Genomic DNA, 57,367 nt, shown 5'->3' with positions numbered 1-57,367 from the left:
ATCGAACTCCTGACCTCTACAATGCCATTGTAGCGCTCTACCAACTGAGCTATGACCCCAGTCTGTGTGGTGGCTATATTAAGGATTTCACCACCACACGTCAATATGTTTTTTTACTTAAGCTTCATCAACCGCTTCATTTTTAGGCAATTGTAAGCTTTGATTGAGTTTTTCCCACACTTTAAGCTCTTTTTTGCTTGGACCACCCACAATATCTAAAGCATGACGTAAACGTGCAAAGGTTAAATCAGGACCAATCGTTACCATGGTTTGCATAACAGGCGTAGATGCGGTTGAACCGGCAATCGCAATAAAGAACGCAGGCATGAAATCACGCAGTTTAATTTCCATTTGTGCCGCTAAGTCCATTAAGGTTTGGCTAACGGTGTCATTGTTCCATGTAAACATGTTTTCTAAACGCCAAATGGCAAACTGTAAGCTTTGACGCACTTGCTCTTCAGACAGTTTTTTACTTTCAAATTGCTCTTTAGACAGCGTAGGGAAGTGATTGAAGTAATGCGCTGACCAATTTACCGCTTCAGACAGTAAATTAATACGTGGCTGAATTGCTGCTGCAATCTGTTCTAAAGTTTGGCGATCTGCTTTCCAAGCCAATAAAGTATCTAGCAATTCGCTTGGCGTTAAACCTTTGATCCACTGACCATTGAGCCAATTGAGTTTTTCAACATCAAAAATTGGGCCACCTAAAGAGACACGTTGAATGTCAAAGTTCTCAATCATCTCGGCAAGGGTGAATTTTTCACGCTCATCCGGCATTGACCAACCCATACGACCCAAATAGTTAAGTAACGCTTCAGGCAGTACGCCAATGTCTTTGTAATAGTTAATTGAGGTTGGGTTTTTACGTTTAGACAGTTTTGATTTGTCAGGGTTACGTAATAAAGGCATGTGGCACAGCACCGGCATATTCCAACCAAAGTACTGGTACAGTAATTGGTGTTTAGGTGCAGATGGTAACCACTCTTCACCACGGAACACATGGGTGATTTCCATTAAATGGTCATCGACCACATTGGCCAAATGGTAAGTCGGTAAGCCATCAGTTTTGAGGAGCACTTGCATGTCGACTTGTGCCCATGGAATTTCCACTTCGCCACGTAGTAAGTCATCAATCTTACAAGTACCTTCAGTTGGCACTTTCATACGAATCACATGCGGTTCGCCTGCAGCAAGACGGCTTTGTATTTCTTCTTGTGACAAGAGTAAACCACGGCCGTCATAGCGAGGGCTTTCACCGCGTGCTTGTTGCTCAATACGCATTTGATCTAACTCTTCCGCAGTTGCGAAACAGTAGAATGCATGACCTTTTTCAATCAGTTCTAAAGCGTATTGCTTATAAATATGCATACGTTCAGATTGACGATAAGGCGCGTGTGGACCGCCAACATCTGGACCTTCTGACCAATTTAGACCTAACCAACGCAGCGAATCCAAAATCATTTTTTCAGATTCAGGGGTTGAGCGTAATTGATCGGTATCTTCAATACGTAAAATGAATTCCCCACCGTGCTGTTTAGCATAGCAGAGGTTAAACAATGCGATATAAGCAGTCCCTACGTGTGGAAAACCGGTAGGAGATGGGGCAATACGAGTACGAACGGTCATAACACTCTTTGTCTTTAGAAAAGTAACTAAAGACCATTATAACGAAAAAGCCCAATTACATTGCTGTTAATTGGGCTCAAATTCATAAAGCACACGCAAAAGGGCAACGCGCGCTTGGTGCTTTATTTTAAGAATTAGAACTAAACAAAGACTGCACAAAACGTGAAAAACTTTGGTTTTGCGCCGCTAAAATACTTTGGCTTGGCTTGTTTTTCATACTGGTAACTAATTTTAGGTTGCTGCCATTTAACTCAGGATTTTCCTGTTTTTGGGTTAAGGCTTTTTCAATCAAGCTTTGCTCAGGTGATTTGGCTTTTGCTTGGGCATTACCTTTTAAGCTGGCTGCGTGAGCATTTGAAAATACACACAGTGACAGTGTAACAATAGCAATATGTTTAAACATGGATGTCCCCTTTTTTGACATAAAGTAAAGCTTGTTTTAAATCTTGATACAATGGCACTGAATTACAATCAATAGACATTGTTCAACTTAAACTTACCGATTGCGTATAGACATTATTATTAGCAAACAAGTATGAAGATTAAGTGAAGACAAGCATATTTAGCCTTTAGTTAATCAATAATTGAACAAAGATGCAAATACAGGGTTTAGCTTAATTTTATATAAATGTTACCAAAATTAAGCTAAAACGACCTAGCAATGCATGTTTTAATAGAATGATAAATTTGAATATATCTTTTATGCATATGTTATGCATAAAAAGCTATATAAGAATCAATGAATGAAAATCCCAATAAAAAACAGTTTTTTAAGCAAAAATCGAGCGATTTTTTAACCAAAACCATCACATGCGTTAGTTTGCGATTTATGAATACATTTCATATATTTAGCACTAATATAGATAACGGATTTAATGCTGTCATGAAAACTCAATTGAAGTCTTTAGTTGGCGCAGCGCTATTATTAGGTAGCTTCGCTTTTGGCACCTCTGCTCAGGCAGCAGACCGTGAATTTTTAAACGTTTCTTATGATGCAACACGTGAATTCTATGACGAATTTAACAAGTCATTTGGTCAATATTGGCAAAGTAAAACCGGTCTTTCGGTTGCATTTAAACAATCACATGGTGGTTCGGGTAAACAAGCACGCTCTGTGGTAGATGGCTTAAAAGGCGACGTGGTGACCTTAGCACTTGCCAATGACATTGAAGAAATTGTTAAATCAGGTCAAATCCAACCAGGTTGGCAAAAAGAGTTTAAACATAACTCAGCGCCATATACCTCAGCGATTGTATTTATGGTACGTAAAGGCAATCCTAAGGGCATTAAAGATTGGTCAGATTTAACCAAACCGGGTGTGCAAATTATTACCCCTAACCCAAAAACTGGTGGTTTACCACGTTGGGTTTATTTATCGGCTTGGGGTTATGCACTTAAACAACCTGGTGGTAATGAAGCCAAAGCCAAAGAGTTTGTGGGCAAGATGTACCATAACGTAAAAGTCATGGACTCAGCAGCACGTGCCTCAATGACCACATTTGCCGAGCGTGGTATTGGTGATGTGTTATTGACTTGGGAAAACGAAGCTTTAGTCACGCAAAAAGCGTTAGGTAAAGCCAAATTTGATATCATTTATCCATCAATGACCATTTTAACTGAACCATCTGTTGCGATTGTGGATAAAACAGTTGAGCGAAATGGCAATAAATGGTTAGCACAAGGTTATATCAACTATTTGTATTCACCATTGGGTCAAGACATGGCAGCACGTCATTTCTATCGTCCACGTAATGCAGAAATTTTGGCTCAGTATTCGCATCAATTTCCAAAACTAAAAACCTTTACCATTGATGAAGTATTTGGTGGTTGGGCAAAAGCACAACAAACTCACTTTGCAAATGGCGCAATCTTCGATCAAATTTATAACTCGAAGCGTTAATCAAAGCGTAAAAAAGCCCCATTTGGGGGCTTTTTTGCATTTAAAACGGTTTTCTCTATGATAAATAAAAATTCCCTACAAAAAGTCGTTTGGCGCTTGGCTTAAATCAGGTGATAATGCACAGTTACAATTGTGTTAAATTTTAAAAGAGTGCTATGTCCCATATTTCTGTATTACTTCACGAAACTGTTGATGCCTTGTTGGCAGAGCGCAATACAGGAATTTATGTAGACGGTACTTTTGGTCGTGGTGGTCACACCCGTTTATTGCTGTCTAAACTTGATGCCAATGCCAAAGTCTATGGTTTTGATAAAGACCCACAAGCTTTAGAAACAGCACGTCAACTTGAGCAAGAAGATTCACGCTTTGAAATTATTCATGCCAGTTTTGCAGATTTAAAACAAGAGCTTGCTGCGCGTGGTGTGGATTTTGTGGATGGCGTCATGGCAGATTTAGGCGTGTCATCTCCACAATTGGACCAAGCTGATCGTGGTTTTAGCTTTATGCACAGTGGTCCATTGGATATGCGTATGGATAACTCTAAAGGTCCAACGGCAGCCGAGTGGTTAGTGAACATTGAAGAAGAACAATTGGCCAACGTGATTTATCAATATGGTGAAGAACGTTATAGCCGCCGTATTGCTAAAGCCATTAAAAATGCCGGTTATATTGCAACGACTGGCGAGTTGGCTGAAATTGTAAAAGTGGCGCATCCAAAATGGGAAAAAAATAAGCATGCCGCTACGCGTACTTTCCAAGCCATTCGTATTGCCATTAATAAAGAATTAGAAGATGTAGAGGTATTTTTACCGCAAGCGGTTGAAGTACTTAAACCAAAAGCGCGTCTAGCCGTGATTAGCTTTCATTCGCTTGAAGATCGTTTAATTAAGCAATTTATTCAAAAAGAATCAACGCTGCCTGAAGATCATGGTTGGGGGTTGCCGCAGCAACAACAAGATAACCGTCGTTTAAAGAAAGTGGACCGTGTGAAGGCTAGTGAAGCAGAAGTCAAAGCCAATCCACGTTCACGTAGTGCATGGTTACGTGTAGCAGAACGTTTAGCAAATAAAGGCGAGTAATGAAAAACCAAGAGCAAACTCTCGACAGCGAATCCAAATTGCCGCTCAAGCGCAATCTTAGCTATGCGCTGTTGGTGGTCTTGGTCTTTATGAGTGCGATGATGGTGGTGTTTCAAGTATTTGAATATCGTCACGATTATCGCCAACTCAGCAGTTTAAACCGCGACAAAGAAGCTTTAAATGCAGAATGGGGGCGTTTGCTAATTGAGCAACAAACCTTTGGGGCAACCGCGCAAATTGGTACGCGCGCGGTCACTCAATTACGCATGTACTCACCTCCGGCAGCACAAACTGTCGTGATTTCTTTACCGATGAACCCTGAACAGAAATAATAAGCATGGCCGATTCGCAAAAAAAACCAACACGTAAAAAAAAGCAGTCTATTACCGAAAAAAACACCTTAAGTATAGATATGTGGCGCTTCTACTTAATGTGGGGTGTGGTTTTGGCTGTTTTTGTGGTTTTATTAGGTCGTGCCTTTTATGTGCAGATTCTCAATAAAGAGTTTTTGCAAAATAAAGCCGATGCCAACATGGTGCGTACCGAAACCATTAAACCGATGCGTGGTGTGATTTACGATCGTCATGGCGTACCTCTTGCAATTAGTACCCCGATTATGAATGTGGTGATTGATCCACAAGATTATTTTAGCAATAAAAAAACCTATGACGACACCATGGCAAAGTTGGCGGTTGATCCTACCAATACCAAGTTAAAACGTCAGTTGCCTGAAAAAAATCTGAATTTAGATGAACTTGCCGATGCGGTAGGTATGGACCGTGCTGAATTACGTAAAAAAGTCTACGCACGTCCTAATTCACGTTATGTGGTGCTGAAAAAAGAAGTGCCACCGCCACAAGCACAAATGATTGTGCAGCGTAATTTCCAAGGCGTCTATACCGAGAAAAATTATAAACGTTACTATCCGCAGCCTCAGCCAAGTGCGCAAATTATTGGTTTAACCAATAGCGAAAGTACGGGGATTGAAGGTTTAGAAATGCAGCTGAATACGCGTCTAGCCGGTATGGCAGGTGAACAGCGTATTTTGCGTGACAAAAAAGGCAATCGTGTTAAAGATCCAGATATTTTACGTGAAGTTGAACATGGTGAAAATATCACCTTAAGTATCGATTCGCGTTTGCAATATATTATGTATCGTGAATTAACCGCAGCAGGTATCGCCAATAATGCGCGCTCAGCAACAGCAATTGCTGTAGATGTCAAAACTGGTGAAATTTTAGCGATGAGCAGTTGGCCATCGTATAACCCCAATGATAAAAAAGGCTTAGAAAACAAAGATGCCATGCGTAACCGTGGCGCTGTCGACTCATTTGAGCCAGGTTCTACCATGAAGCCTTTAACGGTGGCGATGGCCTTAGAAAGCGGTAAATATAATGTCAATAGTGTAGTCAATACTGCACCGGGCAATATGCGCGTGGGCAATCATACCATTCGTGATACGCATAACTATAGCGCCTTAACCTTAGGTGGGATTATTCAAAAATCATCTAACGTAGGTGTGGCTAAATTAGCCTTGTCTTTGCCTTATGAAACTTTACCCACTTTCTATAAGCGTTTAGGTTTTGGTCAGCGTTCAGCGGTCAAATTTCCTGGTGAAAGTGCAGGTTTAATTTTGCCACCAAGCAAATGGAATGTGTCGGAAGTGGCCACCATGTCCTATGGTTATGGTTTAAATGCCACGGTGCTACAGCTTGCTGATGCTTATGCCATGCTTGCCAACAAAGGTAAAAAAATGCCTTTAAGCTTGTATAAACTTGAAGGTTTGCCGCAAGGTGAGCAAGCTATTGATGCCAAAATTGCCGACCAAGTTATGTTGATGATGGAATCAGCTACCCAACCGGGTGGTACAGCAACGCGTGCCACCATTCCGGGGTATCGTGTGGCAGGTAAAACGGGTACAGCGCATAAATTACGTGCTGACCGTAAAGGCTATTCAACCAGTGAATACCGGGCTTTGTTTGCCGGTGTTGCACCGGTCAGTGACCCACGTTTAGCCATGGTGGTTGTGGTTGAAAATCCAAAAGGCAGCTACTACGGTGGTACTGTTTCTGCACCTGTATTTGCTCGCGTCATGCAAGAATCCTTACGTTTACTCAACGTTCCTTTAGATAAACCCTTAGAGAGCCACAAGCCCAAGTCATAGGTGAGCCATGTCAATTACATTTCAACAGCTGTATGCCACAGACCAAAGCGCTGCTTGGATGACACAATCCTTTCAGGGTTTCCAACTCGATAGTCGCAAAGTACAGCCAGGGCAAATTTTTATTGCCCTGACTAGTTTTTCACAGCCAGAAAAAACTACTGAATTTGCCCAAAAAGCACTAGATCAAGGTGCTTTAGCAGTTGTATCCGAAACAGATTTAGGGCTAATGCCAAGTTTTGTGGTGCCCAATGTCCGTCACCTTATGGGACAGTGGCAAAAACAATATTTACAAGCCATGCAACCGGTTCAAGCGGCACAAGTTCTAGCCGTTACAGGTACCAATGGTAAAACCACTATTTCACGTTTAGTGGCTGAATTGCTGATGTTGCAAGGTAAACAATGCGCTGTGATGGGCACCACCGGCAATGGAATTTTACCGAATTTAGAAGCGTCATCACACACCACCTTAGATGCACTCCATTTACAAACTGCGCTGCATGGTTATGCGTTACAAGGTGCTCAATTTGCTGCCATTGAAGCCAGTTCACATGGTTTAGAACAAGGTCGCTTAAATGGTTTAAACATTGAAATTGCAGCCTATAGCAATTTAAGTCGTGATCATTTGGACTATCACGGTACATTACAAGCTTATGCCGAAGCTAAAGCCATGCTATTTGCTTTTTCAAGCTTAAAAGTGGCAATCATTAATCTAGATGATGACTATGCAGCAACGATGTTAAACGTGGCTCAGCTTAATCCGGCACAGCCTAAAATTTTAAGCTATTCAACGCGTCAAGCAGCCGATTACCAAGTCAAAGACATTGTTTATAGTTTAAATGGCGCAAGCTTTAGCTTAGTCACGCAACAGGCTGAATTTAAAGTACACAGTCCATTATTGGGTCATTTTAATATTGAAAATCTTGTAGCAGCGCTGATTTGTGCTGAACAAGCCGGTTTTGCCTTGGCTGATTTAATTGCCACTGTGGCAAAACTCAAAGGTGCGCCGGGTCGTATGCAAGTGATTCGTGATGATACACGTTTATTTGTGGTGGATTACGCGCATACGCCAGATGCTTTAATTCAAGTGTTACAAACTTTAAAACGTCATGTGGCACAAGATTTATGGGCAGTGTTTGGCTGTGGTGGTGACCGTGATCGTGGTAAGCGCCCACTCATGACGCAAGCGGCTTTACAAGGTGCTGATATTGCACTACTTACCTCAGATAACCCACGTACTGAAGATCCTGAACAAATTTTTAATGATATGAAAACGGGTCTAGATTTTACAGCTCATCGTGTCCATGAAATTCATGATCGTCGTGAAGCGATTAAATTTGCAGTTAAACATGCCAAAGCCGGTGATATTGTGGTAATTGCAGGCAAAGGGCACGAAAATTATCAAGAAATTAACGGGGTACGTCATTGGTTTGATGACGTTGTCGAAGTGCAAGCTGCGCTTAATATGCCAAAGCAGGCCGATCGTGCCTACCCAGCACAATAGGAAAATAACATGCATACTTCAACCACCAGTACGGTCGCGTTAGAGCCGTGGACAGCAGAACAACTTGCCACTGCAACACAAGGATATTGGCATAATCACCAAGTACCTACCGGCAAAATTAAAAGAATTTTAACGGATTCTCGTCATGCCGAAACAGGCGATGCTTTTTTAGCACTCAAAGGCGAGCGTTTTGATGCGCATGATTTTATTGCACAAGTGGCCGAAACTGGCTGCCAAGTTGCGATTGTAAGTCAACCTGTTGATGTGGACATTTGCCAATTGGTGGTGAGTGATACACGTTTGGCTTTAGGCGCATTAGGTGCATACCGTCGTGAGCAAAACCCACAACTCAAAGTGATTGCACTGACAGGCAGTAGTGGTAAAACCACCACCAAAGAAATGCTGGGCAGTATTTTATCGGGTTTGGCGCCAACTTTAATTACCCGTGGCAACTTAAATAATGATTTAGGTGTGCCAATGATGTTGCTTGAGCTGCGTTCTGAGCATCAATATGCTGTGATGGAATTGGGCGCAAGTCATCAAGGTGAAATTGATTACACCTCAAACTTAGTACAGCCGCATGTGGCAGGTATTTTAAATATTGGTACAGCGCATTTGGGTGAATTTGGTGGGCGTGACGGCATTTGCCTTGCTAAATCTGAAATTTACGCCCATCTTGCTCAAAATGGTACAGCAATTGTTCCAAGTGCTGATGATTTTAGCGAGCAAATCAAAACTGCTGTGCATCATCAAAAGGTTTTAAGTTTTGGTCAAGGCGGCGATATTTTTGCAACCCATATTGATTTAAAGCCGCAACAAACCGTATTTAACTTACATACCCCACAAGGCTCAAGCACTGTCACTTTACCTTTTGCCGGTGAGCATAACGTAGACAATGCCTTAGCTGCGGTGGCCTTTGCTTTAGCACTTGAGATTAGCCTTGAAGATATTGTGACTGGTTTAGAGCAAGCACAAGGTGCTAAAGGTCGCTTAAACTTTATTCCGCATAAACATCATTTATTGATTGATGATACTTACAATGCCAACCCAACCTCTATGCGTGCAGCGGCTGAAGTGCTGGCACAGCAAGACGGGATTCGGGTCATGGTGATTGGCGATATTGGTGAACTTGGCGCATCTGCAGCCATTGAGCATTATAAGCTCGGTCGCGATTTGGTCTCAGTCAAAGGTATCAACTTTGTAGTGGCGATAGGTGAATTTGCACCTGCCACACAAGAAGGTGCCCGTAGTACCCAATATGGTAAAAAAATGCAGGCCTTCTTAACTCAAGAACAAGCCTTACCGTTATTAATGAATCTAGTCGAAACACATCAAACGCAATCCATGAGTTTCTTGTTTAAAGGTTCTCGTTTTACCCATATGGAAACGTTGATGGCGCAATTGATGGAGAAACTCTAAATGCTACTTTGGTTGTTTGAGCACTTAGCGAGTTATCATGACTCGTTTGGTGTGGTGCGTTATTTAACGCTACGTGCTTTGCTCAGTGTGTTAACCGCACTTGGGATTGGCTTGGCGCTTGGTCCTTACATGATTCGTAAGCTACAAGCTTTAAAATACGGTCAAGCGGTGAGTAGCTTTGCACCTGAAGGGCATGCCAAAAAAATGGGCACACCAACCATGGGTGGCTTATTAATTTTACTCTCCATTGGCGTATCGACCTTACTTTGGGCAGATTTAAGCAACCCTTATGTATGGATTGTCTTGGCGGTAATGGTGATTTTTGGTGCTGTAGGTTGGGCGGATGATTGGATCAAAATCCGTTACAAAGACAATGCAGGCTTACCCGCGCGTAAGAAATTCTTTTGGACATCGGTAGGTTCAATCGGTGCTGGTATTGCCCTGTATTACATTGCAACCTTGCAACCGACTGCGGCACAAACTGCTTCAATGTTGGATGTATTGATCCCGTTCTTTAAAGACGTATCTATTCCACTGTCGATTATTCCATTGGGTATTGGTTTTATTATCTTTACTTATTTGGTGATTAATGGTGCTTCTAATGCCGTCAACTTAACCGATGGTTTAGATGGCTTGGCAATTATGCCAATTGTCTTGGTTGCCGCAGGTTTAGGGGTATTTGCTTACCTAGCAGGTGATATTCGTTTTGCCAATTATTTACATATTCCGTATGTTAAATATTCATCAGAATTGGTGGTGATTTGTGCGGCTATGATTGGCGCCGGCTTGGCTTTTCTTTGGTATAACGCACACCCTGCACAAGTGTTTATGGGCGATGTAGGTGCATTGTCATTGGGCGCCATGCTCGGAACCATTGCTGTGATGGTACGCCAAGAGCTGGTATTTGCCATTATGGGCGGTGTGTTTGTGGTTGAAGCTATTTCTGTGTTCTTACAAATTGGCTCGTTACGTATGCGCAATAAACGCGTATTTTTAATGGCACCTTTACATCATCATTACGAGAAAAAAGGCTGGCGTGAAACCCAAGTAGTGATTCGTTTTTGGATTATTACAATTATGCTGGTAGTTTTAGGCTTAATGACTTTAAAATTACGTTAAGCAAATCGTAAAAAAGAAAGTCGGCATTTGCCGGCTTTTTTGTTTTTGGAGAAAATGATGAACCTACTCATGTGCCCTGTATGTCGGGAAAAATTGAGTCTTACAGAAAAAACATGGCACTGCGTAAATCGTCATAGTTATGATTTGGCTAAACAAGGCTATGTAAATTTACATGTGGTGCAACACAAACACAGTAAAAATCCGGGTGATACACCAGAATCTGTGCAAGCGCGCCGTGCTTTTTTAAGTGCAGGTCACTATGCACCACTGCAACAAGCAGTCGTTGCAAAAATTGCACAGTTACGTGTTGAAAACCTACTCGATATTGGCTGTGGCGAAGGCTATTACACCAATGCCATGCAAGCTCAAGTTTTACAATGTATGGGTGTGGATATTGCCAAAAATGCGGTACAAGTGGCGGCTAAACTCAATAAAGACATCACTTGGGTAGTCGGTACAGGCGCGACTTTACCTGTACTTGATGCTTCTATTGACTTATGTACCAGCTTATTTAGCCCGATTCCAAAACAAGAAATCTTAAGAGTGCTCAAAGACAATGGCTACTTGATGGTGGTCACCCCAGCCGAGCAGCATTTATATGCCATGCGTGAAGCTTTGTTTGAAGAAGTAAAAGCCCACGATTCAGCCAAATTCGTCGAGCAGCTTCAAGATGCGTTTGAGTTGGTTGAAGACATAATTATTGATGCACCTATGCAACTGTCACAAAGTGATTTAAAAAATTTAATTGCTATGACACCTTATGCCTATAAGGCCAAACCTGAACGTCGTGAAGCTTTAGAAGCGCATGAGAGCTTAGATTTAGCAGCCCAGTTCCAAATTTATCTGTTTAAAAAGAAATAAGAAAAGCCCGCAATTGCGGGCTGTTTTTATTCTACTTCATTAATCAGATCTTCTAAAGAATCTGTGGCAGGTGTTGGTTGAGGCGTAGGTTGAGTCTGCATTGGAGGCGGTGCTTCACGTACAGGTTTTAAAGGTGCATCACCGGGTAAATCGGCAAAGTCATTTTCTACACTACGTTTGGGTGCTACAGGAGCAGGACGATATACAGGGCGTGCTAAAGGTGGTGCACGATCTTGTGGGGCTGCTTCAACTTCAACGCTTTGTGGTTGGCTACGATCTTGTGGCGCTTTGGCTTTAGTATCTAAACTCACCCAAGCCGACGGAGTGTCTTTTAAGGATTTCGCCATAAAATCACTCCAAATTGGCAAAGCAGCGACACCACCGTATTCACGGCGACCTAAAGTGGTTGGCTGATCAAAACCCACCCAAGTCACAGTCACTAATTTGCCATTAAAGCCTGCAAACCATGCATCTTTAGCATCATTGGTGGTACCTGTTTTACCACCTAAATCATTACGTCCAATTTTTAACGCAGCACGACCGGTACCGTGGTTAATTACATCACGTAAAATATTGGCCATATCATAAGCCGAACTTGATTTTAAAATACGTTGTGCTTGACGATATTGTGCCGTGTCAACAGCCTTAGTTTTGCTTGATGCTGTGACTGTGCTTGTAGGTTCAGACGCCGCTTGGGCTTCAGAAGCTGCTTCTAAAAAAGCAGCATCATCGGCTGAGATTTGTTTTTCTTGTGGTGTAGATACTTGTGCATCAATACAGCGAATACACGCATATTCAGGATTGGCGGTGTAAATCACTTTACCGTAAGCATCTTCAATACGTTCAATAAAGTAAGGTTGGACACGGTAGCCACCATTGGCAAATGTGGCATAGCCTGTCGCCATTTGTATAGGTAAAACTTGCGGAGTACCCAATGCAATGGTGTAGTTACGAGGGATTTGATCTTCTTGTAAACCAAAATCCATAAATAACTGACGGGTACGTTCAAGGCCAACGCTTTGTAATAAACGCACCGAAACGGTATTACGTGATAAATACAAGGCACGACGCAATGGAATCATACCTAAATAGCGACCGTCTGAGTTACGAGGCGTCCATTTGCCAATCGTAATAGGCGAATCACTCACCATGCTGTGCGGTGTCATACCACGCTCAAGTGCCAAAGCATAGACAAAGGGTTTAATGATAGAACCGGGTTGGCGCCAACCTTGAGTGGCACGGTTAAATTTAGATTGATAAAAGTTATAGCCACCGACTACAGCCTCTAAAGCACCATTATTGGGATTAATGGCAATCAGTTGACCTTGTACTTTGGGTACTTGGACTAACGCCCACGCCGTCTTTTCAGTATTTGGACGTAAACGTACAATATCCTTGAGTTTGACAATTTGCGAAGCACGACTTGGCGCACCACCTACACTATTGGCATTGCGATACGGGCGTGCCCAAGACATCCCTGACCATGGCACTGTAACAGTTGAGCCATCTTGCATCAGGGCATCAAATGAATTGCTACCGACTTTGACCACTTGTGCAGGGTAAGTATTGGCATATGGGCTAAATTCTTTTAAGGGTTTGTCGTGTGCTTCTGCACCACGCCAACCATGACGACGATCATAGGCCTCTAAACCATCACGCACGGCTTGTTCGGCATAAGCCTGACGTTCGCTATTAATGGTGGTATAGACTTTATAGCCTGAATCGACCGCTTGATCGCCAAATTTAGAGACCAATTCACTGCGCACCATTTCACCCACATATGGGAAACGGTTACTGATACTACGATCAGGGCTATTTAAATTAATAGGTTCGGCAATCGCAACGTCATATTGTTCTTGATTGATATAACCAAGCTGCAACATACGTCCTAAAATCCAATTACGACGCTCTAAAGCGCGTTCTGGATTGGCAATCGGGTTGTATCTTGATGGTGCTTTAGGTAAACCTGCCAACATCGCCATTTGCGAGATCGACAGTTCAGCTAAACTTTTATTGTAGTAAATACGTGCTGCTGCAGTAATGCCGTAAGCATTTTTTCCTAAGAAAATTTTATTAACATATAAAGTTAAAATTTCTTCTTTGGTAAGGGTTTGCTCAATTTTGCGCGCTAAAAAAACTTCAGTCAGTTTACGTTTTAAAGTACGTTCAGGACTTAAGTAATAGTTCTTGGCCACTTGCATGGTAATGGTTGAACCACCAGTTTGCACATCAGAGCCGGTAATACTTTCTGTGACCGCGCGCCCAAGTCCTTTAAAACTAATACCGCTATGCTCAAAAAAAGCGGAATCTTCGGCAGCTAAAAAAGCATGTACAAATGTTTGCGGAATTTGGTTATAGTCAACAGGTACCGAAAGCTTGCCACCATATTCAGCAATCAGTTGATTATCCGAGCTATATACTTGCATAGGTTTAAGAAGCGGCGCTTTTTTAAGCGTCGACATGTCGGGCAAAGATGGGGCAATATAGAGGTACATGCCATAAAAGCCCATTGGGATTGAGACCAAAATTATAATTATGCTCAAAAAAAATGGATGTACACGACCCGAACAAGATAGCTTTTTCATAACAAGTAAGTTTTAATAAGAGCTAATGGCAAACTAATTGGTCGTCAGTATAGCCTTTACACTTACGGATTGTTAGATGAGTTATTGTATCCGTAGAAAATTATAGATCTAGACCGGTTAGTGGATTTTTGTTTTTGGGGATAAAAAAATAATAGGACTACATTGTGCTTAGGTTATATCGTAAACCAAACAAGGGGTTAATAGGCGTAGATATTAGTTCTACTTCTGTTAAGGCTTTAGAACTCGCTGTAAAGAATGGTAAGTATCATGTGGAAAGCTATGCACTTGTACCCTTACCTGAAGGCAGTGTTGTTGAAAAGAACGTTTTAAATGTAGAAGCTGTGGCTGATGCACTTGAACGTGCTATTAATCTTGCCGACCCACATAGTGATCAGGCTGCCTTTGCAGTGCCAACGTCTATGGTGATTTCAAAAATCATTGAAATGGATGCTGACATGAGCGATGACGAGCGTGAAATCCAAATCCGAATGGATGCTGAGCAATACATTCCATTTCCATTAGATGAGGTGAGCCTTGATTTTGAGGTTTTACCTGAGCGTTTACCTAATCCTCATCGGGTTAAAGTGCTTTTAGTTGCAACACGTCTTGAAAATATTAGTGTTCGCTCAGAGGTTTTGGAGCTAGCGGGTTTAACGCCAAAAATTGCTGATGTGGAAAGCTGTGCGATTGAAAATGCCTATCAAGTCTTTGCCGATACTTTGCCGGTTGGGGTAAATACAGTTGCAATCTTAGATATTGGTCATACCATGACCACTTTATCTGTGATGCAAAATGGCAAAGTCATTTATACCCGTGAACAAGTGTTTGGGGGCAAGCAGCTCACACAAGATATTCAAAACCGTTATGGTTTATCGTTTGAAGAAGCGGGTCGTGCTAAAAGAACCCAAACTTTACCAGATGATTACGAAGCGGAAATCTTAGAGCCTTATTTAGATGCTGTGGTTCAACAAGCAGCGCGCTCTTTACAATTTTTCTTTTCTTCTTCCCAATTTAATGAGATTGATCATATTTTATTGGCTGGGGGTAATGCCAATATCACGGGGCTTGCAAAATTAATCCAGCAAAAACTCGGGTATCGCGTCACAGTTGCGAATCCATTTTTACAAATGGGTTTTTCAAGCAAAGTAGATGTGCAGAAAATTGAAAAGGATGCATCTTCCTTGATGGTGGCCTGTGGCCTTGCAATACGGAGTTTTGATTAATGGCAAGAATTAATTTACTCCCTTGGCGTGATGAGCTAAGAGAAAAAAGAAAAAAAGAATTTATTGCCGTATCAATTGGCGTGGCATTACTTGGGGTGCTGGGGGTTGTGGGTACGTGGATGTATTTTGATCATAAACTTGAAGATCAAAATCAAGCCAATCAACTGGTCATGACCACCAATCAAAATCTAGACACACAGCTGAAATCTTTAGAAGGTTTACAAGAGCAACGTGATGCGATTGTAGAGCGTATGAAGCTGATTCAAGGTTTACAAGGACAACGTCCTGTAGCCGTGCGTTTAGTGGATGAATTAGTGCGTGTGACTCCAAGTAATATGCACATTACTAAGTTTGTGCGTAAGGGCGATAAATTTACCATCGAAGGACGTGCTGATAGTCCAAATACCGTGGCAGATTTGTTACGTGGTTTAGAGGCGTCAGCTTGGTATCGTAATGCCTTTATGAACTCATTCTTAGCGGCAGAAGAAAACAAAGATAAACCTGCAAGTTCCTTACTACCACGCCGTGAAGACAGTTATGGCGCATTTGTGGTTACGGTTGATCTTGATGAGATTAAATTGGATGCAGTGGCTTTAGATGATTTACCTGCAAGTGAAGCCAATGTAACAACAACGGGGGCACAGCCATGAGTCGTGAACAATTCGATGAATTAAGCCAAGATGAAGCAGTCCGCCCCAAAAAGAAAATGACAGTTGAGAAATTCTTTCAACAGTTTAATACCCTTGATACCAGTAACTACGGTGGCTGGCCTTTATCAGTTAAAATTACCTGTTGGTTGTTTTTATTGTTATTAACAGCCGCTATTGGTTATTTTTTAGCGATTAAACCCAAGCTTGACGCGATTGAAACTGCTCGTGCCCAAGAACAACAACTTTTGAATGAATTTCGTGAAAAGGATTCAAAGTTACGTAACTTGCAACAGTATCAAGCGCAATTAATTGAGATGCAAGCAAACTTTAACCAACAATTAGAGCAATTGCCTAAAGAAACTGAGATCCCAGGCTTAGTTGAAGACATCAACATTACTGGCGTCAATGCAGGACTGCGTTTTAAGAATATTCGTTTACAAGACGAAATTAAACAAGAGTTCTTTATTGAACAACCCATTGAAATGGAAGCGACAGGCGATTATCACGCCTTTGGTTCATTTGTCAGTGCTATTGCTGCGCTACCGCGTATTGTGACGTTGCATGATTTTGAAATTTCAGCAATCGAGAGCAAAGAAAAACGTGCTGAAGTGCCGGTGATCACTTATAAAGTCAATGCCAAGACCTATCGTTATATTGGCACTACAGAACAAGCAGTAGATACGCCAGCTCAAGAGGGGACGCCATAATGCAAATGAGCAAAATTAGCTTAAGCTGCCTCTTAGGTTTAGCTTTGGTTGGATGTGACTCACGGATTGATACTGTTAATCAACAGATGGCAGAAATTCGTAATCAACCGCCATTACCAATTGAGCCTGCACCTGTCTTTATGCCAGTGCCCACATTTGACTATGCTGCCCATCAACTTAAAAGTCCATTTATGCCAACCTCATTGGCTGCAGAACTTAAAATTATGGCAGGTAAGCGGGTTTATCCAAACTTTACACGTACGCCACAGCCTTTAGAAAGTTATGCTTTAGAAACTTTGAATATGAAAGGCAGTATGCGCAGTACATCAGGCAAAGTGACCGCTGTGATTCAAACCCCAGATGGTGAGCTTGAGCGTGTACAAGTGGGAGGTTATATGGGGAATAACCATGGACGAATCGTGCGTATTACGCCTACACAAATTGATCTGATCGAAATCATTCCTGATGGTCGTGAAGGGTATTTAGAACGTCCACGTAGCCTTGTACTGCTTGGTGCAGCAGCGCCTTAAGGAATAACAATGAAGAATAGTATGAAAGATTTTATTTTTGGGGATGGTAATACCATGAATTTATTTCGTCAGTTTTCAATGGCAACTGTGGCCATGGCTGTAATGCAAGTCGCCAATGCACAAGTGAGCATTACCAATATTGTGCCGATGCAAGTACCCAATCAAGGCACTGAAATTCGTGTCATGTTTAATGGCGTACCACCTGAGCCACAAGCTTATCAGTTAGACAGCCCATCGCGTTTAATTTTAGATTTTGAAAAGACTGCGCAAACCTTAAAACAAAACAATATTGCGATTGCCACCAAAGAAGCGAGCAATTTGGATGTCATGTCAGATGCTCAACGTTCGCGTTTAACCATTAATTTGGCGGATGCAGGTGCTTTTACCACGCGTGTTGAAGGCAATACTTACATCTTAAAAATCAATCCAACTGCATCTACTGGCACAACAGCAGTCCCTACAGCTGCAGTGAAACAAGCACAAGGCATTACCAATATTGGCTTTGAACGTGGTTCAAGTGGTGAAGGCTTAATTGTGATTGATTTAGCCGGTGCCAACACGCCCGTTGATGTACAACAACAAGGCAGCAAAATTGTGGTACGTACTTTAGGTAATAAAGTACCTACGCATTTAGCACGTCGTTTGAATGTCAATGATTTTGCCACCCCTGCTTCAACCATTGATGCGCAAAATAATGGCAGTAATGGTGTGGTGACTATTCAGACCAATGGTAGCTATGAGTACATGGCTTATCAAGCTGAAAACAAATTAACCATTTCGGTTAAACGCCCTGTAGATCGTAGCAGTTTGACAGCTCAGCAGGCAGTGACACGTACTGTACAAAATTATACAGGCAAAAAAATCTCACTCGATTTCCAAGATATCGAAGTGCGCCGTGTTTTACAGTTGTTGGCAGATTTTACCGGCATTAACATGGTGGCAGCCGATACGGTACAAGGCAATATCACTTTACGTCTAAAAGATGTACCTTGGGATCAAGCTTTAGATATTATTTTAAAAACCAAGAACTTAGACAAGCGCCATAATGGTAATGTCATTTGGATTGCACCACTTCCTGAGCTGACTAAAGCTGAAGAAGAAGAAGCCAAAGCATTAGCACAAAGTATTAAACTTGCCCCATTGCAAACCGAATATGTGCAATTAAATTATGCCAAAGCGGCTGACATTGAAAAACTCATTGTTGATGGTCGTAATGCAGGTAGTCGTAATAACAACAGCGCATCGACTACAGGCAGTGATTTGCTTGGTGATAGCGTAGGTTCACTGCTGAGTCCACGCGGTACGGTATCAGTTGACCCACGTACCAATACCTTAATTATTAATGATACTTCTGCCAAAATTGATCAAATTCGTAAAATGATTGATTTACTTGATGTTTCTGTTAAGCAAGTCATGGTTGAGGCACGTATTGTGCGTGCAACGACTGACTTTACCAAAGAAATGGGAGTCAAGTGGGGCTTAGTTTCACAAGGGATTAATAAAAATGATCACTTACTTGTTGGTGGTAGTGATCAAACCTTATGGGACTTACGTGATCCAGATGACGACGGTAAAACTGATATTCAACGTCCAGATAACTTAAACGTCGATTTAGGCGTGGCAGGTGCAGCCGGTCGTGTGGCATTTGGTTTAATTAGCCTATCTGACTTTATGCTTGACCTTGAGCTTTCTGCTTTACAATCTGATGGTTACGGTGAAGTAATTTCTACACCAAAAGTCTTGACCGCAGATAAGCAATTGGCCAAAGTTGCATCGGGTCAACAAATTCCGTATCAAACTACAACCACATCAGGTGGTGGTACCACAGCAGATACCCAGTTTAAAGATGCGCTGTTAAGCTTAGAAGTCACGCCAAGTATCACGCCAGATGGCAAAGTACAAATGCAGCTTTTAATTAATAGCGATTCACCATCAGGTGTTGCACCAAATGGTGAGATCATTTTAAATAAAAATGAAATCAACACCAATGTACTGGTTAATAATGGCGAAACTGTGGTGCTAGGTGGTATCTTTGAGCAAGAAACTCAAACCCAGCAAACCAAAGTTCCTTTCTTAGGAGATTTGCCATATGTGGGTCGTTTGTTCCGTAAAGATTTGAAATCGGAAGATAAGCGTGAGCTATTGATTTTTGTTACACCGCGAATTGTTAATGACAGTGTTTCAAGAAATCATTAATATATTTTCAATTTAAGCAAAATTAATAGGTGACTCCTTGCCAAGCAAAGAGTTTGATACCCTACCAAATATCTATTTGGTAGGGCCCATGGGGGCAGGTAAAACCACAGTTGGTCGCCATTTGGCAGAGCTGTTAGGACGTGAGTTTTTAGACAGTGATCACGAAATTGAACGCAAAACTGGGGCCTCCATCCCATGGATCTTCGACAAAGAAGGCGAACTTGGCTTTCGTGAACGCGAAACTGCGGTCATTGATGAGCTAACCGAACGTTCGGCTTTAGTGTTGGCTACAGGTGGTGGTGTAGTAACCCAAGCCCCAAATCGTCAATTCTTAAAACAACGTGGCATCGTTGTTTATCTGTATACGCCGGTTGAAATTCAATTACAGCGTACCTATCGCGATAAAAATCGTCCCTTATTACAAGTTGAAAATCCTGAGCAAAAGCTACAAGAGTTGCTTGAAATTCGTGATCCTTTATATCGTGAAGTGGCTCATTATATTATTGAAACCAATCAAGGTGCTGCGCGTGATTTGGCGCAAAAAATCTTAAATGTGATTTCAAATAACTCTCAAGTATCAGTTGAATAAGCGATCTTAACATCATGCAAACTTTACACGTTGAACTCGGTGATCGTCGTTATCCGATCTTTATTGGTAGTGACTTAAATCCTCAAGCATTGCTTGAACCGTATATTAAGGGTCGTCAGGTGATGATTGTCAGTAATACAACGGTTGCACCGCTGTATTTGCAGCATTATGTCACAGCCCTTGAAGCCTTAGACAAGACGGTGACAACGTGTATTTTGCCTGATGGCGAGCAGTACAAAAACATTGAGCATTTAAACTTAATTTTTGATGCCTTACTCGAAGCTGGTTTTAACCGTGATTGCACCGTATTGGCTTTAGGTGGTGGTGTAATTGGTGACATGGCAGGCTTTGCCTCAGCAGCTTTTCAACGTGGCGTGTATTTTGTACAAGTACCCACTACGCTATTGTCACAAGTAGATTCTAGTGTCGGTGGTAAAACTGGCATTAATCATCCTTTAGGCAAAAACATGATTGGGGCATTTCAGCAGCCACAAGTGGTGCTCGCTGATATGTCACAGTTAAAAACCCTACCACCGCGTGAACTCTCGGCGGGTCTTGCTGAAGTGATTAAATACGCGTTGTTAGGTGATATTGAGTTTTTAGCATGGCTTGAGCAGCATATGGATGCACTGGTTGCAGGCGATGCTGAGCTTTTAGCTGAAGCGGTGTATCGCTCGTGTGCCCATAAGGCACGTATTGTAGCCAATGACGAAAAAGAACAAGGCGAGCGTGCTTTACTCAATTTAGGTCATACCTTCGGTCATGCCATTGAATCATATTTAGGTTATGGTGAATGGCTGCATGGTGAAGCCGTGGCGATGGGTATGGTGATGGCGGCCGATTTATCTATGCGTATGGGCTGGATTTCACCAGCAGATTTAGAGCGTACAAAAAAAATCATTTCTCGTGCCAACTTGCCGATCGTTTGTCCTAAAATTCCACTCGATGAATTCTTAGCTTTTATGGCACATGACAAAAAAGTTTTAAACGGACAATTGCGTTTGGTATTGCTTGAAAACTTAGGCAAAGCGGTGATTACCAAAGCGTTTGATGTAGAATTGATGCAGCAGGCAATTTTAGCCCACCAAGAATAAGGTTTACTATGGCAGCTATCCGCACCTCAAAGCAAAAATTACAGCACACCTTTTGGTTGGGCTGCGGACTGCTATGTTTATCTGGCGCACTCATTGCATGGGCCATCACCGATCAAGATCAACTTGAAGTGGTTGAGGTGGCTAAAGAAGCGCAAACTCCTGTACAAATTCAACCTGAAAAAGTCGCTGCGACCACGCATTTGGGTGGCTTGTTAGAGCAAGTGCGTCCTTTGGATATGACCACACGTGTGGTTGCCACAGGGCAACATGAAGCAGAATTTCGTGGCAATAAATTTATTGAAGACAATAAAAAGAAATATGTGATTGAGCTATTTCGTGTTTCTGAAGAACAAATTATTAATACTTTTTTAAAGAAACAAGCACAGCGTAAAGACTATCGTTATTTACGTTTAAGCGGCGAAAATCAAGCTGAGCAATATGTGATGCTGTATGGTTTATATGGCAATCAAGATCAAGCGAAGGCAGCTCTTGCTGCCACCAATTTTGGTTTACCAAAATCAGCGCAAGCTCATGTGGCGGCGCTGAGCGACTATCAAGCATTCGTCAATGATATGGGTTCGGATGAACTTGGTTTAAATAAAAAATTATATGAAGTAAAACTACGCCCTGTTGCTTTACCTCGTGTGGATGAAAGCGTATTGGCTGAAGCCAAACGCAACTTAGCCCGTCAGCAAGCGCTGACTCGTACTGCACCACGTCAAGCAGCTGTGCCGCCACAGTCGCAAAATCAAACTGCACCGACTATTCATCCTGAAAAAGCCACCACCTCAACCACGATCATACGTCGTGATCAACAAGGTACCGTGGTAGATGTTGAGAAAACCCAAAGCCAAAGTAACGGCGAATAGGTCTTGCATGGGGCACAATAAAGTGCAAAAAAATCGTCTAATTTTGTCCTAAAATAGCGCATCTTGCTTATTGTATGCTCATTTTTGCCCATTTTAGGTGCAAAAATAATCAAAATACATCATTTAAAATTGATTTGAGTCTGTTAAAGTCGTCAATATAAAAGCTACAACACCTAAATAAAAAACTTGGCATCGTTCTTGCTTTATTGCTGCATGAATTGAGTCAATGTCCTGTTTTGGCGCGGCAGACTCCAAAAACTGTGCACGATCTTGCGTTAAAAGAGTGCTTAAAGTGATTGGCAGCTTTGCTAACTCAAACTTAGGAACACACCCAACAAAAAATGAACTGTTAATTGCCCATTGATGGGCTCTGTAAGAAGAAGGGTACGCTATGCACATGCCATCGCCTCACAATGTAGCTCCCACTCAAGGTTTGTATCAACCCGATGAGTTTAAAGATAACTGTGGTTTCGGCTTAATTGCTCACATGCAAGGTGATGCAAGCCATGACTTAGTCAAGACCGCTATGCACAGTTTAAGTTGTATGACCCACCGTGGTGGTATTGCCGCAGATGGCAAAACAGGTGATGGTTGTGGCTTATTATTGGCAATGCCAAAAGCGTTCTTCCGTGAAGAAGCAAAAAAAATTAGTGATATTACGTTAAGCGAAGTCTTTGCTGTGGGTACGGTATTTTTAAACCTAGACCCAGCTTTAGCTTTAAATGCCAAACAAATTTTAACCAAAGAAATTGAAGCAGAAGGCTGTCGCGTATTGGGTTGGCGTGTTGTGCCAACCAACAATGATGCTTTAGGTTCAATTGCGATGCAGTCTTTGCCAGCGTTTGAACAAATCTTTGTCAATTGCCCAATGGGTGTGACTGAGGTTGAGTTTAACCGTAAATTGGTGATGGCACGTCGTCGTGCTGAACAACAAATCAATGACCCATATTTCTATGTAACAACCTTATGCTCAACAGTGATTAGCTATAAAGGTTTAATGATGCCGGTGTATATTGCCGACTTCTACTTGGATTTAGCCGATCCGCGTTTAGCCTCACATATTGTGGTGTTCCACCAACGTTTCTCGACCAATACCTTGCCACGTTGGCCATTAGCACAGCCGTTCCGTTATTTAGCGCATAATGGCGAAATCAATACTATTACTGCTAATCGTAACTGGGCTGTGGCACGTACCCCTAAATTTGCAACGCCATTTTTACCGGGTATTACAGAACTTGATCCAATTGTAAACCGTACTGGTTCGGATTCTTCAAGCTTAGACAATATGCTTGAGTTACTGGTGGGCGGTGGTATGGATTTATTCCGTGCGTTACGTATGCTTGTGCCACCTGCATGGCAGAATGTAGAAACTTTAGACGTTGATTTACGTGCTTTTTATGAATTTAACTCAAAACATATGGAAGCATGGGATGGTCCAGCCGGTCTTGTGATTCAAGATGGGCGTCATGCCATTTGTATGCTAGACCGTAATGGTTTACGTCCGGCACGTTGGGTGATTACCAAAAATGGCTACATTACACTCGCGTCAGAGATTGGTGTATGGGGCTATGAACCTGAAGATGTGATTTCTAAAGGGCGTGTGGGTCCGGGTCAAATCTTAGTGATTGATACCTTAACCGGCAAAATGCTCGATACTCAAGATGTAAATCATCATCTTAAAAACATGCGTCCGTATCGTGAATGGTTACGTGATCATTCTGTACGTTTACAAGGCAGCACCGAACTTGAAGAACATTTATGTGATCAAGGCTTAAAAGGAGAACAGCTTAAAGCCTCACAAAAAATGTTTATGGTGACCTTTGAAGAACGTGACCAATTGCTGCGTCCAATTGCAGAAAGTGGTCAAGAAGCGGTGGGCTCTATGGGCGATGACACGCCAATGGCAGTGCTGTCACGTCAAGTGCGTCATGTGTCGGATTATTTCCGCCAACAATTTGCGCAAGTGACCAATCCACCGATTGATCCCTTACGTGAATCGATTGTGATGTCACTTGAAACTTGTTTTGGTCGTGAGCAAAACGTGTTTGAACAAAGCCCTGAACATGCTGATCGTTTGATTGTTTCAAGTCCGGTGCTGTCCAATTCAAAAATGCATCAAATTCGCACCATTGGTCGTAAAGGCTATGAGATTGCCGATATTGACTTGAACTATGCCCAAGAGGAAGGTTTACAAGCTGCAATTACACGTATTTGTCAGCAAGCAGCACAAGCCATTCGTGATGGTAAAACATTGCTGGTATTGTCAGACAAAAAAATCCGTGAAGGACATTTACCTGCCAATGCCATGATGGTCACCGGTGCCGTGCATCACTATTTAATGCAAGTGGGCTTACGTACCGATGCCAATTTAATTATTGAAACAGGCTTTGCGCGTGATCCGCATCAGTTTGCTGTATTGTTAGGCTTTGGTGCTACTGCCATTTATCCATATTTAGCGTATGACGTGATCAATGACTTAATCGCCAAAGGTGAGTTATTGGGCGACCCTGTGTATGCGCAAAATAATTTCCGTAAAGGCATTGAAAAAGGCTTACTCAAAGTTTTATCTAAAATGGGGATTTCAACGGTTGCCTCTTATCGTGGTGGTCAGTTATTTGAGGCGGTTGGTTTATCTAACGAAGTGGTCAACACCTGTTTTATTGGCGTACCAAGCCGTATTCAAGGTGCAACTTTTGTAGATTTAGAAAACGATCAGAAAAAATTAGCCGATTTAGCATGGAAAAACCGTAAGCCGATTGAACAAGGTGGCTTACTCAAATTTGTATTTGATAAAGAATATCACGCCTTTAACCCAGATGTGATTAATGCACTGCATAAAGCGGTTCGTTCAGGTGATTACGCCGATTTTAAAGAATATGCACAGTTGGTTAATACCCGTCCAATTGCCACGATTCGTGATTTATTTAAACTTAAAACTGACCATTCAATTGCTCTAGAGCAAGTTGAGTCGGTGCAACAAATTTTACCGCGCTTTGATTCAGCAGGGATGTCTTTAGGTGCATTATCACCTGAGGCACATGAAGCAATCGCCATTGCCATGAACACGATTGGCGGACGTTCAAATTCGGGTGAGGGCGGTGAAGATCCTGCGCGTTATGGCACCATTCGTAACTCAAAAATTAAACAAATTGCATCAGGTCGCTTCGGTGTGACCCCAGCGTATTTAACTTCAGCAGAAGTGCTGCAAATTAAAGTGGCACAAGGTGCAAAACCGGGTGAAGGCGGTCAGCTACCGGGTGGTAAAGTCAACGGTCTGATTGCACGTTTACGTTACTCGGTACCGGGTGTAACCTTAATTTCACCACCGCCGCATCACGATATTTACTCGATTGAAGATTTATCACAGTTGATCTTTGACTTAAAACAAGTCAATCCACAAGCTATGGTGTCCGTAAAATTAGTGTCTGAGCCGGGTGTGGGAACGATTGCGGCAGGTGTTGCCAAAGCCTATGCCGATTTCATTACCATTTCAGGTTATGACGGTGGTACAGCAGCATCGCCCCTGTCTTCAATTCATCATGCTGGTTCGCCGTGGGAATTAGGTTTAAGTGAGGCGCATCAAGCGCTGCGCGTGAATGACCTACGCGGTAAAGTGCGTGTGCAAACCGATGGTGGTTTAAAAACAGGTTTAGATGTGGTTAAAGCTGCGATTTTAGGTGCAGAAAGCTTTGGTTTTGGTTCTACCCCAATGATTGCTTTAGGTTGTAAATACCTGCGTATTTGCCATTTAAACAACTGTGCAACCGGTGTAGCAACGCAACAAGATCATTTACGTGAGCAGCATTACATTGGTGAGCCAGAAATGCTGATTAACTTCTTCACTTTTATTGCTGAAGAAACCCGTGAATGGTTGGCAGCGCTTGGTGTGGCAAGTTTAAAAGATTTGATTGGACGTACTGATTTACTGGAAATTTTACCGGGCGAAACCGACAAACACGCGCACCTTGATTTAAGTGCTTTACTTGAGTCACATCCATCGGCTGAAGGTAAAGCACAGTATTGCCAAGTAGAAGGCAATGCACCGTTTGATCAAGGCGTATTGGCTGAGCGTATGGTGACGGATATGTTGCCTGCAATTGAAGCCGCAACAGGGGGCGAATATCACTTTAGAATTGGCAACTGTGACCGCTCGATTGGTGCGCGTATTTCAGGTGAAATTGCCCGTCGCTATGGCAATTTAGGTATGGAAGATCAACCGGTTAAAGTGCATTTAACCGGTACGGCAGGTCAATCTTTAGGAGTGTGGAATGCCGGTGGTCTACAAATTAAATTAGAAGGCGATGCCAACGACTATGTCGGTAAAGGCATGGCGGGTGGTTGTATCTCAATCTTCCCACCAAAAGGTTCACCGTTCCAAAGTCAAGAAACCGCCATTATTGGTAATACCTGTTTATATGGCGCAACCGGCGGGAAATTATTTGCCGCAGGCACCGCAGGCGAGCGTTTTGCGGTGCGTAACTCAGGTGCATTTGCGGTGATTGAAGGTGCAGGTGACCATTGCTGTGAATATATGACCGGCGGCATTGTGACTGTACTGGGTAAAGTTGGACATAACTTTGGTGCAGGTATGACCGGTGGCTTTGCTTATGTGCTTGATTTAGATAACGACTTTGTTGATCACTATAACCATGAATTGATTGAACTTAATCGTATTTCTACCGAAGCGATGGAAGAGCATAAGGCTTATTTACTCACCATCTTAGATGAGCACATCCAAGAAACCGGCAGTGCTTGGGCATATAAAATCCGTCATGAGTTTGATTTTTATAGCCGTAAATTTTGGTTAGTCAAACCTAAAGCGGCTAACTTATTGACCTTACTCAAAAAGACACAAGCAGATCCACAATAATTCTACAAGCAAGATAAGGGCAGGTGTCAGTGACTAAACCATACTGACACCCACCGACGGAGACAGATATGGCAGAGCGCCTAAGTAATGACTTTCAGTTTTTGGATGTAGCACGCCAAGACCCTGAAAAAAAAGATATCGATGTCCGCAAAGCTGAGTTTGTGGAAATTTATAAACCCTTTACAGCAGAAGTGGCAAAAAACCAAACCCATCGCTGTTTAGGCTGTGGTAACCCGTATTGCGAATGGAAATGTCCAGTCCATAACTACATTCCAAATTGGTTAAAGCTAATTGCCGAAGGTCGCATTTTCCAAGCGGCAGAATTGTGTCATCAAACCAATACCTTGCCTGAAGTGTGTGGTCGTGTATGCCCACAAGACCGTTTATGTGAGGGCGCATGTACCTTAAATGATGGCTTTGGTGCAGTCACGATTGGTAATGCAGAAAAATACATTAACGATACCGCATTTGCTTTAGGTTGGCGCCCTGATATGTCACATGTCACATGGACCGACAAAAAAGTAGCCATTATTGGTGCAGGTCCGGCAGGTCTTGGCTGTGCCGATATTTTAGTGCGTGCCGGTGTTCGTCCTGTGGTCTTTGATAAACGCCCTGAAATTGGCGGCTTACTCACTTTTGGTATTCCAGAATTTAAAATGGAAAAAGATGTGATGAAGCGCCGCCGTGAAATTTTCACAGGTATGGGCGTTGAATTTCGCTTAAATACCGAAATTGGCACCGATATCACCATCGAACAATTACTTGCAGATTATGATGCTGTGTTTATGGGTATGGGTACGTATACCTACATGAAAGGCGGTTTTGCCGGTGAAGATTTAGATGGTGTGCATGATGCTCTTGATTTCTTGATTGCCAATGTCAACCGTACCCAAGGTTGGGAAAAAGACCCATCCGAATACATTTCGCTACAAGGTAAAAAAGTGGTGGTTTTAGGTGGTGGCGACACTGCGATGGATTGTAATCGTACTTCAATTCGCCAAGGTGCTGAGTCAGTGACTTGTGCCTATCGTCGTGATGAAGCCAATATGCCCGGTTCACGCCGTGAAGTAAAAAATGCCCGTGAAGAGGGCGTACAGTTTGCTTTTAACCGTCAACCAATTGAAATTGTGGGTCAAAATGGCAAAGTCACAGGCGTAAAAGTTGTGACCACACAATTGGGTGAACCCGACAGCCGTGGTCGTCGTAGCCCTGAACCTATTCCGGGGTCTGAAGAAATTTTACCGGCAGATGCTGTGTTACTTGCCTTTGGTTTTCGTACCTCACCTGCCGATTGGTTTAAGGATGTAAGCATTGAATTAGATGGTTCAGGTCGTGTAGTTGCCGCAGAACAGCAGCCATATAAATTCCAAACCTCTCATCCAAAAATCTTTGCCGGTGGCGATATGGTACGTGGCTCAGATTTAGTGGTCACCGCCATTTGGGAAGGTCGTCAAGCGGCTGAAGGTATTTTGGATTATTTAGAAGTTTAAGTTTGTTTCAACTAAAACCCGCCTAGTGCGGGTTTTTTATGCTTGCTTAAATAAAAACAACAATTCACAAAAGCCTTTATGATTACAATGCTTATAATTTCAATAAATACAACAAAAGCACAGGACCTACGTCTATGAACTTTATGAAAAAATCAGCACTTGCCATCACCCTTGCCAGCACTTTAGTTTTTTCAGGCTGTGGCTACAACACTTTACAAGTCAAAGATGAAGCTGTGGTGGCGTCTTGGGCAGAAGTACAAAACCAATATCAACGCCGTGCCGACTTGGTGCCTAATTTAGTCAATGTGGTCAAAGGCTATGCCAAACATGAAGAACAAGTCTTGACCCAAGTGACTCAAGCGCGTGCCAATGTTGCAGGTTTAAAGGTTGATAAAGAAGTTTTAGAAGACCCTGCTTTATTTGAAAAATACCAACAAGCCCAAGCACAAATGAGCAGCGCTTTATCACGCTTATTGGCAGTCACCGAAAACTATCCGGATTTAAAAGCCAATGAACAATTCCGCGACTTACAAGTACAACTAGAAGGCACCGAAAACCGGATTGCAGTGGCACGTAATCGTTATATTAGCAGCGTGCAAGATTTTAATAGTTATTCACGTCAATTCCCGCAAGTGATGACTGCTAAAGTGATTGGTATGAAAACCAAAGAAAACTTCAGTGCCGATGCCGCTGCTCAAAATGCACCTCAGGTTTCTTTCGACTAAAACAGCTTAATCCGTAGGAGAGACCTATGCTCATCACACGGTTGCTCGGGATGACATTGCTGTTGCTTATGTTTGGCAGCAGCACGGTCTATAGTAATGAAGCCACGGCAACAGACACACAACAAGCCGTGGTGATGGGTCAAATCATTCAGCCGCAAGGCAATAATGCCACTCGTGCCACAGCACCTACACCTACCGCTAGCCAAGAGGCTGTGGCTAATGATCTTAATGAAGGCGAAACACGTACTTTACCCAGTTTAAATGAACCAATTGTCGATCAAGCCAATTTACTGAGCCCTGCCCAAAAACAGCAAATTAGCCAAACAATTTTGCAATTGCACCAACAAGGCAAAGCACAAATTGGGGTGGTGATTGTGCCCACGACAGGTCAAGAAGATATTTTTAGCTTCGCGATGCGTGTAGCCGACCAATGGCAATTGGGGAGTGCCCAACGTGACAATGGTTTACTCATGGCGATTGCTGTCAATGATCGACGTATTCAGATTTTAACCGGTTATGGCTTAGAAGGTGTCATGCCCGATATTATCACCAGTCGCATTATTAATCAGCACATCACGCCTTATTTCGCCCAAGGGCGTTATGCCGAAGGGATTGCCTCAGGCATTGGACAAATTCAAGCCGTTTTAAATCAAGACCCTGAAATTGCAGCACAAGCGGCGCAAGAGTTACAACAGCGCCAACAACAAGCCTTGCAAGAACAACAAGCGCGTGAAAAAACTCTCTCTACAGCATTATTTATTTTAATTGCGGGTGTATTCGCCTCTTACATGGTAGGGCGGCGTTTAAGTGCTTCAACCGCAGCCGTAGCAGGTTTGGTTGCAGGTTTGGTCAATGGCGCAGGTTTAATCACCAGTGTATTGTTGGCAGGTGGTATTTTTGTACTGCTGATTAGCTCGGTTGCGCAACTGATTTTACAGATGTTTTTATCAGGTGCAGGGCGTGGCGGCGGCGGTGGTTTAGGTGGTGGTGGTTACCGCGGTGGTGGTGGCGGCTTTGGTGGCGGAGGAGCTTCAGGATCATGGTAACAACAACAGACACAACCCAAATTGTCACACAGCCTAAAATTGAACATGTGGTTCAGCCCAGTTTAAAGCGTTGGTTGAAGCATTTTGTCTTTATGCCGGCCACTAAACGCTATTTTAATCAACAAGATCAACATGCCATTAGCGTGGCTGTGCAGCAAGCTGAGCAAGGGCATGTCGGTGAAATTCAAGTGGTGATTGAAGGTCATATCCCTTGCTCAAAAGCTTATCATCAAGATGTCAAAATGCGTGCGCGTGACCTATTTGCCGAACTTGGTGTTTGGGACACCCAATTCAATAGCGGTATATTGTTATATATTAATTTATGCGAACGTAGCGTTGAGATTGTAATTGATCGTGGGCTGAAATCTGCCACCCAACAAGCCACTTGGGACAGTATTTGTCAGCAACTGATTGTAAGCATGCAGCAGCAACAGTACCGACAAGCGGTTATTGAAGCTGTTTTAGCAATAGGTGAGGCGTTAAATCAATTTTATGAGCAAAAAACACCTGACCAAAGTGACGAATTGGGTAATGCCCCAATTATGCTTGGTTAAAAAATAAGTAAACAACTGACAAAAAATGTCAGTTGTTTACATAAAAAATACATAAGTACACAAATTAAGTTTTAGTTAATTTTTAATTTTTATTTAAAAATTTTTATAAATCAAATATTTAATATAAAGACGAAATTAGTATTTAACTTTGGCACATACTTTGCTTATAGTTACATATATAAATAAACAAATATATTCTTCTGGAGAATGTTATGAACGCTCAAAAAGGTTTTACATTAATTGAATTAATGATCGTTGTTGCAATTATCGGTATTTTGGCTGCAATCGCGATTCCTGCTTACCAAAACTATATCGCTCGTTCACAAGTATCTGAAGCAATGACTTTAGCGACGGGTCTAAAAACAAGCATCCAAACTAATTTACAAAACAATACATGTTTTGCGAATGGTTCAGCTACTGTTGCAGCAGCAGATAGCATGGAAGGCAAATACGGTACAGCTGTTATTGGTGGTACACCAAGCGCGACTACAGTAACGACTGGTGCTTCTGGTTGTACCATTACTTATACGTTTAAAGGTACTGGTGTATCTAATAAAGTAGCTAGCAAAATCATTGGTATGGGTGTACAAGACAATGGTACTTTGGTAAAACTTGGTACTACTACTGTTGATCCAGAGTTCTTACCACAATCATTAACAGCAGCAACTACAACTACAACTGGTAACTAATTTTTTAGTAAACTAGTACAAAATAAGCTGCCCAAGGGTAGCTTATTTTTTTTGGTGGAAATATGTATAAAGTTGGCTTAAGTGTAGTCGTAAGTTTATTTTTTACCACATTAATCTATGCTTTATTTATGAATACGCATGAGTATATTGGGGTATTTGTACGTCTGAGTATGTTGGTTGCTTTAGGCGTTGGTTTATATAGTGCGTATCGCTTAAATTTAAATCATATTCATACATATTTTAAGAAAAAAAATAAGTTGAATCGTCAAAGGGTAAAAGCAAAAACTCTAACTTTAAGTTTAATTTGGTTGTTCAGTGTACTATTTTCCTATGTAATGTATAGCCACTTGCAACAGACGTTGTATTTTGCTTATTGTCTAGATGCTTTAATTTTTTCCCCATTTATTTTATTGGCAATTTATGCGTGGGTTGTATTTTTAGATCAACGTCAACTAGAGCCTAATGATGTTTATGCAACCATTTGGTTTGATTTGAAAAATCGCCGTTTTACATGGCAAGCCTATAAACTATTTATATTAAGTAGCATTGTTAAGATTTTTTATATCCCTTTTGTATACGGCGCTGCCTGTATTGCGATTGAGCAATTATTGCTATTAGAAAATATTTTAGCTGAACCTAGCCAATGGGTTAAATTTTTATTCTTATTTGGCATTTGTTTTGATGTAACTATTGCCATTGGTGGATATGTTTTCTCCAGTAAGTTTTTTGCAACAGATACTTTAAGTGTAGATGAAACATGGCAAGGCTGGTTGGTGTGTTTAATTTGTTATCCACCCTTTGTAATTATATTTAAATTCTTCACTCAACAAATTGATAGTTATATTTGGTCAGATTGGTTAACTCCTGATTCAATTTTGTATTGGATTTGGGCAACCTTAATTTGTTTAACGTGGATATGCTATTGGGCAGCAACGGTTAGTTTCGGCTTTCGTTTTTCCAACTTATCTTGGCGTGGTTTAGTGAATACGGGGCTATATCGTTACTCCAAACATCCAGCGTACATATCAAAAAATATCTATTGGTGGCTACATACTGTACCATTTTTTGGCGTAGTAGGCTTAGATCTATGGCGTAATGTATTGGCTTTAACCGCGGTGAGTTTAACTTATTACTTGCGCGCCAAAACTGAAGAGCGCCATTTGATGAAGTTTGCCGAATACCGTGAATATCAGCACTGGATATCTAAGCATGGGTTATGGGCAAAGATTAAAAAAAATAAATAGAATAGCTATTTATTTGATTCTTCTGATTGTCTTATGCAGTATCTATTTATTGCAGCAGCGTGAAGAGCTGATTGCTTATACTTTAAAGCAGAGTAAATACCCTATAAGTTGTGATGCAACACAACCCGATTGGCTGATTAAATTAGTTCCTCTCCTCAAAAGCCAAGGTTATATTGGTGTGCAAATCAGTTACACCCATCAGCAAGGTACGCTCAACTGTAGTATTGGTTGGGCGTCACTGTGGCCATTACGTGATCTGCAAAATAATGACCAATTTAAATATGCAAGTTTATCTAAAATTTTTACCGCTGCACTTGTGCTTGATTTAGTGAAAAAAAAGCAGCTCAATTTAGATGATCAACTCTTTACAACGCTAGATTTACCCTTAGTTCAACATAGCCAAATAATGGACATTCAAATTACACATTTGCTTCAGCATAGAGCAGGTTTTGATCGTCGTGTATCGGGAGATTGGGTATTTGAAAAACCAAATTTATGTCCTCAAAACTTACAGCACTTGGCACATTATCAATTAGATTTTTTACCCAATACTCAATTTGCTTATTCTAATTTTGGCTACTGTTTACTAGGAGAAGTAATTGCAAAAAAATATCAGACTCCTCTAAAAGACATTTATCAACAACAATTGTTTCAACCAGCTAAAGCTAAAATATCACACATTGCAGATCATCAAGGTACAGTTGAATACTTCGATTTTTTTAAGATGACTAGCGATAGCTTAAATTATCCACATTTTACTGCCTATGGTGGTTTTGTGGGTACAGCGCAAGATTTTTCCAAAGTCTTGGATTTCATCCAGCAACAAAATTATTTTGAAGCAGCACTCAAATTTAAACCCAACTCCTGTCGGTTGGATCAATGGACGGGTTGTCATAGTTTAATGATGTATCAATATCAAAGCTTACCTAGTCAACGTGTATATTGGAGAGATGGAAGCTTACCTGGGCTTACAGCTTTAACGATGCTTTTTGAAGATGGGCGCTCGATTGTATTTCTTGCCAATTACCGTGGTGAAGATGTAAATGAAGGTCAAAAACAGCTTAGATCTACACTCTATGCTCTATTGGGTGGTGATTAAATTTGCTGCAAATGCAGGATTTTTTACCTATCATAAGCCCAAATCATCAACATATTTTTATTATGAAGTTTTACCTTCTCCTCTTTGCTGCTGTACTAATGGCATTGGCGTGGTTATTGCCAGTCCATTACCGACCGTGGGTTACCTATACAGGTGAGCTCTATGCATTTTTGGCGCTCATTACCCTAAGTTTTATCTTTATCCAACAAAAATTACAGATTGCCAAAGTCACACTGCCTATATTGGCTTTAAGTCTTGTGCCTTTAATTCAATATGCATTCGGTCAGGTATTTTTCTTTGATAAAGCATTACTGTGCAGCATTTTTATCTTTGGCTTTTGGCTCAGTATTCAGTTAGGTTTTAATTTAACTTATGAATCTAAAACTGCTCGAGAAACGCTATTTACCCATCTATGCTATTTACTCACAGCCGTAGGAGCAGCCACAGCCTTTATTGCTGTGTGCCAATGGGTCAACCTAGATGCCTATTTGCCGGGTATGCACAATATTAAAAGTTTTGGCGGACGTCCTTATGCCAACTTTGCTCAACCCAATAATATGGCAACTTTTTTACTGATGTCTTTGTTGGCATGTTGGTACTTATATGAAAAACGAAAGCTCGACAGTAAAGTTTTAAGCTTTATTGCGGCCCTGATTGTCACAGGTGTTGTACTTGGTCAATCACGCACCTCTTGGGTGGCGTGTTTGTGCATCTTATTTTATGGTGCTTACCAATATTATAAAGGCGTACTCAGCCTGAAATGGTACTACGTAACCGCATGGACTACTTTGTTTATAGTGCTGCTGATTTGGGCATTACCTTTAAGCGTAACGATTTTGTCACCTTTTGCAGATAGTGCTGTAGCAAGCGGTGCCGGTGCGGTTGAGCTATCTAAACGTGCCACTGGTGATATGTCACGTTTGGCAATTTGGCAGCAAATGCTACATGCCATTATGGAGCAGCCGCTTTGGGGTTATGGTTGGCACCAAACCAGCGTGGCTTACACGTTAATTAGTGATTATTTCCAAGGGCCAGTCTGGATTCGTAGCGCGCATAATTTTGTTTTAGATTTCTTAGTATGGAATGGTTTACTCATTGGCTTGCCGTTTTTGGCATATTTGGCTTATTGGGCAATAACTTTGTTGCGTCGTGTTAATTCAGTTGAATCTGTGATTGCACTGCTGATGGTCACGGTATTTACTGTGCATGCAATGTTGGAATTTCCACAAAACTATGCTTATTTCTTACTGCCAATTGGCTTTATCTTGGGAATTTTGCAAGCACAGTCAAATACCAAAACATGGCAAATTAGCCCGCGCTTTATGCAAGTAACATTGGTGCTAGGGATTGCAGTTACCGCTTTAATTTATCGTGATTATGCAACGGTAGTACCCAAGCTCAATCAATCGATGCGTTATGAAAAAACACCTGAGCAAATCACCAACCACGATCAAATTTATCTCTTAGAAGAACTTAATCGTCGCATTGAATGGATTCGTATGAGTCCGTATACCCAAATCAGCCCTAATGAACTAACGCAAATTAGTGAGATTGTACTTAATTATCCAACCACTTATGATTTATTTAAATATGCCAAATTGCTGGCATTTAATGGTTATGAAGAAGAGGCCAAGCACCAACTGTGGTTATTGCGCGAATTGCGTAATTTAGAGATTAGCTACGAAGAACTAATTGAACTTGCACCACAGTGATAAAAAGCCCGCAATCGCGGGCTTTTTTTTGTTTAAATTTGGCTTTGAATATAGTTTTCAATACCCACATTTTCAGCCAAATCAAGTTGGGTTGTGGTCCAATCTAAGTAGTCTTCTTCTTTTTCAAGAATCTCTTGCAGCATATCACGCGTTACATAGTCCATATGGCTTTCAGCTAAAGCCACAGCCTTTTGTAGTGCCTCAATATTCTCATTGACTTTACGTACGTCGCACTGCAGAACTTCTAAAGTATGCTGACCAATATAGAGCTTACCTAGGTGCTGTAAATTAGGTAGACCTTCTAAAAATAAAACACGTTCAATAATTTTATCGGCATGTTTCATCTGACGAATAGATTCTTTGTATTCAGCCGAACCTAATTTTTCAATGCCCCAATCATTAAACATACGTGAATGCAAAAAGTATTGGTTGATTGCGGTTAAATGATGATACAACACTTGGTTTAATTGATTGATAACGTCACGATTGCCTTTCATTGCAGCCACTCCAAGAATTGCCATAAGGCTTTAATTTTAAATTAGAATCATGTTAAACAAAAAAAGCCGTTGTCGCGAGTGATTTATAGAACAGCAAATGAAAATCGCAATCAAAAGCAGTTGTTGCAGCAGAATTTTGGCAAGAAAAAACCCGCTCAGAGTCATAAGCGGGGGAGGAGTTATTTGCCTAACGGCGTATTTTTATAATTATGCGGTTTTAAGCGGCCACAGAAATGCGCGCGGCAATTTGGGCAACTTCTTCACTAATAATGGCGCGCGCTTCTGGTGCACAACGTCCACAGCATGTACCAAGGTCAAGTTGGTCACGAATTTCACGGTAACTTCCTGCACCATTCGCAACAGCTTCTTTAATATCCTGATCAGTAATACCGCGACATAGACATACGTACATCAGCAACCACATACAATGAAATAAATAAGATAACTAGTATTATTGATAATTATTATCAATTGTCAATTTATTTCATCTTATTCTTTGTGAATGTTTATTGAGTTTTTGAATTAAAAAACGCCACTCAATCGGTGGCGTTTATAGGTATAGGCTAAGTTATTGATTAATAATAACCACACCATCCATTTCAACTAAAGCACCCTTAGGTAAGCTGGCGACACCTAATGCGGCACGTGCAGGATAAGGCTGCGCGAAATATTCGCCCATAATTTGGTTAACCAATTGGAAATTTGAAAGATCAGTTAAGAAAATATTGAGTTTAGCAATATCAGCCAATGAGCCACCGGCTGCTTCACACACCGCTTTTAAATTATCAAAGACACGGCGGATCTGTGCTTCAATGCCTTCAACCAATTCCATACTGTATGGATCTAAACCAATTTGCCCTGAAAGATATAAAGTATCATTCACTAAAATTGCTTGTGAATATGTGCCAATCGCAGCAGGTGCATTTTCGGTATGGATTACTTGGCGCGACATCAATTTCTCCTTATGTGGTGTCTTTATACATCTTAGTCGATCAAATTCAACAGCAGAAGTATTATCGTTTAATTTGATTAACTTGCAGCTTTTGCAGACTCATGCATATTGAGTGGTTGGAATAAACGTCCAATACGTGGGAAACCAAACTGCATACGTAAATCACGAATAATTTTGGCAATATGTTGGCGATTATTCACCACAATATTCACATAAGTTTTCCCCTCATGTGGGCGTACCATTTCAACACCCGTATGTGCTTTACGGCATTGATAAATCAAATCTGATATTTGTTCATCATTAAGAATTAAATCAATGGCTAGATAAGCGGTGAAGCTTACATCTTCAACCACATCATGTTTATCGTTCCAATTGAGCGGCATAATGTTTTCAGGGTGCAAATGTTGCTCATGCAATAAATTACGACAGCGCGCACGATGCACGATCAAACCACGGCGTGATAAATGCCCTTGGATTGGGTCACCTAACACAGGGTTGCAGCAATGGGCATATTTCACATCTACGCCTTCAGTGCCTTGGATTAAACGCTCAGATTCTTCGCTATGATGATCTTGTGAGAACAAATGATTGGCAACCAATTGCGGCAATAAATCGCCTACAGCAATTTGCTCAAATAAACGATCTTTGGATTCTAAATGACGCCACTGTAATAAATCAGTCCAATCTTCTTCAGTTAGGTCTTTACTTGAGCGATTAAACAGCTTTAAGGCGCGATCTAGCGCTTGCTGACCGACCAAACGTTGCTCTTCAATGTCTTGGTCACGCAACATATTTTGTAAGGCACGACGCGCTTTTTGCGTGTTGATAAAGCTAAGCCAATCTGGATTTGGAGAGGCTAAAACATCGGTAATCACTTCAACCACTTGACCATTGGATAGGGCAGTAGATAAAGACTTGGTTTCGCCATCAATTTTGGCACCTACGGCATGGTTGCCTAAAAATAAACTGGCTGAATAAGCAAAATCAACAACTGTTGCACCTTGCGGCAACTCGTGTAAATGCCCTTGTGGGGTATATACCCAAATTTTTTCTTGATGTAGATAGTCAAGTAGCTCATTAAATGTGGTTTTAGCACAATCGCCATCGACCAACACGTTTAAATTTTGCATTGAAGCTTGAATAGCCGAGCGACATGCTTGCGGTGCATTTTCACCGAGCACCACACCAAAACGTGCAGCTTTACGCATTAATTCGGTTTGAATGGTTAAAGACAGCGTGGTTTTTTCGCCTTTTAAGCGCAGCATTAACGATTGGTTGCCACCCGGTAGTGGACGACGAATATGATCGGCATAGCTTAACACTTGGAAATTATCACGTAGCATTTCTGCCAAGCGGTCACAGTCGGCAATGCTTTGTAAAATAATTTCAAAAGCATGACTATGGGTCAGTTCTTGTAAGTTAATGTCATTTTTGACAAAGTGACGTAATAACTCAATGTTGTTGTTTTTCTTTTTAATCCGACCTTGTAAGGCATTATCTTGTAATAAAGTAGTCAGTTTACTTTCCCAAATCGCTTGATATTCACAGCGTTTTGGCTTGGTGTGTAAGAGTGCTTCTTGTACGTTGTTGTACATGTCTAAATCAAGATTTTGATAACACAGATGCTCTAAGTTATCAGCCATCTCATTCATGCCAACAATACGCGCCATAGGCACGAATACATCAAAGGTTTCTTGGGCAATACGCGCACGTTTATCAGGGCGTAGTGCGTCCAAGGTGGTCATATTGTGGTAGCGGTCAGAGAGTTTAATAATAATGACACGTGGGTCTTGTAAAGTCGCTTGTAAAATTTTACGAAATGACGCAGCTTTATTAAATTCTTTGTCGCTTGAATGACTGAGTTTGGTCACACCATCGACCAATTCAGCCACAGTGCGGCTAAATTTTGTTGTGATGTCTTCTTTAGTAAATTCGGTATCTTCAATGACATCGTGTAACAACGCGGCCATTAAGGTTTCGGCATCTAGGCGCATGTGGGCTAAAATACAACTTACCGCAATCGGGTGAAGAATGTACGGTTCGCCGCTTTTGCGTGTTACACCATCATGTGCCATATCGGCATAATCACAAGCCTCTAGCACGCGCTCCACATCACGTTCGCTTAGGTAAGCGTCGATAATAGTTTTGAGCTGTTGCTTTGCTTGATTGACTTCTGCACCTGGCATAGAACACCTTTACGAGACACGTTAAATAAGTTGATGGGCTAATCCTTTAATGAAATGTATTCTGCGTCAGTTGTCAATTTTTTCTGTGAAAAAAGAGCAACTTTTTTAATTGCAAAGGATTGGCCTAGATTAGATGTTATAACGTTTATTGCACAAATATAAAAGTACAGGGCACAAAAAAGCCTAGTTAAAAACTAGGCTTTAGGTAGAAAGCTTTTCTTATTGGAAAGAAAAACCATCTAAATTCAAGTTATTTGCAGACAATGCAAGGTCAAGGCTAGACGTTTGATAATCTTGCTCACGTTGTTTCAAAATATCTTTAGAAACGTGACCAGCTGCAATTTCACGTAAAGCCACCACTGTAGGTTTATCGTTGTCCCATTCTACAGTTGGTTCAATACCTTGACGTGCCAATTGACGCGCGCGTTTGCTTGCCACTAGTACAAGCTCAAAGCGGTTGTCTACATGGTCTAAACAATCTTCAACGGTTACGCGTGCCATAAGAATTCTCGGTTGAATGGTAAATTTAAATAGACTGTGCAGTATAAAAGTCTTTACTTAAATACTCAAGTTTTAATCACTCGCTTACAGGAGTAATCAATTTTTGAATTAAGTCACGATGACGATTAGCCTGTTGTAAAAACGCCAAGCGATTGGCAGTAATCACCGCTTCAAGATCGTGTAAAGCCTTGTTAAAATCATCATTAATAATGACATAATCAAAGTTGACGTACTGCTGCATGTCTTCTACCGCACAGCTTAGGCGATGCTCAATCACATCAACTGAGTCAGTGCCACGGTTAGATAAGCGCTGACGCAAATCGAACTGACTTGGCGGTAAAATAAAGATTTGTTTTGATTCAGGAAAAAGTTTACGTACTTGCTCGGCACCTTGCCAATCAATCTCAAGCAATACGTCATGACCTTTGGCCAATTGTTCTTTTACAGTGGCTTGCGCTGTACCATAATAGTTACCAAAAACTTCGGCATACTCAATAAAACCGCCTTCTTCAACCAGTTTTAAAAAGTCTTCTTTTTGTGCAAAGTGGTAATGTACACCGTCAAGTTCACCCACGCGTTGACCACGTGTGGTGTGCGATACAGAAACATGTAAATTGGTTACACGTTCAAGCAGCGCTTTAACAAGGGACGTTTTGCCCGTTCCTGATGCGGCAGAAACGACAAACAAGAGACCCGACATGATATTTTTCCTGATATGATAAAATATCTTCTCTATTTTAAAGTAGACAGCCACTAAACTAAATAGTCCAAGTGACTTTGTTTACATTTATTTCAAAATCATTTATCCAACCCATAAGCTGAGTATTTGAGGATTCTATGGAAATTGTATTGGCTAATCCACGTGGTTTTTGCGCAGGTGTAGACCGTGCAATTGCCATTGTAAATCGTGCCTTAGAGTGTTTTAACCCACCGATTTATGTGCGTCATGAAGTGGTACATAATAAATTTGTAGTGGATGATTTACGTCAACGTGGCGCAATTTTTGTAGATGAATTAGATGAAGTTCCAGACGACAATATTGTGATTTTTAGTGCTCATGGTGTGTCTAAAGCCGTACAACAAGAAGCGACACGCCGTGGTCTAAAGGTTTTTGATGCGACGTGTCCTTTAGTGACTAAAGTGCATATTGAAGTCACTAAATATGCCCGTGAAGGGATTGAAGCCATTTTAATTGGTCACCAAGGTCATCCTGAAGTTGAAGGCACTATGGGGCAATATGACAAGAAAAATGGCGGTGAAATTTATTTAGTTGAAGACGAACAAGACGTCGCAGCCTTGGTGGTGCGTAATCCTGAGCAAGTGGCTTTTGTCACCCAAACAACATTGTCGATTGATGATACGGCTAAAGTGATTGATGCTTTGCGTCAAAAATTCCCAAGTATCCAAGGTCCACGTAAGGATGATATTTGTTATGCCACGCAAAATCGCCAAGATGCGGTACGTGATTTGGCTGCTCGATGTGATGTAGTATTAGTTGTTGGTTCACCAAATTCATCTAACTCTAACCGTTTACGTGAATTAGCAGAGCGTATGGGTAAACAAGCTTATTTAGTTGATAATGCTGATGAACTTGATAAAAATTGGTTTAATGCCCAAGCTAAAATTGGGGTGACAGCAGGCGCTTCTGCGCCAGAAATCTTAATTAAGCAGGTGATCCAGCGTTTGCAAGATTGGGGAGCACATGTTCCACAAGAGTTGGCGGGACGTGAAGAAAGCATTACCTTTAGTTTACCTAAAGAATTAAGAATTCCTATTACGCAAGCTTAAATCTAATCTTATTTAAACCAATGCTTAGCATTGGTTTTTTTAGCAAACAAAAGCAGCCTATTAGCAGTAAATACAATAAAAAATTCTTCTAATTCAGTGTTGTGATCTAAGCTGATGAAATAAATACCTGACTAAATAAGTTGGTGTTTTTAAAATTTATTAAACAATAAAAATAAGTGTTTAATTTGAATCATAAAAAATATGTATTTAATGTGATTTTTCTTATGGTTTTTGTAGCATCCTTATCTGATTTTTTATGCCATTTATCTGTGATGAGTTTGTATTTTCTGCTGCTTATTCGATAATTAGTACAGGATAAGGTGCTGAATTTTTATGGGATAAATAATGCGTAAATTACAAGGATTTACCTTAGTCGAATTAATGATTACGATTGGCGTCTTGGCGATTTTAGCGACGCTTGCTGTACCTTCTTTTGCTAGTATGATACGTAAATATAATTTAGAAAGCAGTGTTATGGAGTTAAATATGTTGCTTAGTGAAGCACGTACAACTGCCTTAGCAACAAGAAAAGACGTCACTGTTTATCTCAGTAAAGATGCACTTAACACAACCCATAATAAAAATTGGATGCCTAAAGGACAAACCAGTGACCAAACTGAGGTGTCTGAAATAGTATTTACTGGATCAGGTCAAATCAAGATTGACAATGAAATGGCCGTAGATACCCAATTAAAAATATGCGACCAAGCAGCGCCTTCTGAGCTTTCAATGACGCTACATTTATCCCGTTTTGGCACCGTGCAAAATATAACCAAGGGGCAGTGTTCATGACATATTCATCTCAACGCGGTATTGGCTTAATAGAAGTGATGGTTGCAGCACTGATTTTAGCAGTTGCTGTGTTGGGATTTATGGCACTGCAATATCGCTCTTTAGAAGCAGCAAACGAAGCTTATTATCGTACCCAAGCTATGAGTATAGCGCGTGATGTTGCAGAAAAAATTCGAGCCAATCAATTTGCACAACCTATTTATGTTGAACAACTAACCTATAAAACACCCGAACCTGCACCTGATCCCGATGATGAAGAAGGTGTTGTGATGCCAACAGAATGCACGCATACATCCACCTGTACAAAAGACCAATTCGCCTATGTTGATGCTATAGAGATTAAAGCTAAGGCCCAAGAGGTAGGTATGCAAGTAGCGATGCAACCTTGTAGTGGTGTGGAACGTCAGTGTATTTACATTGCTTGGGATGAAACGCTACCTAAAGACGGTGACCCAAGTAAAGAAAATGTATGTACCAATGGTGGTACTTATGTAGATGCTTCACGCTGTATTGTGATGGAGGCATACGAATAATGAATAAACTCTATCAACATGGTTTGAGCTTACTTGAGCTGATGATTGCCCTAGCACTCGGATTAATCTTGGTGGCTGTGGCTATACAAATGTTTATTTCCTCTCAATCAAATTTATCGTTGCAGCGTGGTTTAGGTGACTTACAGGACAATGGTCTGTTTGGAATTGATTTTGTTGCTAAAGACTTACGTAAAGTGAATCTTGGTGCATCTTTACCGGTTTTGGATTCAAAGATTGCACAAGGTGGGATAATTTTGTCTGCAAGTAATATTACAGGTACCTCACCCACTGGAACTGACACGATTAGGTTATTGGATTTACAACAAAATGAAATGTCAGGTACGGCGCTACTTCCTGGTACATCTAACTTTGTGGGTCAAAAAAGCGATCAACTGACCATTCAATATAAAGCAGTACAAAATGTTTACGACGATTCAACTTTCTTGCGCAAGGTCAGCAATGGTCTAAGTGCAGATGAGCAAGCAATTGTTGTGGGTTATGACTGTGAGGGTGGAAAAATTGTGTTGGGTGATGTGGCTAATCAAACCTATATCGTGCAGCGTTATTTTGTAAGATCAACCACAGGTCTGACCACAGCCGATGGTCAAACTAATTCAAACCTTGCCCTGTATTGTGATGCTGGACGCTATCAGTTAGGTGCTGTGGAAGATGCATATGTAGCCACTCAACCTGAAAATCGTAAAGTGAATGTCACAGGTTTAAATAATAATAATCAAGTTATTTTAAATCGTGTTGATCATTTTCGGGTCTTGCTGGGTGTGGCAGAAGGAAATTATACCGAGAGTAATAAATTCCGATATATGACCTTAAGTGACTATAAAGCACTCACCAGCAATTTGCCGAAAATTCGCAGTGTGAAATTGGGGCTAGTGATACGTTCTCAAGATGCTGTACCAAGCTCAGTCATAAAAGCAGATCAAAGTTTTAATATTTTAGATTTAACAGCCTTAAAATTAGTGGGTTCACAAGATTATCATTTACGTCAAGTACTCACACAAACAGTTGCCTTGCGTAATGCTCTTGGGGAGGACTTAAGATGATAAATTCTCGAGTGCAGCAAAAAGGTTCAACTTTAGTGGTGGTCTTAATCATGTTGGTGATTATTACCATTATTGGTGTAGTAGGTGTGCGCCATAGTATGACGTCATTAAACATTGCTACCAATAGCCAAATTAATGAATTGTTAAGACAAAGTTCTGACTCGGCGATGTTGGCTTTAGAAGAGGTGAGTGACCTTGAGCAATTGTCTACAGCTAATGGTATTTTGGGTTTTATTAGCCAACCTGAAAATCTCAATAAAGAGTTAGTATTTTGTTTTAAAAAGAATCAGGGTATCGCTTTTACCATCAATCAAGCCAGTATGCTTGAGTTCACAACAACAGGTTTAAGAAATACGACCTTGGGCAAACGAGGCTTTTGTAAGCCAAAAAATAGTTTGTTTTATACCAGTGAGCGTAACGCAGTACTTACACAAGTGGCAATTAGACGTTCAACAGCTGGCGTATTAGAGCCGGCTTTTTCAAACTATGTCACAGGTACTGATTTTATCTCAGCCAAGACACAAAATAACGAGCGCTTCACCATTTATGCCACATCTGTTTTGCCCTCAGTAGGCGGGGCTAAAAAAGATGATATTGAAAATTGTTTATCCAATCATTTCAGTGGTCGCGTTCAAAGTTTATCTTTAGATATTAACAGTCCTGCTGCAACAACAGTTTCACAATGTTTGGAAGGATTAGGCGTGCCATATATCACCCAAGTGGCTGATTATAGCTATATGGTAGGTTTTAATAAGTTGCCGGCAAGTAACTGATAGCATGGGAGTATTCAAAATGAAAAAGACAATAATCAGCAATGCTATTGTTATGGTATTAGCAACAACAGGCTTCATGAGTCATACGACATGGGCAAGTGATCGTGAGATTTATCAACGTGGTGGAGAGGGTTCAGCCGCGGTTATGATTTCGCTTGATGTTAGCCGAACCATGCGTGAAAAATTTGGTACGCTTAATGATGGTAATGGCGACTATTATGGTTGTGTGCGCAGTGTTCAAGACCCAGAAGAACTGACCATTGGTGATAAAAATCGTAAAGTCGAGTCAAAATATTGCGTTTATACTGACGACTTCATTAAATTTAATAATTTTTTCTTAAGAAAAAAATTCCCCTCTTATGAGGCCTATGTTAAGCAAACTTGTGATTTTATTCCACGTAACATGTCTATAACTGGGCGTGAAAATAATATCTACCAATGTTATGACCGCTTAACGCGCGCCAAAATTGCGCTTATTGGTTTGCTAGATGGTGACGTACAGCGTGACATCGTACCCTTAAGTGGCGATAAAGTCGTAGGGTTGAGTGTGTTTCCAGCCTACTTGGTCAGTAACAATAAAAATAGTAAACATGCAGATAAGTCCGCCGCGATCGTTTTGCCTGCCCGTCGTCTTGATGCTCAGGTTACGTATAATGGCAAAAAAATGGAACAGCGAGAGGCATTGGTACAGGCCATTTTATATAACACAACAGATGCAAAAAAGAGTTTGTGGGATAAATTTACCGAAAATGACAACGTACCTATCGCCAGTGCTTTAGCAGAATCAGCAGCATATTTAATGGGTACCACGACCAACGCCGGCTTTAGAGAAATGCAAAAAGCTTGGATTAAATGGGAAGATCGGAAAGTACAAGAAAAGTTTGAAAAATCTAAGCTTTGGCCTTTTGTGGGAGATTGTGATAAAGGTAAATCTGGTTCTTGGGATGAGTTTGGTCAATGTAAAGATTGGGAAATCAGCACTAAGCTTGATAGCTACGATGATTTATACTCTATGAACGAGCGCAATGCTGCAGATTTATCATGGGATCGGGCACGTTTTTTAATCAATGATGATAGTAAATATTTAAAAACCAGTGGTTATCGTTATGCACCTACTGAAGTAGTAGATGGTATTAACTATAAAGCCCCAGATCTAATTACAAAGCAGGTTGAAGACCCGTCGTTAAAATCGTGTCATGCACAAGGGGTGTATGTGGTTACGGGTGGTTTATCGCATACAGGTGATGCTTCACAAGGCGAAGGCACAATTGATTTTTACATGAAACGAATGATGAGTCGTTCTTTAGGCGATACAGATTACCGTACTAATATGTGTAAAAATGGTGTACTCAAAGACTATACTAATATATTTGGCAATGAGAATAATTATATAGATAACTCAAGTTGGTCATGTATCTCCGCCTATGCTGAAAAACTAAAAACTGGCGCTAACCCAGTTGGTTTAAGTATTAAAACAGCTGTTGTAGGTGTAGGTAAGCAGTTTGAAGAATTGCCAAGTTCCAATTTTGCTATGACTACCGCAGAAAATGAAGCTGAATTAGCAGAAGCCATTGAGGAGTTAGAAGCTTTTGAAGATGCCAATAGCCTGCTTAATACAAAGCGTACCAAACATAATTTAAAAAATACTGCACTGCTTGGGTTACATGGTGGTGGTGGTTGGTATTCAGCAATGTCAGCTCAAGATATTGCCAAAAGTTTTAATAGCTTTGTCAATGTTTTATCAAAAGACATTCCATCAGCATCGGTGAATAAAGCTGTTATTCCAGTGGATATTTTAAATCCTTATGAATTGCAGCCATACGCTTATCTGACCATGTATGAACCTACTGTGCAGGGTACGGCTGCGGCATGGGCAGGTAACCTAAAACGTTATGGTATTGGTAGCAGAGGATTGGTGGTCGATCAAAATGATAAGAGCATTTTTGCTACCAATGGTGTTGTCAAAGACAGTGTGAAGGATCTGTGGGAAAAATCTTCTTTAACCGATGCTGAAAAAGCCAAACCACGTTTATTCCAAGGTGGTGCACTCAATCAACTTGATTTGGGTAAAAATGACGCTAATGGATTTAAGCGTACTGTTTATACCACGCGTGAATGTGTAGAAAAAAAGAATCAGGTTGTTTGCCAACAAAATCAAAATGTGGCTTTAAAGCAAATTAATCAAGACTACTTTAACAAAGGTTTAACCGCGCAAGATCAGCTTCGAGGTTATTTACTTGGATTATTAGGTTATAACGTGGTCAATCCAAAGGCTGTGGATGACGAAGATATTATGCAGATTTGGCAGCAGCGCCCTGAGCTACGTCAAATGGGCGCAATTTTACATTCCGACCCATTGCTGTTCACTCAAAATGGTAAAGTACAACGTGATGCCAATGGTTATATTTCTACCTCAGAACGCGAAGACTATGTATTATTTGGTACCACCCAAGGTGTGTTACATATCTTAGAAGCTGATACAGGTAAAGAAAAATTTGCCTTTGTCCCAAATGAGATGGTGGAATCAAATCATAATAACTTTGTTCATCTAAATGCTGCTGACCCTACAGGAAAATTCTTATACGGTATTGATGGTGCATGGACAGTGCATACTGAATATGTAGCAGAGAGTGAAGAAGCTGACAAAATTACCGTTGGATCACGTACCGATGTTGAGGTTGCTGGTAAGCAGTGGGTCTATGGTGGTTTACGTATGGGAGGGCGTAGTTATTACGCGCTTGACTTAAGTGATATTGATCAGCCTAAAGTAAAATTCCATATCGATCCAATCAATCAATCAGTGCATAGCCCTACAGGTACCAAAGAGTACGATGCTTTGCGCTTTATGGGACAAAGTTGGTCTAAACCAGTCATTACACGAGTAAATTGGCAAGGTCAAGATAAGCTGGTGATGTTTGTAGGCGGTGGTTATGACCATATCGGTCAAAACCAAGGCTATGAAAGTTCAGGTTATGATCAAAAACAAGGCCCGCAGCGCAGTGGTGCAGGGGTCTATATGTTTGACGCCGACACCGGTGATCTATTGTGGTGGGCAAGTACCAATGTGTCAGGTGATGATCCTATTAAACCTAATGCACAAAAAACGATTGAGCATAAGGTACCTGACTTAGCCTACAGCGTGGTGAGCACGATTAAAACAGTGGATCGAGATGGGGATAGTTTGACGGATCATTTGTATTTTGGTGATTTAGGTGGTCAGGTATGGCGTATAGATATTAATAACTTCCACAATGATAAGCAGCCCTTTGCCACACATGTAGTGCGTTTACTCGATTTACAAGCAGATATGCATACCAATGATACCTACAAACGTCCACGTTTTTACACGCAACCTACTTTTAGTATCTATCGTATACCAAGTTCTGGTCGTGTGATGGCTGCTATTAGCATTGGTTCTGGAAATTTGAGTAGACCAATGCATGACGTTGCAGATGAGCCAAATTGGAAACCTAATGCAATTTATACCTTATTTGATAAAGATGTCACACGTAGTAATTTATATAAACTCAACGCATCACAGTTGCTGACAAAAGATGTTGAACCTGTAGAGCTGACGAGTAATCAACGTAAAGGTATTGATAAAGCCTTTGATGAGACTATTGCGGGTTGGAAATATACGTTCTCTGAACATGCATTTGATCTTGATGAAAAAAATAAGGGTGCGCAAAAGTTCTATAGCACTCCGATGGGCGCAAAAGTAATCACAGATCCAGTCTTAATGAATAACCAATTATTTGTGAGCGTATTTGATAGTGCCAAGAGTGGTACGGTTCAAGGCTGTGATGCAGGTATTAAAGGTGAAAGCGTCATTGAGCGTTTCTGTATGCCATTTGGTACATGTGGCTCAAATAGTGGCCTGAGCAATAGCTTATATGCAGGGGTTGGTATTGCACCCATTAATGTGAGTTCAGCAGGTCAAGGTGCTCAAAATTCACGTACCATTGTGAATAGTCAATGTGAGGGGGATAGCTGTTCTATTGGGGGCACTGGCGACAATGTCCAAGGCAACAATGAACTTAACCGTAAACTACGCCCAATGCGTTGGTTTGAGCGCGAGTGAGAACAGTTATGCAAATGAGCAAGGGCTTTACCTTAATCGAGTTAATGGTCGTGGTGGTGATTATTACAATCTTTGCTGTCATTGCTGTGCCTACTTACAAAAATTATATCCGCCGTGCCGATTTAAGTCAGGCACAGCAGGAGATGCAAAAAATTGCCGACCAACTTGAGCGTTACAAAGGACGTAGTTTTAGTTACAACGGTTTTAGTTTGTCAGCAGTTTTTGACCTACCAAACAATGATCCTTTGATTAATGAAAGCAATGGAGTGGTTTATCTGCCCCTAGGAAGTAATGCAACAAATGCCAAATATACCTTGACCCTACGTGACCCTGAAACTCAAAAGTCACTCGCAACAGGGATTAAGGCAAGCGCAGGAGATACAGGACTCGGTGATAGTTTAGGTCATAGTTGGGAGATGAATGCGCTAAGCACTGATTTGGCAAACTATAGTTTAGTGATGAACAGTCAGGGTTTACAGTGTAAAACCATAGATCAGACACAAGTAAAGTTGTATGAATGTGGTGCAACTGGGACTGGTGAAGCATGGTAAAACAAGGTGGCTTTAGCCTAATTGAGGTGATGATTACGGTGGCGATTGTGGCAATTTTGGCTGTGATTGCTATCCCTAGCTATGAGCGCTATAAAGTTAAAGTTAATCGTGTAGCGGCGCAATCTGATTTGGTTGAGATGGGCACTAAGTTACAGCAGTATTTAGTGACGCGTCGTAGTTTTATAAAAGATAATGGCTTTATAGGATTAGCTGATGTCAACTTAACGAATCAGTTACCACGCAACGAACCGAATTTATATACCGTTAGTCTGAATGTAACGGCAAACACTTGGGAGCTTGTTGCCAAGCCTAATCTTGGTACACCTCAAGCAGGCGATGGAGTTTTGGTTTTAAATTCCAAAGGTTATCGTTGTTGGGATAAACAATTAACCACGGCGTGTGACCCAAGTGCCATAACAAATTGGGATGGACGTTAAAAAGTAAATTTAAAGGTGTGGATAAATCAGTTTTTCATCTTTATTTCATTGCCAAGATCGCGTAAAATACTGCCCTCTATGAAAGGGGTTTGAGCTGTATCGATGGTCGGTACAAGGATAATCCGTAAAAACTATAAGGTTCTATCATGGTTGTTATTCGTCTTGCACGCGGTGGTGCTAAAAAACGTCCTTTCTATCAAATCATTGTGACTGATAGCCGTAATGCACGTGACGGTCGTTTCATCGAACGTATCGGTTTCTTCAACCCTACAGCTCAAGGTAAAGCAGAAAAACTTCGTTTAGATGCTGACCGTTTTGCTCACTGGGTTTCTCAAGGTGCTCAACCTTCAGATCGCGTTGCTTCTTTAGCTGCTCAAGCTAAAAAAGCTGCAACTGCTGTTTAATATGGTAGTAGATTGCCCATGACACCAACACAGAATGTTCCCGAAGATCGTATTCAGATTGGACAGCTACGTTCAGCATATGGATTAAATGGGTGGCTCTGGGTCTATTCCAATACAGAACCCATGAGCAACATTTTTGACTATCTGCCTTGGTACATTGAGACCAAAGCAGGTTGGCAAATTGTCGATGTTAAACGTTGGAAACCGCATGGCAAAGGCTTGGTCGTAAGCTTAAAAGGTGTGAGTGATCGCACTGGTGCAGACGAACTGGTTGGCGCAAATGTATGGATCTCTAAATCGCAACTGCCTCAAGCAGGTGTAGATGAATATTATTGGTCGGATTTAAAAGGTCTAACAGTGTTAGGGCTTGATGATGACGAACAAGAAATTAATCTCGGTCAAATTTTTGAACTGTTTGAAACAGGTGCCAACGATGTCATTGTGGTGCACGCAACCCCACAAAGTATTGATGGCGAAGAGCGATTGATTCCATGGCATAAAGATGTGGTACAACGCGTTGATCTAGAAGCGGGTCGTATTTACGTCAATTGGGGCGTAGATTACTAACATTTTTGGAAATACGGGAGTCTGTGATGTTTTTTGCAGTCATTACGCTTTTTCCGGAAATGTTTGAAGCGATTACAGCCTACGGGATTAGCGGGCGTGCTGCAAAGCGCGATTTAATACAGATGCATTGTATTAATCCTCGTGATTTTGCAACGGGCAACTACAAACGTGTGGACGAACGTCCATTCGGTGGTGGTCCGGGTATGGTGATGATGGCTGAGCCTTTGGCACAAGCGATTCAACATGCCAAACAACTTGCACAAAAGGCAGGTGCAGCCAATGTCCCTGTGGTGTATATGTCACCACAAGGTCAAACTCTTCATGAGCATGCTGTACAACAATTTGTCGAATACGACGGATTGATTGTACTTTGCGGACGTTATGAAGGGGTCGATGAGCGTTTGATCCAAAAATATGTCGATCAGGAATGGTCGATTGGTGATTATGTATTGTCGGGTGGTGAACTGCCGGCTATGGTATTATTGGACAGCATTATTCGCAGACTTCCGGGTGCGATGTCCGATGAACAATCCCATGTGCAAGACTCTTTTGTGGATGGTCTTTTAGACTGCCCACAATATACCAAGCCTGACCATTTTGAAGGGCTGGATGTGCCAGAGGTATTAAAATCTGGTCATCATGGCAATATTGAGAAATGGCGCTTTGTGCAGCGATATCAACGTACACTTGAACGTCGACCAGAATTGGTTGAACAAGTTGAGTTGACTAAGCAGCAAAAGAAATGGCTCAAAGATTCGGGTCTTTAAATTGTTTAAAGACCTTTAATAGGTTCTTTATACCTTGAAGTGGTCAAGTATAAAGAGAAAGATCATCGGGTGTATGCGCTTTAGCCTCTATACCCCGCGAAGATCAGACCCCTTCTGACTCGCACATATTGGAGATACCCCATGAGCGGTAAGCATCCTTTAGTTCAAATTATTGAAAATGCACAATTAAAAACTGATATCCCTGCGTTTGCACCAGGTGATACAGTAATTGTTCAAGTTAAAGTAAAAGAAGGCGAGCGTGAACGTCTTCAGGCTTTCGAAGGCGTTGTAATCGCTAAGAAAAACCGTGGCTTAAACTCTGCGTTTACAGTACGTAAAATTTCTAGCGGTTTCGGTGTTGAGCGTGTTTTCCAAACTCACTCTCCAGTTGTTGCTGGTATCGAAGTTAAACGTCGTGGTGACGTTCGTCGTGCTAAACTTTACTACCTACGTGAATTGTCAGGTAAAGCTGCACGTATCCGTGAAAAGTTACCAGCTCGTAAAGTTAAAGCTTAATTTTAAGTTTTATCTTGAGTTAAAAAATGCGCCTTTTGGCGCATTTTTTTATGGCTTAAATATACGATAAAATTATTTTTAAAACCGAAATCTTGTCTATCTAGGTTTTATGGGTTTGTAAAAGCACATTGCCTTTGAATCACTATACACTCACAAGATGGATTGTTACCATGAGCCAATTTTTTGGATCTAAAGTGTTATGAAATCTTCTGCACATAAAGCGCCGCGTCGTCATTTAAGCGGTGTATTTTTACTGAACAAACCCTTAGGAATTAGTTCTAACGCAGCCTTACAAAGAGTGCGTTGGTTATACCGTGCACAAAAAGCAGGGCATACGGGTGCACTTGATCCACTGGCATCAGGTTTGTTGCCAATTTGCTTAGGTGAGGCGACCAAATTTTCGCATTATTTACTTGAGTCAACCAAGCGTTATCAAACCACGGTATTTTTAGGGCATAGCACCACCACAGGTGATGTTGAGGGTGAAGCTTTACTTGAACAAGCAGTACCTGAATTGACTGAAGACGCTATTTTAACCGTACTTGCACAGTTTACGGGGGATATTCAGCAAGTGCCACCGATGTACTCGGCCTTGAAAAAAGAAGGACGTCCACTATATGAATTGGCACGTCAAGGGATTGAAATTGAGCGTGAGTCACGTCCAATTACCATCTATGCTATTGAGCTATTGAGCTTTGACGCCAGCAGTATTACTTTAGATGTAACCTGTTCAAAAGGAACTTATATTCGGGTATTAGGTGAAGATATTGCCAAAGCCTTAGGTACTTATGGTCATTTAACTTATTTACATCGTGTTAAAACTGGGCACTTTGACTTAATTCCAAGTTATACCATTGAATATTTAGAAAGCTTAACCGAAGAGCAGCGTGATGCTTTATTGCTACCTGTTTACGCGCCAGTTGAGCATTTTCCTCATGTGCAGGTGCCACAAGGACGTGCTGAATATTTCTGTCGTGGTATGGAAAGTAATATTGATCATGCAGCGCTTGAACAAGTCTTGGTTTTTGATGGGGAAAAATGCCTCGGTCTTGCCCAGATCAATGATAAAAAACGTTTAATCCCCAAACGCGTGTTAAATCTCGATTAGGAAAAGCCATGGAATTAGAATTAATCTTGAGCTTAATGTTGTTTGCATTTTTTGCTGGCGCAATTGATGCAGCAGTAGGCGGTGGTGGGCTAATTCAAATTCCTGCTTTGATGAGTGCCATGCCTCACATGGCACCTGCCACCATATTTGGTACCAATAAGTTGGCTTCTATTTTTGGTACAGCCTCTGCAGCATGGTCTTATTTTAAAAAAGTACAATTACCATGGCAATTATTGTTGTTGGTGGCTTGCTGCGCTGGCTTGACCTCATTTTTGGGTGCAGCTTCAGTTACTTTAATTCCAACTGAAATCTTGCGTCCTTTTGTGTTGTTTATGCTAATCATCATTGCAATTTATACCTTGATGAAAAAGCAGTTTGGTCAGCAGCATCAGCAACAAGTGATGAATCAAAAAACCTTAATGCTTGCTGCTATTGGCAGTTTAATCATTGGCTTTTATGACGGCATTTTTGGACCCGGTACAGGTAGTTTTTTTATTTTCTATTTTATTCGTTATTTACAAGTCGACTTTCTACATGCCTCAGCTTTGGCCAAAATTGCCAATCTCACCACCAACTTAGCAGCATTAAGTTTTTTTGTACCCAGTGGGCATGTCTTGCTTGTAATAGGTTTACTTATGGCAGCCTGCAACGTTGTAGGTTCATTGCTTGGGGTAAAACTGGCGCTTAAATATGGCAGCGGTTTTATTCGAATCTTATTTTTAATCTTAGTCAGTGTTTTAATTTTGCGTTTAAGCTATCAAATTTTATGGCTTTAAGTGCATGGCGTTACAGCTTTAATACAGTCAAACCACGCTTAAATTGAGTATAAAAAGTATTCAAAGGATCATCAGCCTATCGCCAAGGATCAATTATGAATATTTTTGAAGCATTACGAGAAAGTCACCAAAAACAAAGAGAGCTTGGGGAAGCCTTACTTAAAACTTCAGGTGACAGCCCCGAACGTCGCGATGTATTTGAGCGTTATAAAAACGAATTATTTGCCCATGCCGTTGCCGAGGATCGCTACTTCTATATTCCATTAATGATGAATGATGCCGGCTTAAATATCACGCGGCATGCGCTTGCCGAACATCATGAGATGGATGAATTATTAGAGGCATTAACTGAGCTTGAAATGAGTAATTCAGGTTGGCTGAATAAAGCAAAAAAATTGGTCGACACTGTATTGCATCATTTAGATGAAGAAGAGCATGGTTTTTTTCAACAAGCTGGTAAAATCTTATCCGATAAAGAAAAGACCAGTTTAGCCAAGCAGTATATAAAAGAATACGACAAGTATAAAAAGTCCGATAAGGACGCTTTAGTCTAAACTGAGCGGGCTAACAGTAAATGCGGTTAGCCTGTTTTGCTTTTAAATGTTACCCCAATTGACGCAAGCATGACACAGCCTAATGCGATCCATTGCCAAAAGCCAATTTGTTCACCTAATAACATAAAGCCGGCCAAAGCAGCCAATGCAGGGGATAAGCTAGATAACGTACCGTAGCTTAATTTACTTAAACGTTTTAAGGCTTGTAAATCTAAGGCATAAGGAATGGCGGTTGCTAAGACCGCAATAACAAGCGCTTGTGGCCAATATTCTACATTTAGCAATGCTTGAGCATTATGATATAAACCAATCGGCAATAAACTCAAAGCCGATAAACTAATGGCAATGGTCAGTGCATGCATACCAATATTTTGCTGCACCACTTTTTGCCCAAAATAAATATAAAAAGCCCAACACAGCCCTGCACCTAGAGCACATAGCGCACCAAGTATAGAAAAATTACCCTCAAAAGCTTGCTGCCAAGGCACCATCAAAGCAATGCCTAAAATGGCTAAACCAACCCAAATATATTCACTGCGTTTTTGAATGGACAATAATGCCAAGCCTAAAGGACCAATAAACTCAAGTCCCACCGCAATCCCTTGAGGTAACTTACCTAAGGAAATATAAAATAAGATATTCATCAAGCACAAGGCTGCGCTGTAGCAGAGTAAATCTCGCCATTTTAAAAAGCCTAAACGCTTAAAAATATGCCATGAGCGAAACATAAAAAATACAATAATCGCAGCAAAACAAAGTCTTAAAATGGTCACGCTTAATGGATCAAGGTGCAAAAAAAGCTGCTTTGCAAAAGATGCACTGATCTGATAAGAGATCATTGAAAGCAGCATAAATAGCGCAGCAAGCAATTGCGGATGAGCCATGATTTAAATATTCGCCTAGATAATAAACCCTATTATAGACCCAAATACTTGAGCTAAAAATGTAATCAAATGCTTCTATTCCCTTGAAAATAACTCGATATACTTGCAAGCTAATCTTTTGGTTAATTTTTGATCGTAAAGAAGATAATTATAAGGACTCAAAACATGAATATGCAATGGAAGAAAATCCTCCTCGCCACCATGCTAGGCGTTGCTTTAACGGGGTGTGGTTCTAGTTCAAATGATACTCACGTACCACCAAGTGAAAATACCATTCAACAACAGATGTCAGCTTTAATTTTGACCAGTTCAGGCAATAGTATTCGTAATGCTACAATCAAAATTGCTGGGCAAAGCTTTACCACTGATGTGGCAGGTAAAGCCAATTTTACGGTCAACATTCCACAAAATGACGAATATGTGGTGGTACAGATTGAAAAAGCAGGCTTTGTGAGTCAGTCAGTGAGATTTAAAGCCACGGAACTTGAAAATATTAATGCACGTTTAATTGCAGTTAAAAATGTGATCGAAGTACCTGCAATTGAAAAAGCTCAAGTAATTGAAAGCTCAGAACTCAATGCCAGTATTACCTTACCTGCCAATGCATTTGTACGCCCAAATGGAGAAGTGGCCACAGGTAAAGTAACAGTGGAATTTAGTCCATGGGATATTCAAGGCGATGACCTCAATGCTATGCCTGCCAATGGTGTGGCACAAAATGCCCAAAATGAGATTGTAAATTTAATCAGTGCAGGGATGATCTCTGTAACCTTTAAAAATGAACAAGGTGAAACCCTACAATTGGCACAAGGTAAAACCGCTGAACTGCGTATGGATTTACCAGTGGGTAGCATCGACAATCAGGGAATGTCGATCGGTACAGAAATTCCAATGTGGTATTTCGATGAAAGCAAAGGCTTGTGGGTGGAAGACGGGGTTGGTTATGTCGTGGAGTCGAATCAGTCTGCAACGGGATTAGCTGTACAGGCAACGGTTGAGCATTTTTCTACATGGAATTGGGATTTTCAGTATCAGGGTGCAGCCACGGTCTTTGTAGAATGTTTTGCTGAAAATGTAGCAGCACCTTGTCATGTTACTGCCAATGCAACCCTAACAGACAACAGTAAAATTACACGTACAGGTTATGTTCCTGCCGAAGGTATACAAATTGTTAATATGCCAAGCGCTGGGCGTATTGATTGGCTAGCCAGCCATCCAAATGATGACACCTTATCTGAAGTTAGCTCCGTCATTCCAGATAGAGTGCGTATTGATTTAGTACCTGCAAAAACTAATAATTTAGTACGTTGTTTAAAGGACAATCAAGCAATCGATTGTGTGGTGACTTTAAATGGACGTGACTATAGCATTGGTAAAGAGGGCAGTATTGTACGCACCAGTTTAGATGCTACTCAATTACAGTGGCAAGCACGTGCTCAGTATGTAGAAGGCGAAACTGCTGTGTATAGCCATACGGGTTGGGCGGTGTCTAATACTACAGAAGAGGTCACAATTTTACTTGACCAACAAACCAAACTATTTGATAAAACCCCATTTGATTTACGTTGTGACTTGGACAATGAAACTGATTTAACCTGTAATGTGCAAATGTATATGGGAACGTATGGAAATGATGGTTCTGATTCAGAGGGTTTGTCTGTTAGCAAGACGTATAGCTTACCGATTAATCAGTCGCTAATGGTATATCTACCGGTCAGACCATCTAGTAATAATCAACTTAATTTTTGGATGGAAGCTTGGGCTTATGTCAATAAAGGCAATTTACAACGTCAGGGTTATTTAGAATATGAAGGTTTAACTCAAAACAAAATCTACTTTAATTTCAATGACAGCTCATGGTGTGATGGTGAATATGTGGATCGAGATATTGAGGTACCACGCTTAGTAGATGATCAAAATAATTGTTGGTCAATTCCACAATAAAATCTAACCAAACATACCAAGGTATAGTTTTTTAGCCTTCAATAAAAAAAAGCCACAGTCTAAAGACTGTGGCTTTTTGTTTACAGTGATTTAGAACAATACGCGAACGCGGATTGTGCCTTCAACTGTATGTAGGGTATCAAGTGCTTCTTGT

General features: G+C 41.1%; 51 protein-coding genes. 41 read left to right on the top strand and 10 right to left on the bottom strand.

Annotated features, from left to right (window positions below; translation table 11 throughout):
• Positions 1-117: 117 nt before the first annotated feature.
• Both gltX and Q0017_RS04505 read right to left on the bottom strand, forming a co-directional pair.
• Positions 118-1,626, bottom strand: a complete 1,509-nt coding sequence (gene gltX / locus Q0017_RS04510) for a glutamate--tRNA ligase (protein WP_298143272.1) — start codon at positions 1,624-1,626, stop codon at positions 118-120.
• 127 nt (positions 1,627-1,753) lie between these two features.
• On the bottom strand, positions 1,754-2,029 hold the full coding sequence (locus Q0017_RS04505) for a hypothetical protein (RefSeq protein ID WP_298143269.1): 276 nt from the start codon (positions 2,027-2,029) through the stop codon (positions 1,754-1,756).
• 480 nt (positions 2,030-2,509) lie between these two features.
• Here Q0017_RS04505 and Q0017_RS04500 point away from each other — a divergent pair, with 480 nt between their 5' ends.
• From Q0017_RS04500 to Q0017_RS04465, 8 genes are all read left to right on the top strand, one after another.
• Entirely contained in the window at positions 2,510-3,526 is a 1,017-nt protein-coding gene (locus Q0017_RS04500; protein ID WP_298143266.1) for a sulfate ABC transporter substrate-binding protein, read from the top strand.
• Positions 3,527-3,681: 155 nt separating this feature from the next.
• On the top strand, positions 3,682-4,605 hold the full coding sequence (rsmH, locus tag Q0017_RS04495) for a 16S rRNA (cytosine(1402)-N(4))-methyltransferase RsmH (RefSeq protein ID WP_298143263.1): 924 nt from the start codon (positions 3,682-3,684) through the stop codon (positions 4,603-4,605).
• Complete coding sequence (gene ftsL, locus Q0017_RS04490) at positions 4,605-4,937, top strand: cell division protein FtsL (RefSeq protein ID WP_298143260.1); 333 nt, start codon at positions 4,605-4,607, stop codon at positions 4,935-4,937. Before rsmH ends, ftsL begins: the two co-directional genes overlap by 1 nt.
• Before the next feature lie 5 nt (positions 4,938-4,942).
• Positions 4,943-6,769, top strand: coding sequence for a penicillin-binding protein PBP3 (ftsI, locus tag Q0017_RS04485; RefSeq protein WP_298143258.1), 1,827 nt, complete (start codon positions 4,943-4,945; stop codon positions 6,767-6,769).
• Positions 6,770-6,776: 7 nt separating this feature from the next.
• Positions 6,777-8,270, top strand: a complete 1,494-nt coding sequence (locus Q0017_RS04480; protein WP_298143255.1) for a UDP-N-acetylmuramoyl-L-alanyl-D-glutamate--2,6-diaminopimelate ligase — start codon at positions 6,777-6,779, stop codon at positions 8,268-8,270.
• Positions 8,271-8,279: 9 nt separating this feature from the next.
• Positions 8,280-9,689, top strand: a complete 1,410-nt coding sequence (murF, locus tag Q0017_RS04475; RefSeq protein ID WP_298143253.1) for a UDP-N-acetylmuramoyl-tripeptide--D-alanyl-D-alanine ligase — start codon at positions 8,280-8,282, stop codon at positions 9,687-9,689.
• Positions 9,690-10,808, top strand: a complete 1,119-nt coding sequence (gene mraY / locus Q0017_RS04470) for a phospho-N-acetylmuramoyl-pentapeptide-transferase (protein WP_298143249.1) — start codon at positions 9,690-9,692, stop codon at positions 10,806-10,808.
• Between the two features lie 57 nt (positions 10,809-10,865).
• Positions 10,866-11,669, top strand: coding sequence for a putative RNA methyltransferase (locus tag Q0017_RS04465; protein ID WP_298143246.1), 804 nt, complete (start codon positions 10,866-10,868; stop codon positions 11,667-11,669).
• A 26-nt stretch (positions 11,670-11,695) separates the two neighbouring features.
• Here the strand turns inward: Q0017_RS04465 and ponA are convergent, their stop codons facing one another.
• Positions 11,696-14,254, bottom strand: coding sequence for a penicillin-binding protein PBP1a (gene ponA, locus Q0017_RS04460; protein ID WP_298143243.1), 2,559 nt, complete (start codon positions 14,252-14,254; stop codon positions 11,696-11,698).
• 164 nt (positions 14,255-14,418) lie between these two features.
• Between ponA and Q0017_RS04455 the strand changes: the two genes are divergently transcribed.
• The 17 genes from Q0017_RS04455 (at position 14,419) to Q0017_RS04375 (ending at position 35,541) form a co-directional block, all read left to right on the top strand.
• A complete protein-coding gene (locus tag Q0017_RS04455; RefSeq protein WP_298143240.1) occupies positions 14,419-15,477 on the top strand; it encodes a pilus assembly protein PilM in 1,059 nt (352 codons plus the stop codon).
• On the top strand, positions 15,477-16,127 hold the full coding sequence (locus Q0017_RS04450) for a PilN domain-containing protein (protein ID WP_298143237.1): 651 nt from the start codon (positions 15,477-15,479) through the stop codon (positions 16,125-16,127). The genes Q0017_RS04455 and Q0017_RS04450 overlap by 1 nt, the downstream gene beginning before the upstream one ends.
• On the top strand, positions 16,124-16,834 hold the full coding sequence (locus Q0017_RS04445; RefSeq protein ID WP_298143234.1) for a type 4a pilus biogenesis protein PilO: 711 nt from the start codon (positions 16,124-16,126) through the stop codon (positions 16,832-16,834). Before Q0017_RS04450 ends, Q0017_RS04445 begins: the two co-directional genes overlap by 4 nt.
• Positions 16,834-17,364 (top strand): pilus assembly protein PilP, encoded by a 531-nt coding sequence (locus Q0017_RS04440; protein ID WP_298143232.1) that lies wholly within the window; start codon positions 16,834-16,836, stop codon positions 17,362-17,364. Before Q0017_RS04445 ends, Q0017_RS04440 begins: the two co-directional genes overlap by 1 nt.
• Before the next feature lie 9 nt (positions 17,365-17,373).
• Positions 17,374-19,560, top strand: a complete 2,187-nt coding sequence (locus Q0017_RS04435; protein WP_298143229.1) for a type IV pilus secretin PilQ — start codon at positions 17,374-17,376, stop codon at positions 19,558-19,560.
• Positions 19,561-19,597: 37 nt separating this feature from the next.
• The gene (gene aroK / locus Q0017_RS04430; RefSeq protein ID WP_367277097.1) at positions 19,598-20,149 is read left to right on the top strand and encodes a shikimate kinase AroK; all 552 of its coding nucleotides are present in this window, start codon (positions 19,598-19,600) and stop codon (positions 20,147-20,149) included.
• A gap of 14 nt (positions 20,150-20,163) precedes the next feature.
• Positions 20,164-21,243: a 3-dehydroquinate synthase gene (gene aroB, locus Q0017_RS04425; protein ID WP_298143228.1), complete on the top strand. Its 1,080-nt coding sequence runs from the start codon at positions 20,164-20,166 to the stop codon at positions 21,241-21,243.
• A gap of 8 nt (positions 21,244-21,251) precedes the next feature.
• Positions 21,252-22,112, top strand: a complete 861-nt coding sequence (locus Q0017_RS04420; RefSeq protein ID WP_298143226.1) for a hypothetical protein — start codon at positions 21,252-21,254, stop codon at positions 22,110-22,112.
• A 397-nt stretch (positions 22,113-22,509) separates the two neighbouring features.
• Positions 22,510-26,982 (top strand): glutamate synthase large subunit, encoded by a 4,473-nt coding sequence (gene gltB, locus Q0017_RS04415; RefSeq protein ID WP_298143224.1) that lies wholly within the window; start codon positions 22,510-22,512, stop codon positions 26,980-26,982.
• Positions 26,983-27,050: 68 nt separating this feature from the next.
• Positions 27,051-28,472, top strand: a complete 1,422-nt coding sequence (locus Q0017_RS04410; protein WP_298143221.1) for a glutamate synthase subunit beta — start codon at positions 27,051-27,053, stop codon at positions 28,470-28,472.
• 134 nt (positions 28,473-28,606) lie between these two features.
• Positions 28,607-29,197, top strand: coding sequence for a LemA family protein (locus Q0017_RS04405; RefSeq protein ID WP_298143218.1), 591 nt, complete (start codon positions 28,607-28,609; stop codon positions 29,195-29,197).
• Between the two features lie 50 nt (positions 29,198-29,247).
• Positions 29,248-30,243 carry a YgcG family protein gene (locus Q0017_RS04400; protein ID WP_298143278.1) on the top strand — a complete coding sequence of 332 codons (996 nt, stop codon included), beginning with the start codon at positions 29,248-29,250 and terminating at the stop codon, positions 30,241-30,243.
• Entirely contained in the window at positions 30,237-30,797 is a 561-nt protein-coding gene (locus Q0017_RS04395) for a TPM domain-containing protein (RefSeq protein WP_298143216.1), read from the top strand. Before Q0017_RS04400 ends, Q0017_RS04395 begins: the two co-directional genes overlap by 7 nt.
• Before the next feature lie 212 nt (positions 30,798-31,009).
• Positions 31,010-31,486 carry a pilin gene (locus tag Q0017_RS04390; RefSeq protein ID WP_298143212.1) on the top strand — a complete coding sequence of 159 codons (477 nt, stop codon included), beginning with the start codon at positions 31,010-31,012 and terminating at the stop codon, positions 31,484-31,486.
• A gap of 62 nt (positions 31,487-31,548) precedes the next feature.
• On the top strand, positions 31,549-32,730 hold the full coding sequence (locus Q0017_RS04385; protein ID WP_298143210.1) for an isoprenylcysteine carboxylmethyltransferase family protein: 1,182 nt from the start codon (positions 31,549-31,551) through the stop codon (positions 32,728-32,730).
• Positions 32,731-32,743: 13 nt separating this feature from the next.
• Positions 32,744-33,829, top strand: a complete 1,086-nt coding sequence (locus Q0017_RS04380) for a serine hydrolase (protein ID WP_298143207.1) — start codon at positions 32,744-32,746, stop codon at positions 33,827-33,829.
• 62 nt (positions 33,830-33,891) lie between these two features.
• Entirely contained in the window at positions 33,892-35,541 is a 1,650-nt protein-coding gene (locus tag Q0017_RS04375; protein WP_298143204.1) for an O-antigen ligase family protein, read from the top strand.
• 32 nt (positions 35,542-35,573) lie between these two features.
• Here the strand turns inward: Q0017_RS04375 and bfr are convergent, their stop codons facing one another.
• The 6 genes from bfr to gmk all read right to left on the bottom strand — a co-directional run bounded on the left by bfr (position 35,574) and on the right by gmk (position 40,377).
• On the bottom strand, positions 35,574-36,038 hold the full coding sequence (bfr, locus tag Q0017_RS04370; protein ID WP_298143275.1) for a bacterioferritin: 465 nt from the start codon (positions 36,036-36,038) through the stop codon (positions 35,574-35,576).
• A gap of 217 nt (positions 36,039-36,255) precedes the next feature.
• The gene (locus Q0017_RS04365) at positions 36,256-36,450 is read right to left on the bottom strand and encodes a bacterioferritin-associated ferredoxin (protein WP_298143202.1); all 195 of its coding nucleotides are present in this window, start codon (positions 36,448-36,450) and stop codon (positions 36,256-36,258) included.
• Positions 36,451-36,606: 156 nt separating this feature from the next.
• Entirely contained in the window at positions 36,607-36,990 is a 384-nt protein-coding gene (locus Q0017_RS04360; protein WP_297423502.1) for a RidA family protein, read from the bottom strand.
• 77 nt (positions 36,991-37,067) lie between these two features.
• A complete protein-coding gene (locus Q0017_RS04355) occupies positions 37,068-39,176 on the bottom strand; it encodes an HD domain-containing protein (RefSeq protein ID WP_298143200.1) in 2,109 nt (702 codons plus the stop codon).
• Between the two features lie 219 nt (positions 39,177-39,395).
• On the bottom strand, positions 39,396-39,677 hold the full coding sequence (rpoZ, locus tag Q0017_RS04350) for a DNA-directed RNA polymerase subunit omega (protein ID WP_067762989.1): 282 nt from the start codon (positions 39,675-39,677) through the stop codon (positions 39,396-39,398).
• Between the two features lie 76 nt (positions 39,678-39,753).
• Positions 39,754-40,377 (bottom strand): guanylate kinase, encoded by a 624-nt coding sequence (gmk, locus tag Q0017_RS04345; RefSeq protein WP_298143198.1) that lies wholly within the window; start codon positions 40,375-40,377, stop codon positions 39,754-39,756.
• A 137-nt stretch (positions 40,378-40,514) separates the two neighbouring features.
• On the opposite strand from gmk, the gene ispH reads away from it, so the two are divergent.
• From ispH to Q0017_RS04270, 15 genes are all read left to right on the top strand, one after another.
• A complete protein-coding gene (gene ispH / locus Q0017_RS04340) occupies positions 40,515-41,465 on the top strand; it encodes a 4-hydroxy-3-methylbut-2-enyl diphosphate reductase (RefSeq protein WP_298143194.1) in 951 nt (316 codons plus the stop codon).
• Between the two features lie 345 nt (positions 41,466-41,810).
• The gene (locus Q0017_RS04335) at positions 41,811-42,257 is read left to right on the top strand and encodes a Tfp pilus assembly protein FimT/FimU (protein WP_298143192.1); all 447 of its coding nucleotides are present in this window, start codon (positions 41,811-41,813) and stop codon (positions 42,255-42,257) included.
• Positions 42,254-42,790 carry a type IV pilus modification protein PilV gene (pilV, locus tag Q0017_RS04330; protein WP_298143190.1) on the top strand — a complete coding sequence of 179 codons (537 nt, stop codon included), beginning with the start codon at positions 42,254-42,256 and terminating at the stop codon, positions 42,788-42,790. Before Q0017_RS04335 ends, pilV begins: the two co-directional genes overlap by 4 nt.
• Positions 42,790-43,851, top strand: a complete 1,062-nt coding sequence (locus Q0017_RS04325; protein WP_298143187.1) for a PilW family protein — start codon at positions 42,790-42,792, stop codon at positions 43,849-43,851. The genes pilV and Q0017_RS04325 overlap by 1 nt, the downstream gene beginning before the upstream one ends.
• The gene (locus Q0017_RS04320) at positions 43,848-44,624 is read left to right on the top strand and encodes a PilX N-terminal domain-containing pilus assembly protein (RefSeq protein WP_298143184.1); all 777 of its coding nucleotides are present in this window, start codon (positions 43,848-43,850) and stop codon (positions 44,622-44,624) included. The genes Q0017_RS04325 and Q0017_RS04320 overlap by 4 nt, the downstream gene beginning before the upstream one ends.
• A gap of 19 nt (positions 44,625-44,643) precedes the next feature.
• A complete protein-coding gene (locus tag Q0017_RS04315) occupies positions 44,644-48,705 on the top strand; it encodes a pilus assembly protein (protein WP_298143181.1) in 4,062 nt (1,353 codons plus the stop codon).
• Positions 48,706-48,713: 8 nt separating this feature from the next.
• Complete coding sequence (locus Q0017_RS04310) at positions 48,714-49,256, top strand: type IV pilin protein (RefSeq protein ID WP_298143179.1); 543 nt, start codon at positions 48,714-48,716, stop codon at positions 49,254-49,256.
• Positions 49,250-49,693 carry a type IV pilin protein gene (locus Q0017_RS04305; RefSeq protein WP_298143175.1) on the top strand — a complete coding sequence of 148 codons (444 nt, stop codon included), beginning with the start codon at positions 49,250-49,252 and terminating at the stop codon, positions 49,691-49,693. Before Q0017_RS04310 ends, Q0017_RS04305 begins: the two co-directional genes overlap by 7 nt.
• Before the next feature lie 146 nt (positions 49,694-49,839).
• Positions 49,840-50,097, top strand: a complete 258-nt coding sequence (rpsP, locus tag Q0017_RS04300; protein WP_298143172.1) for a 30S ribosomal protein S16 — start codon at positions 49,840-49,842, stop codon at positions 50,095-50,097.
• An 18-nt stretch (positions 50,098-50,115) separates the two neighbouring features.
• Entirely contained in the window at positions 50,116-50,664 is a 549-nt protein-coding gene (rimM, locus tag Q0017_RS04295; RefSeq protein ID WP_298143169.1) for a ribosome maturation factor RimM, read from the top strand.
• Between the two features lie 26 nt (positions 50,665-50,690).
• A complete protein-coding gene (gene trmD, locus Q0017_RS04290) occupies positions 50,691-51,431 on the top strand; it encodes a tRNA (guanosine(37)-N1)-methyltransferase TrmD (RefSeq protein ID WP_298143168.1) in 741 nt (246 codons plus the stop codon).
• Positions 51,432-51,572: 141 nt separating this feature from the next.
• On the top strand, positions 51,573-51,947 hold the full coding sequence (rplS, locus tag Q0017_RS04285) for a 50S ribosomal protein L19 (protein ID WP_297423551.1): 375 nt from the start codon (positions 51,573-51,575) through the stop codon (positions 51,945-51,947).
• A 199-nt stretch (positions 51,948-52,146) separates the two neighbouring features.
• Positions 52,147-53,055: a tRNA pseudouridine(55) synthase TruB gene (gene truB, locus Q0017_RS04280; protein ID WP_298143165.1), complete on the top strand. Its 909-nt coding sequence runs from the start codon at positions 52,147-52,149 to the stop codon at positions 53,053-53,055.
• Between the two features lie 8 nt (positions 53,056-53,063).
• Positions 53,064-53,831: a TSUP family transporter gene (locus Q0017_RS04275; RefSeq protein WP_298143162.1), complete on the top strand. Its 768-nt coding sequence runs from the start codon at positions 53,064-53,066 to the stop codon at positions 53,829-53,831.
• A gap of 95 nt (positions 53,832-53,926) precedes the next feature.
• Complete coding sequence (locus Q0017_RS04270; protein ID WP_298143159.1) at positions 53,927-54,385, top strand: hemerythrin domain-containing protein; 459 nt, start codon at positions 53,927-53,929, stop codon at positions 54,383-54,385.
• 26 nt (positions 54,386-54,411) lie between these two features.
• Here the strand turns inward: Q0017_RS04270 and Q0017_RS04265 are convergent, their stop codons facing one another.
• Positions 54,412-55,269 carry an EamA family transporter gene (locus Q0017_RS04265; RefSeq protein ID WP_298143156.1) on the bottom strand — a complete coding sequence of 286 codons (858 nt, stop codon included), beginning with the start codon at positions 55,267-55,269 and terminating at the stop codon, positions 54,412-54,414.
• A gap of 165 nt (positions 55,270-55,434) precedes the next feature.
• Between Q0017_RS04265 and Q0017_RS04260 the strand changes: the two genes are divergently transcribed.
• Positions 55,435-57,213 carry a hypothetical protein gene (locus Q0017_RS04260; RefSeq protein ID WP_298143153.1) on the top strand — a complete coding sequence of 593 codons (1,779 nt, stop codon included), beginning with the start codon at positions 55,435-55,437 and terminating at the stop codon, positions 57,211-57,213.
• Positions 57,214-57,367 lie beyond the last annotated feature (154 nt).

This window comes from uncultured Acinetobacter sp. (assembly GCF_947624825.1).
Taxonomy (GTDB): domain Bacteria; phylum Pseudomonadota; class Gammaproteobacteria; order Pseudomonadales; family Moraxellaceae; genus Acinetobacter.
The sequence above is the reverse complement of the archived record's forward strand: the minus strand, read 5'-3'. Positions and strand labels throughout refer to the sequence as shown.

Bases quoted from the DNA above. Each gene is read 5' to 3' on its own strand.
- gltX (WP_298143272.1), bottom strand. From the start codon at position 1,626: ATGACCGTTCGTACTCGTATTGCCCCATCTCCTACCGGTTTTCCACAC.
- Q0017_RS04505 (WP_298143269.1), bottom strand. From the start codon at position 2,029: ATGTTTAAACATATTGCTATTGTTACACTGTCACTGTGTGTATTTTCA.
- Q0017_RS04500 (WP_298143266.1), top strand. From the start codon at position 2,510: ATGAAAACTCAATTGAAGTCTTTAGTTGGCGCAGCGCTATTATTAGGT.
- rsmH (WP_298143263.1), top strand. From the start codon at position 3,682: ATGTCCCATATTTCTGTATTACTTCACGAAACTGTTGATGCCTTGTTG.
- ftsL (WP_298143260.1), top strand. From the start codon at position 4,605: ATGAAAAACCAAGAGCAAACTCTCGACAGCGAATCCAAATTGCCGCTC.
- ftsI (WP_298143258.1), top strand. From the start codon at position 4,943: ATGGCCGATTCGCAAAAAAAACCAACACGTAAAAAAAAGCAGTCTATT.
- Q0017_RS04480 (WP_298143255.1), top strand. From the start codon at position 6,777: ATGTCAATTACATTTCAACAGCTGTATGCCACAGACCAAAGCGCTGCT.
- murF (WP_298143253.1), top strand. From the start codon at position 8,280: ATGCATACTTCAACCACCAGTACGGTCGCGTTAGAGCCGTGGACAGCA.
- mraY (WP_298143249.1), top strand. From the start codon at position 9,690: ATGCTACTTTGGTTGTTTGAGCACTTAGCGAGTTATCATGACTCGTTT.
- Q0017_RS04465 (WP_298143246.1), top strand. From the start codon at position 10,866: ATGAACCTACTCATGTGCCCTGTATGTCGGGAAAAATTGAGTCTTACA.
- ponA (WP_298143243.1), bottom strand. From the start codon at position 14,254: ATGAAAAAGCTATCTTGTTCGGGTCGTGTACATCCATTTTTTTTGAGC.
- Q0017_RS04450 (WP_298143237.1), top strand. From the start codon at position 15,477: ATGGCAAGAATTAATTTACTCCCTTGGCGTGATGAGCTAAGAGAAAAA.
- Q0017_RS04445 (WP_298143234.1), top strand. From the start codon at position 16,124: ATGAGTCGTGAACAATTCGATGAATTAAGCCAAGATGAAGCAGTCCGC.
- Q0017_RS04440 (WP_298143232.1), top strand. From the start codon at position 16,834: ATGCAAATGAGCAAAATTAGCTTAAGCTGCCTCTTAGGTTTAGCTTTG.
- Q0017_RS04435 (WP_298143229.1), top strand. From the start codon at position 17,374: ATGAAGAATAGTATGAAAGATTTTATTTTTGGGGATGGTAATACCATG.
- aroB (WP_298143228.1), top strand. From the start codon at position 20,164: ATGCAAACTTTACACGTTGAACTCGGTGATCGTCGTTATCCGATCTTT.
- Q0017_RS04420 (WP_298143226.1), top strand. From the start codon at position 21,252: ATGGCAGCTATCCGCACCTCAAAGCAAAAATTACAGCACACCTTTTGG.
- gltB (WP_298143224.1), top strand. From the start codon at position 22,510: ATGCCATCGCCTCACAATGTAGCTCCCACTCAAGGTTTGTATCAACCC.
- Q0017_RS04410 (WP_298143221.1), top strand. From the start codon at position 27,051: ATGGCAGAGCGCCTAAGTAATGACTTTCAGTTTTTGGATGTAGCACGC.
- Q0017_RS04405 (WP_298143218.1), top strand. From the start codon at position 28,607: ATGAACTTTATGAAAAAATCAGCACTTGCCATCACCCTTGCCAGCACT.
- Q0017_RS04400 (WP_298143278.1), top strand. From the start codon at position 29,248: ATGACATTGCTGTTGCTTATGTTTGGCAGCAGCACGGTCTATAGTAAT.
- Q0017_RS04395 (WP_298143216.1), top strand. From the start codon at position 30,237: ATGGTAACAACAACAGACACAACCCAAATTGTCACACAGCCTAAAATT.
- Q0017_RS04390 (WP_298143212.1), top strand. From the start codon at position 31,010: ATGAACGCTCAAAAAGGTTTTACATTAATTGAATTAATGATCGTTGTT.
- Q0017_RS04385 (WP_298143210.1), top strand. From the start codon at position 31,549: ATGTATAAAGTTGGCTTAAGTGTAGTCGTAAGTTTATTTTTTACCACA.
- Q0017_RS04375 (WP_298143204.1), top strand. From the start codon at position 33,892: ATGAAGTTTTACCTTCTCCTCTTTGCTGCTGTACTAATGGCATTGGCG.
- bfr (WP_298143275.1), bottom strand. From the start codon at position 36,038: ATGAAAGGCAATCGTGACGTTATCAATCAATTAAACCAAGTGTTGTAT.
- Q0017_RS04365 (WP_298143202.1), bottom strand. From the start codon at position 36,450: ATGTACGTATGTCTATGTCGCGGTATTACTGATCAGGATATTAAAGAA.
- Q0017_RS04360 (WP_297423502.1), bottom strand. From the start codon at position 36,990: ATGTCGCGCCAAGTAATCCATACCGAAAATGCACCTGCTGCGATTGGC.
- Q0017_RS04355 (WP_298143200.1), bottom strand. From the start codon at position 39,176: ATGCCAGGTGCAGAAGTCAATCAAGCAAAGCAACAGCTCAAAACTATT.
- rpoZ (WP_067762989.1), bottom strand. From the start codon at position 39,677: ATGGCACGCGTAACCGTTGAAGATTGTTTAGACCATGTAGACAACCGC.
- gmk (WP_298143198.1), bottom strand. From the start codon at position 40,377: ATGTCGGGTCTCTTGTTTGTCGTTTCTGCCGCATCAGGAACGGGCAAA.
- ispH (WP_298143194.1), top strand. From the start codon at position 40,515: ATGGAAATTGTATTGGCTAATCCACGTGGTTTTTGCGCAGGTGTAGAC.
- Q0017_RS04335 (WP_298143192.1), top strand. From the start codon at position 41,811: ATGCGTAAATTACAAGGATTTACCTTAGTCGAATTAATGATTACGATT.
- pilV (WP_298143190.1), top strand. From the start codon at position 42,254: ATGACATATTCATCTCAACGCGGTATTGGCTTAATAGAAGTGATGGTT.
- Q0017_RS04325 (WP_298143187.1), top strand. From the start codon at position 42,790: ATGAATAAACTCTATCAACATGGTTTGAGCTTACTTGAGCTGATGATT.
- Q0017_RS04320 (WP_298143184.1), top strand. From the start codon at position 43,848: ATGATAAATTCTCGAGTGCAGCAAAAAGGTTCAACTTTAGTGGTGGTC.
- Q0017_RS04315 (WP_298143181.1), top strand. From the start codon at position 44,644: ATGAAAAAGACAATAATCAGCAATGCTATTGTTATGGTATTAGCAACA.
- Q0017_RS04310 (WP_298143179.1), top strand. From the start codon at position 48,714: ATGCAAATGAGCAAGGGCTTTACCTTAATCGAGTTAATGGTCGTGGTG.
- Q0017_RS04305 (WP_298143175.1), top strand. From the start codon at position 49,250: ATGGTAAAACAAGGTGGCTTTAGCCTAATTGAGGTGATGATTACGGTG.
- rpsP (WP_298143172.1), top strand. From the start codon at position 49,840: ATGGTTGTTATTCGTCTTGCACGCGGTGGTGCTAAAAAACGTCCTTTC.
- rimM (WP_298143169.1), top strand. From the start codon at position 50,116: ATGACACCAACACAGAATGTTCCCGAAGATCGTATTCAGATTGGACAG.
- trmD (WP_298143168.1), top strand. From the start codon at position 50,691: ATGTTTTTTGCAGTCATTACGCTTTTTCCGGAAATGTTTGAAGCGATT.
- rplS (WP_297423551.1), top strand. From the start codon at position 51,573: ATGAGCGGTAAGCATCCTTTAGTTCAAATTATTGAAAATGCACAATTA.
- truB (WP_298143165.1), top strand. From the start codon at position 52,147: ATGAAATCTTCTGCACATAAAGCGCCGCGTCGTCATTTAAGCGGTGTA.
- Q0017_RS04275 (WP_298143162.1), top strand. From the start codon at position 53,064: ATGGAATTAGAATTAATCTTGAGCTTAATGTTGTTTGCATTTTTTGCT.
- Q0017_RS04270 (WP_298143159.1), top strand. From the start codon at position 53,927: ATGAATATTTTTGAAGCATTACGAGAAAGTCACCAAAAACAAAGAGAG.
- Q0017_RS04265 (WP_298143156.1), bottom strand. From the start codon at position 55,269: ATGGCTCATCCGCAATTGCTTGCTGCGCTATTTATGCTGCTTTCAATG.
- Q0017_RS04260 (WP_298143153.1), top strand. From the start codon at position 55,435: ATGAATATGCAATGGAAGAAAATCCTCCTCGCCACCATGCTAGGCGTT.